Source organism: Enterobacter sp. BRE11 (assembly GCF_031844285.1).
Classification (GTDB): domain Bacteria; phylum Pseudomonadota; class Gammaproteobacteria; order Enterobacterales; family Enterobacteriaceae; genus Pantoea.
The window spans coordinates 56852-114522 of the sequence record NZ_JAUZUX010000008.1; the positions used below are offsets into that span (position 1 = coordinate 56852).

Consider the following 57671-nt stretch of genomic DNA (forward strand, 5'->3'; position numbering starts at 1 on the left):
CAGCGCGCGCCCCTTGTAGCGCGACATCACGCCCTGCGCCGCATCCTCAATGACCCAGAGCTGATGTTTCGCCGCCAGCGCCATAATGGCGTCCATTTCGCAGGCCACGCCCGCATAGTGTACCGGCACGATGGCGCGCGTTTTCTCGGTGATCGCCGCTTCGATTTTACTTTCGTCAATGTTAAGCGTATCCGGACGAATATCCACGAAGACGATCGTTGCGCCGCGCAGCACGAAGGCGTTGGCGGTGGAGACGAAGGTATAGCTTGGCATAATCACTTCATCACCCGGCTGCAGATCAATCAGCAGCGCTGCCATCTCCAGCGAAGCGGTGCACGACGGCGTCAGCAGCACTTTCTTGCTGCCGAAGCGCTGCTCCATCCACTGCTGACAGCGTCGGGTAAAGCCGCCGTCGCCGCACAGCTTGCCGCTGGCCATCGCCGACTGCATATATTCAAGTTCGCTGCCGACAACCGGCGGCGCGTTAAATGGGATCATGACCTTTCCTGTAGAACCAGTAAGCGGTGCTTTCCAGCCGGGCACCGCTGCGTAAATAGAGTCGCATCGCCGACAGGTTGCTGAGCTGCGTCGCGACACGCAGACGGCCGAGCTGGCGGACGCGTCCCCAGTCGGCGCCTGCCAGCAGCAGCCGCTGCCCGACACCATTGCCCTGCGCATGCGGCAGTACGCCCAGCAGTCCAACGCGCACCTCGCCTTCCGTCTCGCGCAGCGAGATAAAGCCGAGCAGCGCGCCCGCCTCATCGCTGGCGATCAGACACTGATGATCAAAGGTGCCGCGCACCGCGTTTTCAATCCACTGGGCGTAAAAACGCGCGCTGGCGTCCGCCTCGAACCAGGGTGCCCGGAAGCGGCTCTGCACGAAGATCTGCGCAGCGGCGGCGCGCAGCGCGCTGATTTGCGACTCGCGGGCGATGCGGATGCCGCTCTGCCGTTCGGTGCGTTTAATGTTGATGGCCAGATCGGCTTCGCCTTCCGCCAGCTGAAACCCCTGCTGACAGAGAGCGTCTATCGCCTCAAGCCGGTCGGCGGGCACTTTAACCTGCCATAGATCGGCCGGATGGCGCAGCGCCTCGGCCAGCGGCAGGTCACCGTCCAGATCGAGCCGCGCCGTCGCACAGCCGAAAAAGGCGCTTTCCCACGCCAGCGGATTAATACTGACGCGGACGGGCATAGAGTAGATCCAGCAGATACTGGCCGTAGCCGGTTTTCGCCAGCGCCTCGCCAGCGGCGCGCAGCTGCTCGTCGCTCAGCCAGCCGTTGCGCCAAGCGATCTCCTCCAGACAGGCGACTTTGAAACCCTGTCGTTTTTCCACCGTCTGCACAAAGGTGCTGGCCTCGATCAGGCTGTCGTGCGTGCCGGTGTCGAGCCAGGCGAACCCGCGGCCTAGCAGCTCGACGGAGAGCTGGCCGCGCGCCAGATACATCTGATTGATGGCGGTAATTTCCAGCTCGCCGCGCGCGGAAGGTTTCACCTGCTTTGCAAATTCGACCACCTGATTATCGTAGAAATAGAGGCCCGTTACCGCCCAGCGCGATTTTGGCGCGCTGGGTTTCTCTTCGATAGAGAGCGCGTTAAAGGCATCGTCGAACTCCACGACGCCAAAACGTTCAGGATCCATCACCTGATAGCCAAATACCGTCGCGCCCTGATCGCGGGCGGCGACTTTTTTTAGCTTCGGGCTAAAGCCCTGACCGAAATAGAGATTATCACCCAATACCAGACAGCAGCGATCGCCGTCGATAAAGCGTTCGCCGATAATAAACGCCTGAGCCAGACCGTCCGGGCTTGGCTGCACCGCATAGCTGAGATGGATGCCGAATTCGCTGCCGTCGCCCAGCAGGCGCACAAAATGATCGCGATCCTCGGGCGTGGTGATGAGCAGAATATCGCGAATGCCCGCCAGCATCAGCACCGATAGCGGATAGTAGATCATCGGCTTGTCGTACACGGGCAGCAGCTGTTTAGAAATCGCCCGCGTAATGGGATGAAGACGCGTGCCTGAGCCGCCTGCCAGAATAATACCTTTCATCGCTTCCGCTCCTCTGACGCCGTCATGAACGCGACGCAGCCAGGCCTAGCCGCTCGCCGCGATAGCGGCCATCCAGAATAGCCTGCCACCATGCCTGATTTTCCAGATACCAGCGCACGGTTTTGCGCATGCCGCTGTCGAACGTTTCCTGTGGCGTCCAGCCCAGCTCGCGCGCAATTTTGCTGGCGTCGATAGCATAGCGCTGATCGTGGCCGGGACGATCCGCCACAAACGTAATCAAATCGCGGTAGTGCGCCAGGCCAGCGGCCTTACGCTCCGGCGCCATTTGCTCCAGCAAATCGCAGATGGTGTTGACCACCTCAATATTGCGCTGCTCATTATGCCCGCCGATATTGTAGGTTTCGCCGACCTTACCGCTGCTCACCACGCGATAGAGCGCGCGCGCATGATCCTCGACATAGAGCCAGTCGCGGATCTGCTCGCCATTGCCGTAAACCGGCAGCGGCTTGCCCGCCAGCGCATTGATGATGGTGAGCGGGATAAGCTTTTCCGGGAAATGGCAGGGGCCATAATTGTTCGAGCAATTGGTGACGATAACAGGCAGGCCGTAGGTACGCAGCCAGGCGCGCACCAGATGATCGCTGCTGGCCTTGGTCGCTGAATAAGGGCTGCTCGGCGCATAGGGCGTGGTTTCGGTAAAAAATGCCTGAGGATCCTGCAGATCGCCAAACACTTCGTCGGTGGAGATATGGTGGAAGATAAACGCTTCGCGCCGCGCTGCTTCAAGTTTGCTCCAGTAGCTGCGCGCCGCCTCCAGCAGTTGATAGGTGCCGACAATATTGGTTTCGACGAAGGCTATCGGGCCGTCGATAGAGCGGTCAACGTGGCTTTCGGCCGCCAGGTGCATAACGCAGTCGGGCTGATAGCGCGCAAAAACGGCGTCCAGCGCCGGGCGATCGCAAATATCCACCTGTTCGAAGGCGAAGCGCGCATCCTGCATCACGCTCGCCAGCGAGGCGAGATTGCCTGCATAGCTGAGCTTGTCGACCACAACGATGCGGTGATCCGTCTCTTCGATAAGAAAACGTACCAGCGCCGAGCCGATAAAACCTGCGCCGCCGGTGATTAAGAACTGTTTCACCGCCAGACTCCCCGCGTATCCACAATCCAGCTTTGCGTAACCTGCGACGCGTCAACGGCGCGGAAGTGATCGTGATCCACCAGCATCACCAGCACGTCGGCCTCTGCCAGCGCCTGCTCGCGTGAAACCAGCGTAGCCTTGTCGGCGAGCGCGGCGGGCAGCGCAGCGATATGCGGCTCTACCACCCAGCTCTGGCCGCGATGCCATTCGGCGATCATCTGCGCCACCTGCATCGCCGGGCTTTCGCGCAGATCGTCAATGTTGGGCTTAAACGCCAGCCCGAAGCAGGCGATGACAAGCTCATCGGCGCGCCTGCCGCTCTGGATCAGACAGTCCGCCAGCGCCGCCTTGACCTGGTTCAGCACCCAGTGCGGCTTGCTGTCGTTTACTTCGCGCGCGGTGCGGATTAGCCGCGCCAGCGACGGATTTTGCGCCACGATAAACCAGGGATCGACCGCAATGCAGTGCCCGCCGACGCCAGGCCCCGGCTGTAAAATATTGACGCGCGGATGGCGGTTCGCCAGCGCAATCAGTTCCCAGACGTTAATCCCCTGATCGGCGCAAATCAGCGACAGCTCATTGGCGAAAGCGATATTAACGTCGCGGAAGCTGTTTTCCGTCAGCTTGCAGAGCTCTGCCGTGCGCGCGTTGGTCTCCACGCATTCGCCCTGCAGAAAAATCCGGTAGAGCGCGCTGGCCTGCGCCGAGCAGGCGGGCGTCATGCCGCCAATCACGCGGTCGTTGTGAATCAGCTCCTGCATGATTTTGCCCGGCAATACCCGCTCCGGACAGTAGGCGATAAAGATATCGGGCGTGCCGCCGTGCTGCGGGAAACGCAGATCCGGGCGCGTCACCGCCAGCCACTCCGCCATCTGCTCCGTGGTGCCGACCGGCGAGGTGGATTCCAGGATCACCAGGTCGCCCTTTTTCAATACCGGCGCGATCGATTCCGCCGCCGCCTTTACAAAGCGCAAATCGGGCTGATGATCCGCCATAAAGGGCGTTGGCACGGCGATCAGGAAGGCGTCGGCCGCTTCGGGCTGCGTGGTGGCGCGCAGAAAGCCCTGGGACACGGCGTCGTGGACCACTTTGTCCAGCGCAGGCTCGACGATATGGATCGCCCCGCGATTGATGGTCTCTACCGCGTGGGCGTTGATATCGACCCCCACGACCTTTTTCTTTTGCGATGCGAAAACGGCTGCGGTCGGCAGCCCAATGTAGCCCAGTCCAATCACGGAAATGGTGTCAAAACTCATAGGTCAACTCGGGTATCTTTTAAGGCTTGCAGAATGCGCTGACAGGCGTTGCCGTCGCCATAAGGGTTGTGCGCGCGGCTCATGGTTTGCCAGGCCGATTCGTCGGTCAACAGCAGGCCGACTTCGGCCACGATTTTCTCTACGTCGGTGCCGACCAGCTTCACGGTGCCAGCGTCGACCGCTTCAGGCCGTTCCGTCGCGTCGCGCATCACCAGCACCGGTTTGCCCAGCGAGGGCGCTTCTTCCTGAATGCCGCCGGAGTCGGTGAGGATCAGCCAGGCCCGGTTCATCAGCCAGACGAAAGGCAGATACTCCTGCGGCTCGATCAGCACGATATTGTCGATGCCGCTGAGGATGCGGTTAACCGGCTCGCTGACGTTGGGGTTAAGGTGCACCGGATAGACGATCTGCGCGTCGGGATGCTGACGGGCGATACGCGCCAGCGCGCTGCAGATACGCTCAAAACCTTCGCCGAAGCTTTCGCGACGATGGCCGGTGACCAGCACCAGCTTCTTCTCGCTGTCGAGAAAGGGATAGCAGCCGGCGAGCTGCGCGTCGAGGCCGGGATCGGCGATAACCCGATCGCGCACCCACAGCAGCGCGTCGATCACCGTATTGCCGGTGACGAAGATGCGCGCGTCGGGCAAATTTTCCGCCAGCAGATTCTGGCGCGAGCGCTCAGTCGGGGTAAAGTGCAACCGGGCAAGATGACCGGTCAGCTTGCGGTTGCCCTCTTCGGGCCACGGCGACGTCAAATCGCCGGTGCGCAGTCCCGCCTCGACGTGGGCGACCGGGATCTGCTGATAAAATGCCGCCAGGCTGGCGGCGAGCGTGGTGGTCGTGTCGCCATGCACCAGCACCACGTCGGGTTTGAAGTCGAGCAGCACGGTTTTCATGCCCTGCAAAATGCGGCAGGTAATCTCTGTTAATCCCTGCTCAGGACGCATTACGTTCAGGTCATAATCTGGCTGCAGCGCAAAGAGGCGCAGCACCTGGTCGAGCATTTCGCGGTGCTGCGCGGTAACGCACAGGCGAGCGTCAAACGCAGGGTCGTGCGCCAGCGCCTGCACCAGCGGCGCCATTTTTATCGCCTCCGGGCGAGTCCCGAATACTGTTAGCACTTTCACGCAGTTTCTCTCGCAGCTCTGACGGTGGAACGACGCGCCAGCGCCACGCCTGCGCCCGTCAATGCGCCCAACGCGCCCCACATAATCATCATAAAGAGGCGACGCGGGCTGTCGCGCGAAACCGGCTCTTCCGGGGTACGCAGATAGCGATAGGTCTGGAAGGTGCGGTTCAACGTCGGGCCGGCGCTCAGCGTGGTGAGCATCGCCCTGTTTTGATCATAGCTGATATCGTAACTCGGTCCGGTCGCCTGCAGGGTTTCCAGCTGCGCCTGCAGCTGCGGCTCGCCCAGCAGGAAGAGGTCGCTGTCGGCGATGGGTTCGCGCGCGTCGCGCGAGCGGTTTTCATGAATGCCCTGCTGGCTGGCGACCTTTAACGCCTGCTGCAGGCGATGCTGCTGTCGCTGGAAAACGGCGTTCGCTACATCTTCCTGACGCTTTACCTGCGCCTGCAGCTGCTCGCTGCGCGCCTGCCAGGCCCCCTTCAGCTCGCCGTTAAGGTGGCGCGCCGCGCGCTCGCTGGCGAAGGCGATATACTGACGCAGCAGGTTGTTGGCGTCCCCTGCGGTTTCCGCGATAAGCTTAACGCTGTCGCGCGTATTGCGCGCCGCGTCGGCGGGCAGAAACTGGATATTGGCGACCATATCGTCAAGCAGCGCGGCGTCGTTATGGGCGTTGCCTGAGCGGCGGCTCTTGTAATATTCCGTCTGCTGCCAGAAGTCGCGGCGCGTATCCCAGGCGCCCAGCTGCATAATAAATTCCTGATAGACCTCATCCATGATGGTCGGCGAAGGCGCCGCCAGACTGAACGTATTGTTGCGCACGTCGAGGTTATTCAGAAACTGCTCCTGCGCGTAGTAATCGCCGAGCATATTCACCGTAGGACGATCGGTGATCGCCGTGGTGCTCCACGCCTGCTTCATCAGCAGTGAAGCCAGCCAGGCGACCAGCGCGAAAAGCAGCGCCAGCCCGATAATCCAGCGCTTGCCGCGCCATAACGCGCAGCCCAGGCCGCGAATATCCAGTTCGTTATCTGCAACCTCAGAGGTCATCACAAGGCAATCCTTATCAGGGTAATTTTTTCTTAGCGTCGCGGTGAGCGTTCAGACGACGCTTTATACGACGGATCAGGCGCGCCACGCGCCAGGCGTGTTTCAGGCAGTAGCCGTAAAACATAAACGCCATCATAAACAGCACCAGCATCACCCATTCGGGGATAAAGGCGAGGTACTCGCCAAGCACGCCGATGCCGGCGAGAATCGCGGCCGCCACGGTGATCAAGACAAATGCCTGGCGCGAGGTGAAGCCGGCGCGCATGATCAAATGGTGAATATGCTGCCGGTCGGCGGAAAAAGGACTCATGCCTTTGCGCAGGCGACGATACATAATCGCCACCATATCCATCAGCGGAATGGCGATAAGCCAGAGCGCGGTCACAGGCGTAATGGGATGACTCAATCCCTGCGTGGTTTCCAGCAGGATCCAGATAATAGTGAAGCCAATCATGGTGCTGCCGGCATCACCCATAAAAACTTTATAGCGGCGGCCGAGAAAACCAAGATTCAACAAGATATAAGGCAGGGTGGCGGCAATCATGGCGAAGCACCAGACGGCCAGACTGTACTGGCCATCGAAGCAGAGAATAATGCCCATTGCGGCAAAGGTGACCGATGAAAGGCCACCCAGCAGGCCGTCGATGCCGTCCACCATATTAAAGGCGTTAATTGCCGCCCAGACGGCGAACAGCGTCAGCACGTAGCCAAACGGCCCCACAACCAGCTCTACCGGACCAATAATAAAGCCGAGGCTGAGCAGATAGAGCTTGGCCCCTACCATCATCGCCACCGCTACTGCGGCCTGCACTACGGCGCGGATTTTTACGCTGATATCGAAACGATCGTCGAGTGCGCCGACCAGCACCAACAGGCCAGCGCAAATAAGATAAAGCGTGGCGTGCGGCAGATAGAAGTGAGTAATGAGAAACATAAAGCAGATGCCGGCGTAAACGGAAATGCCGCCGACCAGTGGAATGGCACCGTGATGACGTTTACGGGAATTAGGCGTGTCAACCAGACCTATTTTTTTAGCCGCTTTGCGCGCAAAAAAGATAAAGACTAAAGAAAATAGAAAAGTAAGGCCCAGCTCAGTACTCATAGTGAGTAAATTCACGTTTAACGCTCTCAGCTAAAATCAGGGACAGGATAAACAAACTGCATGTTTTTGCCTTTCATCCCGAGTCCGAATTCTGCTTCCGACCACGCGCGCATGGTTATTTTTTGCGCACTGCCGCCGCAGTCATTATAAATGCTCCTGCCAGCGGTAATCCTAATGCGCACAAATAAAAAACGCCACGTTAAGACGTGGCGTCAGGGCGATTTCCTGCGCATTTAGGCTAAAAAAGTCGGTATAGCCCTCTCGATTAGCCCGCGCGGGATTACGAGCGCTTCATCATATCGAAGAATTCGTCGTTGGTTTTGGTCATCGCCAGCTTGTTGATAAGGAATTCCATCGCGTCGATTTCGCCCATCGGGTGAATAATCTTGCGCAGGATCCACATCTTCTGCAGCTCTTCCTGAGAAGTGAGCAGCTCTTCTTTACGCGTGCCGGAGCGGTTGTAGTCAATCGCCGGGAAGACGCGTTTTTCAGCGATTTTACGTGCGAGGTGCAGCTCCATGTTACCGGTGCCTTTAAACTCTTCGTAAATCACTTCATCCATCTTCGAGCCGGTATCAACCAGCGCGGTCGCGATGATGGTCAGGCTGCCGCCCTCCTCCACGTTACGCGCGGCGCCAAAGAAGCGCTTCGGACGATGCAGGGCGTTGGCGTCAACACCACCGGTCAGCACTTTACCTGATGCCGGCACCACGGTGTTATAGGCGCGCGCCAGACGGGTGATGGAGTCGAGCAGAATGATCACGTCTTTCTTGTGTTCAACCAGACGCTTCGCCTTCTCGATCACCATTTCAGCCACCTGAACGTGGCGTGAAGCCGGTTCGTCGAAGGTAGAGGCGATAACTTCGCCTTTGACCAAACGCTGCATCTCGGTCACTTCTTCCGGGCGTTCGTCGATCAGCAGCACCATCAACACGCAGTCTGGATGGTTGTAGGCGATGCTCTGCGCAATATTCTGCAGCAGCATGGTTTTACCCGCTTTCGGCGGCGCAACGATCAGACCACGCTGGCCACGGCCGATCGGCGAAGCCAGATCCAGCACGCGTGCGGTAAGGTCTTCCGTTGAACCATTGCCGCGCTCCATGCGCAGACGGCTGTTGGCGTGCAGGGGCGTCAGGTTTTCGAACAGAATCTTATTACGCGCGTTTTCAGGCTTATCGTAGTTAACCTCGTTAACCTTCAGCAGCGCAAAGTAGCGCTCGCCCTCTTTCGGCGGACGGATTTTGCCGGAGATGGTGTCACCAGTGCGAAGGTTAAAACGGCGAATTTGGCTGGGAGAAACGTAGATGTCGTCGGGGCCGGCGAGGTAAGAGCTGTCTGCGGAGCGGAGGAAACCAAATCCGTCCTGCAATATCTCCAGCACACCATCACCGAAGATGTCCTCGCCGCTTTTCGCGTGCTGTTTGAGGATGGCGAAAATAATATCCTGTTTGCGCATGCGCGCCAGGTTTTCCAGCCCCATATTTTCGCCGAGGGTTATCAGCTCAGAAACCGGCGTGTTCTTTAATTCGGTAAGATTCATAGTGATGGGTTCTTAAACTCGGGGTAATTCTCGAAATGTTGGTCGTGAATGGTATGGCTTAATATTCCATGCCTGTTAATGGCGCTTTCAACTCTTCTCGACGATCATCGTCAGGGATGGCGACTGGAAGCGAGAGAGACGGTTGAAATGCAATGCCAAAGTTGGTGCTAACCGTCAGAATTGCTAAACCGCTGTATACGGAACGTGCTTCAGGGTTTAACAAAGGAAATCTTTAAGATGCAAACTACAAGGTAAGTGCGTAATGCAGTGAAAGTAACTTAGCACGCTAAAATGCGAACGTCCAGCAGTGGAAGAAAATTCGCCACCGCCGAACGTTCTCGTCCTTATGCCAGGTTGGCGTTCAGGAACTCTTTCAGCTGGCTTTTAGACAGCGCGCCGACTTTGGTCGCGGCGACTTCACCGTTTTTGAACAGCAGCAACGTCGGGATGCCGCGGATGCCGTACTTCGGCGCGGTGCCCGGGTTATCATCAATGTTCAGCTTGGCGATGGTGAGCTTACCGTCGTACTCTTCGGCAACTTCATCGAGAATCGGGGCGATCATTTTGCAAGGACCACACCATTCAGCCCAGAAATCTACCAGTGTGACACCTTCTGCTTTCAGCACGTCTGCATCGAAACTGTCATCGGTGAGGTGAACGATTTTATCGCTGCTCATGTATTACTCCACAAGATTATGCCTGGCGAATTGGCGTAAAGTTTACCAACGAAGGTTGACTTTATTTCATCGGATACGCTTTCGTAAAGCGATAGTAAGCTGATATTCTACCACACTATGAGCAAAACACACTTAACAGAACAGAAGTTTTCCGACTTCGCCCTGCACCCTCTGGTCGTGGAAGCCCTTGAAAAGAAAGGCTTTCATAACTGCACGCCTATTCAGGCGTTAGCTCTGCCCTTTACGCTCTCAGGACGTGATGTCGCAGGCCAGGCGCAAACCGGTACCGGCAAAACGATGGCGTTTCTGACGTCAACGTTTCATCATCTTCTCACTCACCCTGCCCAGGAAGGCCGTCAGATCAATCAGCCGCGCGCGTTGATTATGGCGCCGACGCGCGAACTGGCGGTGCAGATCCATGCCGACGCCGAACCGCTGGCGCAGGCCACCGGGCTGAAGCTGGGTTTGGCTTACGGCGGCGACGGTTACGACAAGCAGCTGAAAGTGCTGGCCGACGGCGTTGACATCCTGGTTGGCACCACCGGCCGTCTGATCGATTACGCGAAGCAGAACCACATTAACCTTGGCGCGATTCAGGTACTGGTGCTGGACGAAGCCGACCGCATGTTCGATCTCGGCTTTATTAAAGATATTCGCTGGCTGTTCCGCCGCATGCCGCCTGCGCCGCAGCGCCTGAGCATGCTGTTCTCCGCCACGCTCTCCTGGCGCGTGCGCGAACTGGCTTTCGAACACATGAACAACGCTGAGTACGTTGAGGTCGAGCCAGAGCAGAAAACAGGTCACCGTATTAAAGAAGAGCTTTTCTATCCGTCGAACGAAGAAAAAATGCGCCTGCTGCAGACGCTGCTGGAAGAAGAGTGGCCGGATCGCGCTATCGTCTTCGCCAACACCAAGCATCGCTGCGAAGATATCTGGGGCCATCTGGCGGCGGATGGCCATCGCGTCGGCCTGCTGACCGGCGACGTGCCGCAGAAGAAACGCCTGCGCATTCTGGACGACTTCACCAAAGGCGACGTTGATATTCTGGTGGCAACCGACGTTGCGGCACGCGGCCTGCATATTCCTGCGGTCACGCACGTCTTTAACTACGACCTGCCTGACGATCGCGAAGATTATGTTCACCGCATCGGCCGTACCGGCCGCGCCGGTGCCAGCGGACACTCTATCAGCCTGGCCTGTGAAGAGTACGCGCTGAATCTGCCAGCGATTGAAGAGTACATCGGCCACAGCATTCCGGTGAGCAAGTACAACAGCGACGCGCTGATGGATAACCTGCCGCCGCCGAAGCGCCTGGCACGCGCTCGCACGGGCAATGGTCCGCGCCGCAGCGGCAATAACGCGAATCGTCGTGGAGCGCCGCGTAATAACAACCGTAAACGTTCAGGTTAATCCACACTATGCTAAGCGCATCGTCACTTTATGCTGCGATTGATCTGGGATCCAACAGCTTTCATATGCTGGTGGTGCGCGAAGTTTCTGGAAGCATTCAGACCGTTGCGCGCATTAAGCGCAAGGTGCGTCTGGCTGCTGGCCTGGACAAAAATAACCATCTTTCCGTCGAGGCGATGACGCGCGGCTGGGAGTGTCTGAAGCTCTTCTCCGAACAGCTGCAGGATATTCCTTCCGAGCAGATCCGCGTGGTTGCGACCGCCACGCTGCGCCTGGCGGCCAACGCCAGCGAATTCCTGTTTACCGCACAGCAACTCCTGGGCTGTACGATTAACGTGATCAGCGGCGAAGAGGAAGCGCGCCTGATTTATCAGGGCGTCGCACACACCACCGGCGGCTCGGACAAGCGGCTGGTGGTCGATATCGGCGGCGGCAGCACCGAGCTGGCCACCGGCGACGGCTCGCATGCCTCCCTGCTGTATAGCCTGCCTATGGGCTGCGTAACCTGGCTTGAACGCTTCTTTAGCGACCGTCATCTGGCGAAAGAAAATTTCGACGCTGCCGAGCAGGCCGCTATCGACATGATCCGTCCTATCGCCTCGCCGCTGCGCGCTCACGGCTGGAAAGCCTGTGTCGGCGCCTCCGGCACCGTACAGGCGCTGCAGGAGATTATGGTGGCGCAGGGCATGGATGAGCGCATCACCCTGAGTAAGCTGCAGCAGCTCAAACAGCGCGCCATTCAGTGCGGCAAGCTGGAAGAGCTGGAGATTGAAGGCTTAACGCTGGAGCGCGCGCTGGTTTTCCCCAGCGGTCTTTCCATTCTGATTGCGGTATTCCAGGAGCTCGGCATTGAGAGCATGACGCTGGCGGGCGGCGCACTGCGCGAGGGGCTGGTTTACGGCATGCTGCATCTGCCGGTCGATCGCGATATCCGCAGCCGCACGCTGCAGAACGTCCAGCGTCGTTTCTCTATCGATGTGGAACAGGCGGCGCGAGTGCGTCAGCTGGCCGACGTCTTTTTCCGCCAGGTGAGCGCGGTATGGAAACTGGATCAGCGCTGCCGCGAGCTGCTGCTCAGCGCCAGCGCGATACATGAAATTGGCCTTAGTGTCGATTTCCGCCAGGCACCGCAGCATGCCGCCTATCTGGTGCGCCATCTCGATCTCCCCGGCTTTACGCCCGCACAGAAAAAACTGCTGGCCTGCCTGCTGCAGAACCAGAGCGGCAGCATCGACTTAGCGCTGTTGACCCAGCAAAACGCCCTTCCGCCGCGTCTTGCCGAACGTCTGTGCCGCCTGCTGCGGCTGGCGATCATCTTTTCCAGCCGTCGTCGCGACGATACGCTGCCTGCGGTGCGCTTACAGGCCGACGACGATACGCTGCATCTCACGCTGCCGGCAGGCTGGCTGGAAGCGCATCCGCTGCGCGCCGAGCTGCTGGAGCAGGAGAGCCATTACCAGTCCTATGTGCACTGGCTGCTGACTATCGCCTGACAGCAAACGGACGTTAACGCCTTCTCTCCATCTCTGCTTTCGAGTCGCTACGCAATCTTTGCGCGTATCTCTCGTAGGGCAGCGATTGCGTTTACCGCAGGCAACCAGCCCGTTAGCTATTCGCCTGGCACGCGGTAAAATCAACCTCATCAGTATTGATAAGCCGATCGGCATCAGCGCAAAGAAAAAGGGCCTTTAGCCCTTTTTCGCCTTCTCCAGCATCGCCCGCAGTCCAGCGACCCGCGTTTGCCCGGTTTTCATCCGCTCTTCGGCGCTGACGACCTTGCGCTCGGTTTCCCAAACGACATCATCCTGCGGCAGCTCAAGCAGAAAACGGCTCGGCTCCGGGCGCACCAGCTCGCCGTACTGGCGACGCTCGCGGCAGAGCGTAAAGGTGAGCTCTTTCTGCGCGCGAGTAATGCCCACGTAGGCCAGGCGGCGCTCCTCTTCGATGTTGTTCTCATCGATGCTGCTCTGATGCGGCAGCAGCCCCTCTTCCATGCCGACCAGGAAAACGTAGGGGAATTCCAGCCCTTTCGAGGCGTGCAGCGTCATTAGCTGCACCTGATCGAGCTCTTCATCGCTCTCGCCGCGCTCCATCATGTCGCGCAGCGTAAAGCGCGTGACCACCTGCGTCAGCGTCATCGGCTCATCGATATCGCTGCCCTCAAGCATCTCCGTCATCCACTGAAACAGCGTATTGACGTTCTTCATGCGCATTTCGGCCGCTTTCGGACTGCCCGAGGTTTCGAACAGCCAGCTTTCATAGTCGATGCCGCGGATCAGATCGCGCACCGCATTGACCGGCTCGCGTTCGGTCATCTGTACAATCTCCTGCAGCCAGTGGGTAAAGCGCTGCAGATGTTCCAGGCCGCGCCCGCTTAGCGTCTGCCCGAGGCCGACGTCGAAGCTGGCGTTGAACAGGCTTTTGTTGCGCAGGTTCGCCCACTCGCCCAGCTTTTGCAGCGTCGCCGGGCCAATCTCGCGACGTGGCGTGTTGACGATACGCAAAAAGGCGCTGTCGTCGTCCGGGTTGGTTAGTACGCGCAGATAGGCAAGGAGATCCTTAATCTCCGGCCGCGAAAAGAATGAGGTGCCGCCAGAGATGCGATAGGGAATGCGGTTCTGCATCAGCATCTTTTCAAACACGCGCGACTGATGATTGCCGCGATAGAGAATCGCGTAATCTTTATACTGCGTTTTATTGATGAAATGGTGTGCAATCAGCTCGCCCGTTACGCGCTCCGCTTCATGATCCTCATGGTTCGCGGTCAGCACTTTGAGTTCGCTGCCGAGACCGAGCTCGGAGAAAAGCCGCTTCTCGAACACGTGCGGGTTATTGGCGATCAGGATATTCGCTGCTTTCAGGATGCGCTGCGACGAGCGGTAATTCTGCTCCAGCTTGATCACTTCCAGCGCTGGAAAATCCTCTTTCAGCAGCACCAGATTCTGCGGCCGCGCGCCGCGCCAGGAGTAGATCGACTGGTCGTCGTCGCCGACCACGGTAAAGCGCGCCCGCGCGCCCACCAGCAGCTTCACCAGCTCATACTGGCTGGTGTTAGTATCCTGGTACTCATCCACCAGCAGATAGCGAATGCGCTGCTGCCAGCGTTCCCGCACCTCCTGATTGCGCTGCAGCAGCAGCGTCGGCAGCAGGATCAAATCGTCGAAGTCGAGCACGTTGCACGATTTCAGATGCTGATCGTAGAGGCTGTAGCAGTGGGCGAAGATATTATCGCGCTCGCTGCGCGCCAGCGCGGCGGCGCGCGGCGGATCGATCAAATCGTTCTTCCAGTTGGAAATGGTGGAGATCAGCTGCTGCAGCAGCGTCTTGTCCTCTTCCAGCCACGGCTGCGTCAAATCTTTCAGCAGCGCCAGCTGGTCGGTATCATCGAACAGCGAGAAATTGGACTTCATGCCCAGCGCGGCGTATTCGCGCTTGATGATCTCCAGCCCCAGCGTATGGAAAGTGGAAATCATCAGACCGCGCGCCTCTTTTTTCCCCAGCGTCTGGGCGACGCGCTCTTTCATCTCGCGCGAGGCTTTATTGGTAAAGGTAACCGCCGCGATATGGCGCGCCTGATAGCCGCACTCGCGGATCAGATGGGCAATCTTATTGGTGATGACGCGGGTTTTGCCCGATCCCGCTCCCGCCAGCACCAGACAGGGGCCGGTAACAAACTCGACGGCGCGTTGTTGGCTGGGGTTTAAACGCATAGTAAAAAATCGCTCAGTAAAAAGAGAGGAGGATGAAATAATGGGCGGTCAGTATACACAATCAGAGGACTATCATGGCGAAAACCGCGGCGGCTTTACACATCCTGGTGAAAGAGGAAGCGCTGGCTAACGCGCTGCTGGCGAAGCTGGAAAAGGGCGCCAGTTTTCAGCAGCTGGCAAAGAAACACTCTACCTGCCCTTCCGGACGCAACGGCGGCGATTTAGGCGAGTTTCGACAGGGCCAGATGGTGCCGGCCTTCGATAAAGCGGTCTTCACCTGCCCGCTGATAAAACCGTACGGGCCGGTGAAAACCGCATTTGGCTATCACATCATCAAAGTGCTCTATCGCAGCTGATCACTTTTTGCTTTTCATCTGCTGCAGCACATTGCTGCACTGGTTATCCTCGTTGTCGCTTGGGCTGATCAACGCCAGCAGCGCGGCGGCAGGGCCGACCACGGTGCCAAGTGCCACGGCAGCTGCGCCGCGCGCCAGCAGCGGCCCGGCTTTAACGCCAGCGTCAGGATTTTTGAAGGTGCCGCGAACGTAAAGCGGTGAACGCAGCGTCACGATACGGATGCCTTTGCTTTCTGGATTGATCGAGAGATCCAGGCGCTCGCTGGCGAAGTTGGCGTTGCCGGTGACGTTGATGACCGCATTTTCAGTGTCAAACACGAACAGGTTAGGCGTTGCGACGCCGTTTTGCAGCTTCACATCCGTCGCGGCGCAGTTGATACGCACCTCATCGTCGCCAAACAGCTTGCCGACCACATAGTTACCCACGTTCAGCCCAGCGATCTCCATCAGGCTGCGGCTGATTAAGCCATTGTTCATCAACAGCTTCAGCTGGCCATTACTGGTCGCGAGCAGATCCGCCACCGAGTTGCCGCTGCCGGTAAAGCTGGCATCGCCGTTTAACTGGCCCAGGCTGCGCTGCATCGCTTCGACGTCAGGGAAGAGCTGGCGCAGATGCAGACGACGCGCGTGGATATCGGCGCGGCCGCGCATCGGCGACTTATCTCCTTCGAGGCGAATCGTGCTGTTCAGCGTACCGCCTGCCATACCGAAGCGCAGGGGATCGAGCAGCAGATCGCCACCTTTCAGCTGCAGATGCGTGTAGAGATCGCTCAGCGGCAGCGAATTGCCATGTTCGATGCGCTTGCCGGTAAACTTCACGTCGGCGTCCATAACATCCCAGCTCCTGGTGTCGAAGGTGTCATGCGGCAGAACGCGATCGGCAGGCTGTGTCGTTTTCTCGCCGCGCTTCGCCTTCGCCTGCGCGGTTTTCGCACTGCCCTTGCCGGAATCGACGCCGATAAGCGGACCCAGATCCGCCATACGCAGCTGTTTCGAGCTCAGCTCGCCCACCAGCGCCGGTCTGGGTTTGCCCTGGGTGTAGGTGAGCGTGCCGTGAATATCGCTGTCGCCGATATGGCCATTGAAGTTTTCGTAATGGTACTCCGGCCCTTTTTTGCCGGTGAAGCGGGCGGTCAAATGGCCGTCGGTTTCATAAGGCGGCGTATCGGGCAAGAGCACGCCGGTCAGGCCATAAAGGTTGGCAAGGGTATCGCCGGAGAAACGTAGCCGCACGTTCACACCACCAAGATTCATCGGATCCTGAATGCCGCCTGTAACCTGCACGCGCGTTGAGCCGTTGCGTATATCGGCCTGAATCGGGAACGGCGTGTTTTTGCTGCGCAGCGAGAGCATGCCGCCGGTTTTGCCTTCCCCTTCCAGCTGCTCATTGTTATAGGTGCCGCGCGCCTCCCAGCCGAAAACAAAGTCGCCTGCGCCTTTCTGCGCGTCGCTGCCGCCGGCAATCTGCCCATAAGGCACCGGCTTGCCGAGCGGATTGATTTTTACCGTCACGTCAGCTTTGTTGACCGCATCGCGGTAGCGTAGCTGGCCCTGGTCGAACAGAATATTGTCGAGGCGGAATGACCAGGCGGATGGCGCCGCACTGGCATCAGGATTTTTGCTGTCGGCGAGATTGAATGTCCAGTTGTTCTTTTTGTCAGCGGTCTGAATCAGCCGCGCATCGGGCTGCTGCAGCTTGATCCACGGCAGATAAACTTCTTTATGCAGCAGCGCCAGCGGCGACAGGGTGGCGTCGACACGCGCCAGATGCACCATCGTCACTTCCGCCATCTCCGGCGGATTGCCTAATATGATGTCCTGCGCATGCACATGTGGCCAGGGTATCCAGCTTCGCCAGCCCGGCTCATCACGGTTGCGTTCCCAGGCGACGCCCAGATCGCCGCGAATGGCGAACTGGCGATTGAGTTCCGTCGAGACTTTCTGGTTGATGGTGGGCTTGAGACGATTCCAGTCAAAGGTTGCGATAATGATGACCACTGCCACGATCAGCAACAAAAAAATCCCGACTATCCAGCTAACAACTTTTCCCGTGCGCGACATCTCGCTTCCTCCTTGCCTGTCCACAGTCTCCGTTAAAGATAGTCGAGAGGTTGTGGAACGGCATCAGGCAAGCTGAAGCGGTAGATGATTAAGTTGCGAAAAAGGGACCGGCCTTGAAAAAAAGTAGCCCTGCGCCGCCATTGCGGGCGAGCAGCAGACCTGACGCCACTCCTCTTCGGTCTCAACGCCTTCAACGATCACGCCGTTGCAGTAACGGTTAATCAGCGCCAGCAACATTGAAAAGAGCGCCCGGCCCTCTTCAGTGCGGCGCAGCAGGATAAAGAGCTCGCGCGACAGCTTGATATAGTCATACTTCAGCTCCGTCAGGGCAGAGAAGTTGGCCATGCCGGAACCGAAATCGTCCAGCCACAGCGGGCCCAGCTCCGGCATCTGCGCAATCATCTCTTCCTGCGGCAGCGCGTGATGTTCGGTGAGTTCGAAGCGCACCCACGGCAGTCTGGTAATCAGGCGTCGGATCGGCGGATGCTGCTGAATCGCCATCAGCGTCGGCCCGTCGATATTCACCGACGCCACGATCTGGTTGTCGCAAAAAAAAGGCTGCCACTCTTTCAGCAGCGTCAGCTGCTCATGAACAACGTGCAGACGCTGATTAATCGCCAGTGCTTCAAAGTAGGCCTCCGGCGAGAGCCTCTTTTCCGGCGCCGTCGGGTGCGTGACCGCGGTCAGGATTTCAATTGCCAGCAACCGGCCCGATACCTGGTATATCGGCTGGAAAGTGTAGAATCGTTGGCATTGCTGCCAGAAGAGACGCGCTTCCTGTCGTGGGTTGATGTCAGTTGAAGAAGGTAGCCGATGACTAATATTCTTCATCACCATGGTTTTTTCCTGGTTGGTGGCAAGTGCCATGTGCCAGCGCGGCGGCGAGTCTCAGCTGTGCCCGCCTTTCTCTGCTGCCTGCTGGCCACATAAGACTAAAGAGTGTACCAACCCCAGTCGGACGCAATCGTGAAAAAAAGCCTGACTTTGGCCGTTAAATCGCCGCGAAGACAGGCTTTTCTTACCTTAAGTGGAATTAAAACGCCGTTTTAAAAACCATTGACGTCTGCCATACCAGACGCGAGACTAAGGCACTATTTCACTACAGGCCAAAGACCATGACGCATAAAAAAATAGCCATTATCGGTGAGTGCATGATTGAGCTGTCCGAGAAGGGTGAGAGCATTAAACGCGGCTTCGGCGGCGATACGCTGAACACGGCGGTCTATCTGGCGCGCCAGGTCGATCAAGCGCAGCTCAGCGTCGACTATGTGACGGCGCTCGGCATTGACTCCTTCAGCGATCAGATGATCGCCGCCTGGCAGCAGGAGAAGGTCGAAACCCGTCTGATCCAGCGCCTGGAGAATAAAATGCCCGGCCTGTATGTCATCGAAACCGACGACAAAGGCGAGCGCACCTTCTGGTACTGGCGCAGCGACGCCGCCGCCCGCTACTGGCTTGACGCTCCACAATCTGCCGCTATCGTCGACGAGCTGACGCATTACGACTACCTCTACCTGAGCGGCATTTCGCTGGCGATCCTGTCGGACAACAGTCGCGAAAAGCTGATGGCGCTGCTGGATCGCTGCCGCGCCAACGGCGGCCAGGTGATTTTCGACAATAATTATCGTCCGCGCCTGTGGGCGGACAAAGCGAGCGCGCAGCAGGCCTATAGCGCCATGCTGCAGCGTACCGATATCGCTTTTTTAACGCTGGATGACGAAGATCTGCTGTGGGGCGAGCATCCCCTAAGCGCAGTGATTGAGCGCACGCGCGCCGCAGGCGCCAGCGAAATCGTGATTAAACGCGGCGCAGACTCCTGTCTGGTGGCGACCGGCGACGACGCGCTGATTGACGTGCCAGCAGTGCGTCTTGATGCGTCGCGCATCATCGACACCACTGCGGCAGGCGACTCTTTCAGCGCGGGCTATCTGTCGCAGCGCCTGACGGGCGGCTCGCCGCAGGCCGCCGCCGAGCGCGGCCACCTGACCGCCAGCACGGTGATCCAGCATCGCGGCGCGATTATTCCGCTGGCGGCGATGCCGGCATAACGTCCGCCCCGCTTTGCGGGGCGAGCGATCCCTGCCCGGCGAATGCCCGGACGAAACCGCCTTAAATTTGTCTTAGCGACAGAGAGCTGACGGCCTGTTGCCGTTAAGATAAAAATTAATTCTGGCACTGATTTCCACCCGCGCGACAGGCCGCTTTTTACGCCTGAAACCCCGCCTGCTCTTGACTCCAGGCATAGTCTGAATCCGCCGCTCAAGGTCGTTTTCGGATGGACGACCGCTGCAAAAAAGACCATCTTTTCCTCAACAACAGCAGGACGCTGTTTCGTCGGCCGCGATAAAAAAATCACAACACTCCTCGCACCAGGACCGTTTTATGCACACAGAAATTATCAACATCTGGCCCAATGGCGACGCGCCAGGCGCCAGCGATTCGCGCGCGCAGCCGCAAATCGTCGATCTGGCGAAAGAGTATGAGCCCTACGATCGCGCGGCGACCGGCGTGCGCTGCCCGGAGATCGCTATCTGGCATCCCGAAGAGTCCAACGGCATCACGCTGCTGGTGGCGCCGGGCGGTGGCTACCAGCGCGTTTTGATCGACCGCGAAGGCAGCGCGCTGGCAACCTTCTTCACCGCGATGGGTTACACCCTGGCGGTGATGACCTATCGCCTGCCCTACGACGGCCATCACGAAGGCGCCGACGCGCCGCTGGCCGACGCACAGCGTGCGGTACGCGTGCTGCGCGATCGCGCCCAGCGCGGCCTGAACGGCAAATATATTGTGATGACGGGCTTCTCGGCGGGTGGGCACGTTGCCGCCAGCCTGGGGACGCGCTTCGCCGAAAAAATCTATCCGGTGCAGGACGCCGCAGACAGCTTCTCGCCGCGTCCCGATGCGATGGTGCTGGTCTATCCGGTGATCAGCATGCGCGACGGCGTGGCGCATGAGGGCTCACGCACGCGCCTGCTCGGCGCCTGGCCCGACGCGAAAACCATCGAAGCCTATTCGCTGGAGACGCGCGTGCACGCGCAGACGCCACCGACGCTGCTTATTCACGCGGCGGATGATGAAACGGTCTCGGTAAACCACAGCATGGCGTTTTTCAGCGCGCTCCGCGAACACAAAGTGCCCGCAGAGCTGCATTTTTATCAGAAAGGCGGCCACGGATTTGGCATCCGCGGCGTGGCGGATCTGCCCCTTGCCAGCTGGCCGATGCTGGTGACCGAGTGGCTCAGGGCGAAAACCTGACGGGTCAGGAAGATGGCGGCGCGCTGTCGCTGGCGCTGCTCTCCTGCGGAGCGGCGTCGGCGGCCGCTGGCGGCGCCATCACTTTGTCCCAGATCGCCTGCAGGCTTTTCGCGTTGGTCTCCGCTTCGCCTTCCGGCTGCATCAACACCAGCGTAACCTCCTGCGACAGTTGCTGACGCAGCTCCTGATTCAGCCGATCGCGCGTCAGTTCACTCAGAAACGCCTGACGCAGCTTCTGATATTGCTCAGGCGCGATATCCACCACCGCATTCTGCTGCGAACGCAGGCGCTGGCTCATCAGCACGTCGGTATCGGTGCGCGCATAGGTGGCAAACAGTTTGTTCAGCTCCAGCAGCTTCTGCGCCATCAGCGCGTCGAACTCCTCCTGCGGCAGTCCTTTGTCGCGCACCACTGCCAGCTCGCGCGACACCAGGTTCAGGCCCGATTCCAGCGCGTCGTTGCGCGCGTCAAGATTCACCGAGCACTGGGCGCGCTGGTAAAGCACGCGGCAGTCGAAACCAATCTGCAGGTTTTGCGCTTTGCTGTCGCCCAGCGTGCGCTGCAGATGCCAGAACAGCGCCTCGCGCGCCAGATCGCTCTGCCAGTAACGCTGCAGGTTCTGCGAATCGCGAATTGGCTGCCAGGGCGTATCCCAAATCAGCGCCAGGCGATCCTGACTCATCGCGCCGTTGACCAGATTAATCGGCTGATGCGGCAGCGGCGACAGCGTCGGCAGCGGCGCGGGGTTGCTGCGCTTGCCGGTCAGCGAAGAGAAGGCTTTATTGATCTGCTCCGCCAGACTACGGCTCTCCACGTTGCCCACCACATAAAGCGTCATGGCGTCCGGCGTATACCACTGCTGATAAAAGGCGTTCAGCGCGTTAAGGTCGATCGGGGCGCGCGGCTGTTCGGCCGGATCGTGCGCCAGCAGCGTCGACCCCTTCAGGCGATAGCGCCACAGCACATCCTGGGTATTAGCAGGCCAGGTTGCAGCAGGATCGGAAGCGCTCAGCGCGGTGCTGACCACCTGCTCGTTAATCGACATTTTGCCCGCCGTCGCCGCCAGCCAGTTGAGCGCCTCTTTCAGCAGCTCCGGGCGGTTGTTGGGCAGGCTAAGGTTGTACTGAGTGAAGTCGTAGGAGACGATGGCCGGGGGCAGCGGATGCTGCGGGTCCATCGCCTGCTGCCACAGTGCGCGCTGCTGGTTAGTGTCGAGCGCGGCGTTGTGCACCATCGCCAGGCGCGGCAGCAGGTGGCTAAAGCCGGTCTGCTGGGTGGTCTCTACCAGCGAGCCGGTATTGACTACCATACGCAGCTCAATGCGATCGCTGGGACGCTGCGGCGTTGTCAGCAGCTGCCAGCTTAATCCGTTATCCAGTTTCCCTTCTTGCCAGGCTGGATCGGGCTGCAGCGTTTCGGCACAGGCGCCAAAACTGGCGGCCACCCACGCTATCCCCCCAACCAAAAGCCGAATTCTGGCGCCCTGCATGTGAACCTCTAATCTAAAAGTCGTTATCACTGGCACGTTTCGCCGTTGTAATACGCGGTGAGTTTTTCTCGTTTTAGCCGCGTCGTTTTTCGACAACAGAGTCTTTGACCACGTGAAGGCCAGGAAGTCGCGCAACGAAGTGAAAAATCATGAAAAAAACAGGTGGGCATTATTATGCAAATGCCCGCTGTCAGGGCAAGCGACAGCGGGCATTTAGAGGGATTTTACTGTAAAGCCGTACTTAAGCAGAGGTTTCCGGTACGTTTTTCGCGTTCGCCTTGCGGGCAAGCGTTGCTTTCAGCTGGCTTTCATCCAGCTGGCCCACCCACTTCGCCACGACCACCGTCGCCACGCCGTTGCCGACCAGGTTAGTCAGCGCGCGCGCTTCGGACATAAAGCGGTCGATGCCGAGGATTAGCGCCAGGCCCGCTACCGGCAGATGGCCCACCGCCGACAGCGTCGCCGCCAGCACGATAAAGCCGCTGCCGGTCACGCCCGCCGCGCCCTTCGACGAGAGCAGCAGCACCACCAGCAGGGTAATCTGATGGAAGATGTCCATGTGTGCGTTGGTCGCCTGGGCAATAAACACCGCCGCCATGGTCAGATAAATTGAGGTGCCGTCGAGATTAAATGAGTAGCCGGTCGGGATCACCAATCCCACCACCGATTTCTTACAGCCCAGCTTCTCCATCTTATCCAGCATGCGCGGCAGCGCCGACTCAGAGGAGGAGGTGCCGAGCACGATCAGCAGCTCTTCTTTGATATAGGCAACGAAGCGGAAAATATTGAAACCGGCGACGCGTGCGATAAGCCCCAGTACCACCACCACGAACAGCACGCAGGTGATATAGAAGCAGATGATAAGCTGACCGAGCTGCACCAGTGAACCGACGCCATATTTACCAATGGTGAAAGCCATGGCGCCGAATGCGCCGATAGGGGCGAGGCGCATAATCATATTGATGATGCCGAAGATGACCTTCGAAAAGCTCTCAATCACGTTAAAGATCACCGTGCCGGCGCTACCAAGGCGATGCAGCGCGAAGCCGAACAAAATCGCAAACAGCAGTACCTGCAGGATATTGCCGCTGGCGAAGGCGCCAATAACGCTGCCTGGAATGACGTCCAGCAGGAAGGCGATGACGCCCTGCTGTTCCGCCTGCTGGGCATAGACCGCGACCGCTTTCGCATCCAGCGTCGCCGGATCGACGTTCATGCCGACGCCTGGCTGCAGGACGTTGACCACCACCAGACCGATAATCAGGGCGATGGTGCTGACGATTTCAAAATAGAGCAGCGCGACCGCACCGGTACGCCCCACCGCTTTCATGCTCTCCATGCCGGCAATCCCGGTTACGACCGTACAGAAAATCACGGGCGCGATGATCATCTTGATCAGCTTGACGAAGCCATCGCCAAGCGGCTTCATTTGCGCGCCTAACTCCGGATAGAAATGGCCTAACAGAACGCCGATGCCGATGGCTAACAGCACCTGAAAATAGAGGCTTTTAAACAGTGAGGTTTTCATAGCAGGTGTCCACTACAACAGGGTTGTGAGGTTGTCGTTTTATTGTCCCCCGCAGGCAGCGCGCGCCCCGGCGCTGGCGGTTGGCAAAAAATAACACCCTGTTAACGGGATTAATACAGGCTTACAAAGGCGGGGGGATTTCTGGAAACGCAACTATGAACTGAAACGCTTCAGCTGGACCTTTTGTAACTAAAAAATGCGAAAAATCAACGAATCAGGCGACGACTGGCGTCCGCGAGAAAAGAGTCAGGAAGAGATCGACCGATCGCCTACTCCTCAGCGGCAGAGGTATCTTCCCTGTCGACAGACGCCGGTAGCCAGGTCTCGGTAAAGCGTTCCAGCGGCAGCGCCTCGGCGTAAAGATAGCCCTGACCGATATGAATGCCGCGCGCCAGCAGCCAGTCGCGCTGCTCGGTGGTCTCCACCCCTTCGGCAATCACGTCGAGATCGATAATTTCGGCGATGGCCGCGACGATGCGCACCATGGTGTCATCATCTGGCAGCGCGGCGACAAAGCTGCGATCCATCTTTAACTTGCTGACCGGCAGCGATTTGAACTGATGCAGATAGTTGAGGTTGGAGTAGCCCATACCGAAATCGTCCAGCGCCACCGCGACGCCCACCGTTTGTAGCGAACGCAGCAGCGCCATCGCCATTTCAGCATCGCCCATCTGCGCGGTTTCGGTAATCTCCAGCACAAAGCTGCCTGGCGCGATCTGATGGCGCTGCAGCAGGCTTTGCAGATGATGCACCATGCTGACGTCGCGCAGCTGCACGACAGAGATGTTAACGCTGAGCGGGATAACTACACCGCGCTTCTGCCAGCCGGCGAGAATGCGGCACGCCTCTTCGAACACCCAGCGTCCGATGGCGCTGATAACGCCGATCTCCTCGGCGCTGGCGATAAACTCTTCCGTCAGGCCGTAGCTGCCGTCCGGCATACGCATGCGCAGCAGCGCCTCGGCGCCGGCCAGCTCCCCGGTCTGCATGTTGATTTGCGGCTGTAAAAATAGCCTGAACTGCTCGTCCTGCAGCCCCTGCAGAATGTCATGCTCCTGCGTCAGGCGCTTCTGCGCGCGCTCGGTCAGCGCCGCGTCAAAAAAGAGGACCTGGTTCTTGCCCAGATGGCGCGCCGACATCATTGCCGAAGTGGCGCGGTCGAGCTGCTCGTTGGCGGTGAGCGGCTCTTCGTCAGAAAGCGCCAGGCCGATGCTGGCGTTGGGACGAAGCTGCAGCTGGTGCAGCGTCACCGGCTGGTTCAGACGGATCATCAGATTGCGCGCCAGGCGCATGGCGCGAAACGGCGTACCGGCGCGCTTCATCAGCAGCGCAAAGTCGCTCGGCCCGGTCTGCGCCAGCAGCGTATGGTCATCGACGGTGCTGCGGATCTTCTCGACCAGCGTCAGCATCAGGGTATCGCGCTGCTCGTCGCTCAGCACACCGTTAGCTTCCTGCAGCGTTTCGATGCGGATCACCATCAGCCCGAACCCTTTGCTGTGGCTGCGGATATGCTGGTCGAGCAGCGCCAGAAAGAGCGCGCGATTGGGCAGATCGGTAACGGCATAATGGGTGGTCAGCCGGCTCATCTCATCATGTACCGACTCCAGCACCTGCTGGTTGCGGTTATAGCTGCGGATCAGCATGCCAATCTCATCGTCGCGATGGCTGGCGGGCAGCGCCAGCTTGTGGGTCAGGATCGCCTGCGGCGGCAGCTCCTGCAGCTCGCGCGAGATGCGGCGCAGCGGATGCACCACCAGCCGGTTGATACACCAGCTGATCGCCACCGACAGGATCAGCGCCAGCAGCAGATAGGTGGTGACCATGGTGGAAACGGTGCTGAGGATAAACTGGTAAACGCGCGTTGAATTCGCCTGCAGCACCAGATAGGCGAGCGGCTTGGGCGAGCCGCTGCTCTCCACCGAATAGAGCGGCAGGGTAATCTGCACCGGCAGTTCGAACAGGCGGGCGATAAACAGCGGGATGGGCTTTTCGTTTTCGAAACTGGCGTGCAGCGCCTGAAAGGCGTTGGGCAGCACCACGTCAGCACGCGACAGGACGCCCGCAGGCTTCAGGGTTTGCAGAATCCGCTCGGCCTGCGCGATGTCCGCTTTTAAGACCGCTTCGGAGAGCGGCTGGCGCACCGTATGGGCGATATTCTCCATCTGCTGGGCATAGTCAATCCTGCGCTGCTGCACAAAATGAAACAGTTGAATGACGATAAAGATAGAAACGGTAATCAGCGCCACCGCGGATACCGTCGCCATTTGCTTTATCGTAAGTGAACGGCTGACGCGCAAAATCTTCTCCAGGCTAAAAAGCACAGCTATCAGACAGGAAAATGCGCAGCAAGTATATCCTGAAACTCGCTTTTTTTACTGTCGGTCAGAGTCCGAGTTTTGCGCGGGACGACGATTATTTGAAATCGGCGTAAGGAATTAACGGCTCCGGCGGCATATCGAGATCGCCATCCCAGCCGGCGGCGGAGTAACGCACATAGAGCAGCCCATGGCTTGGCGTATAGTCCTTCGCCTGCTGAATATCGACGCCTGCGCCGATAAACCAGTGCGGCGTTACGCGGCGCTCGACCACAGCCTGTAACGTATAGCCGACGCCGCCTCCGCTGCTGCTCGCCGAGGTTGGATTGCTCGCCAGCGTGAAGCCGGGATTAACCGGATAGCGCTGCTGCGCGTCGGTTTTCGAGTGCGACCAGGAGACCGAGCCGCCCAGATTGAACGACCAGTTCTCGGTGCGCTGCCGCCAGGTCACAGGCACGGAAAGCGAGAGATACGACTGCGGGCTGTAGTAGCCGCCCTGGCCGAAAGTGTAGTCGCTGAGATCCTTCTGATAATGCCAGAGCATGGTGTTGAGACCCACCGTGGCGCGGCGATTATCGCTATTGATTACCTTGTAGTAATAGCCCGCCATCAGCCGCTCGCGGCTGTTGTCCGCCACGTTCTCGCCGGTGATCTGATGCGCGCTGATATCGGCCCAGACGCCGTGCGCGCCGCCGCGATCGTAGCTCAGCCCGACGCTGCCGCCGGTCGCCACCACGCCGCCCCAGGTTTTGCCGCCGTTGGCCGCCGGATCGCGCGCGCCCGCCCAGGCGAGCAGCGAGCTGGAAATGGGCCGCCGCGAGGCGGTGAGCGTCACCCCGAGCGCGTTGACGTCGGTTTTCCAGCTGACGCCGCCGACCCAGTTGGTGACCTCAAAGCCGAGCGGCGTGGTGCCGAGGTCCGCCGACCAGACGTCATTGCCCCAGCCGACGCCCAGCGCGGTGCCTTCGTCGCGCTGACTGGCGTAGCGGCTACAGCCGCCTGAGTTAGCGTCGTCGCAGCTGCCGAAGGTTTGGTCAAAGGCGCCGTTAGTGGTAGAGAAGGTGCCCGCCGAGAGCTGAACGCGATCGAGCCGGAAGAAGCCACGCCCGTCGGCAAGCGGTGTTTCCGCCTGCAGCATAGTGGTATGGGCGGTAAAATCGGAGACGCCGGCGGTGCCCTTGTTGCGCGAATAATCCTGCTCCAGCATCAGCGTGGTTTCCTGCTGGCGATAGAGATCGGCAGTGTCGCTGCGGATGCTGCGCTTCAGCCAGTCATCCTGCGGGTTATTGCGCGTTAAGCGGCTGACATTTTTGCTGTCGCCGATGCCGCTGGCGACCATCGCCTGCTGATAATCGGCCAGCGCGGCGTCAGGCTGCCGCTGCATGCGTTCCAGCCGCGCCGCATCGCGAAACACCAGCGCTTTGTCCTGCGAAGGCGGCTGCGCCGCAGCGCGCGGCTTCAGGCCCGTGAACTGCGCGGCGGCCTGGGTGACGTCGCCGACCGTCTGCCACGCCAGCGCCACGCGGCGATCGCCGTTCAGGCTCGCCTGCGCGGGCGGCAGCGCCTTCAGCGCCGTGCGCGCCTCGCGGTTGCGCTTCAGCGCTACCAGCGCTTCGATACGCCCGAGCGACGCGTCGCCGTTGTTGGCATCCCGCTCAAGCACCTGCTGATAGGCCTCAAGCGCCTGCTGCGCGTCGCCGCGCGCCAGCGCCCAGTCGGCCAGCGTCAAATCGCGGCGGCTGGAGGCGGGTTGCTGACGCAGCAGCGTGATGGCGTCGCTCTCCTGCCCTGCCGCGCGTAGCGCCTCGGCGCGCGCGAACAGCCTGTTCTGCGTCAGGCGATCCGCCAGCTCGCGCATATTGCTGCTCCACTGCGCCTGCGGCAGGCGGCGCAGGGTGGCCAGCGCCGCCTCGTCGTTATCATTGCCGGAGAGATAGAGCGCCGACGCGTAGAGCGCGGTCGCGTCCTGCGGATGCTGCTGCTGCAGCGCCGCCATAACCGCGTCCGCCTGCTGCGCTGCGCCGCCGTTGCGCAGCGCACCGGCCAGACGGTAGCTGAGCCAGACGTCGTCCGGCGACAGCGCCTGTGCCTGGCGATATTTCTCCGCTGCCTCTTGCCAGCGGCTCTGCTGCGCCAGCGCGTCAGCTTCGGCGCGCAGGCTGTCGCTGCGTAAAGATCGCAGCGTGTCGGCCAGCGCGCGCTGCTGCGCGGCGGGCAGACCGTTAATAAAGGCCATAGCGCGCGCCGGTGACTGGGTCTGATAAAGCCCTGCCAGGCGCCGAACCGCGGTGGTGTTGCTGGCGTCGAGCCGCAGCGCGCGCTGCCAGAGCTGCTCGGCGCTCTGCGCATTGCTGCGCGCCAGCGCCACATCGCCAAGGCCAATCAGGGCGTAGCTGTCGCGGCTGTCGAGCGCCTGCGCCTCGCGATAGTATTGCTCCGCGCCGTCGAGGTCGTGCTGCGCCAGCGCCTTGTCGCCCTCGTCGATCGCCTGCCAGTAGCGGTTGGTCTGCAGCAGCGACTGCCACTTGCCCACCTGCGTGCTCTGCTGACCCGCCTGAATCGCACGCTCCAGCCAGAGAACGGCGGCGGCACGGTTATTCGCGCGCGCCTGCGCCTGGCCCATCGCGCCCATCAGGTCGGCATCGTTGGGGTTCGCCTTGAGCGCGGCGTTCAGGGCGGCGATAGCCTCAGCGCCGCCGCCCGCGTCCACCAGCGCCAGGCCGCGCATACGCTCGCGGTAGGCGGGATCGGCGAGCAGCGCCTGCTGCTTCGCCAGCGCCTCCTGGCCCTGCTTCTGCGCGTCGCCGTCGGTGAACACCTCCAGATAGGCTTTCAGCTGCGCCACGCTGCTGTCGCTCACCGGCTGATTGTTGATCTGCTGTAGCCAGAGATCTGCTGCGGCGTCGCGTCCGGCGCTGCTTTTCGCCAGCTGCTTCAGCTGCTCGACCGCCTGGGCCGACTGCTGGCGATCGAACGCCATGCGGGCAAGCTGCAGCTCAACGCCGACATTACCGGGATAGCGCTGTTCCAGCGCCTGGAGTTGCTGATACGCCACACCCTCCTGGCCCGGGATACGCGCCAGCAGTCGCCAGTACTCCAGCGCAATATTCGCGTCGGGAAAGACGCCGTTGAACAGCGCGTCGTAGGCGCTTTTCGCTTCCGCGAGGCGACCGGACGTGGCGAGCAGGCGCGCCTCCTGCAGCTTCTGCCATCCCTCAGCGGAGATAAGCGCCAGGCCGACGGCGGACTCGCGCGTCGCCGCCGAGTCAGGCGCGACCTTTTTCAACTGCGCCAGCAGCGTCTGCGCGGCGGCAACATCGCCCTGATGCAGCGCCAGACGCAGACGCGCCGCCAGCACCTGCGGATTATCGGGATCGATCTTCTCCAGCCGGTAGAGCGCCTGCTGCACCAGATCGTATTTGTTGGTCGATTCGCCAGTGCGCACCTGCGACAGCAGCCACGCCACCGGCGAGACTTCCGGTCCGGCGCCGGGCGCGGCCAGACACGGCAGCGCGCCCAGCACGCCGCTCAGCAACAGGCTCGCCCGCAGCGCGCTCGCTTTATTCATCTTCATCGTCAAGCAGACGGCGACGCGTAATGATGCGCATCAGGCGCCAGGTCATCAGCGCAAACAGCACCACGACAATCACCGCGCAGAGCGCCAGCCAGAACGGATGGGTCGCCAGCATCGACCACAGGCGTTCCCACCAGGGAAGATGGCCGACGAAATAGTTGCCGCCGACGCGCAGGCTGTTGACGCCCGACTCGCGAATAATAGCGGCGGAGCCGAAGATCGCGGCGCGCTTGCCGCTGTCGGTCAGCGCATCGTTCAGCAGCTGCCAGCTGCGTGGGTTGCCGTCGGCCAGAAGCGCCACCACGCTGCGCTGATCGTTGAACGGCGACTGGAAGCCGATCACCGTCGCCAGCGGGCCGCGTGAGCCGATGGCGGTGGTGCTTTCTGCCGTGCGATCGGCGTCGCTGGCGCTGCCGGCATCCATGGCCGCCTGACGCGCAGGGGTTTTTATCCAGCTGCCCGCGGCGTCGACCAGCGCCGCGATCCGGCGGTCATCCTGCAGATCTTTCGGGATGTCGCCGATCATCAGCAGATCGGCGTCCTGCGACTTCGCCTTGCTCCAGTCGTCGCTGAAATGCACCCGCAGCGCCGGATAGCCGGTCTGCGCGCCAATATTGCCCAGCGCGTTGAGCAGCGTGCCGACCTGCTGCGCGTCAGGCTTCGGCTGCACCAGCACCAGCGTTTGCGCCAGATCGGCGTAGCGCGTGAAGGGGAACCCCGCGCCCGCGAACGCGCGCAGCGAAGGCATTTCGATATAGTGACGGTAGCCGGAGAAATCGACGCTGGAGCTGCCGTCCACCACTGCGTGATGGCTGACCGGCGTCACGGTTTCGCAGCGCCCGTCGGCCGTGCCGCCGATCGTGGTGCTGGCGTAGTCGAAGTCGAAACGCAGCTGGTTGACCACGCCGAGGCGCAGCGCTGGAATGGTCAGCTGGCGGTTATTGTCCTGCAGCCCCTGAATGAGCGGAATATGCAGCAGCTGCTGACCGGCGGTGTTTTTCGGCGGCAGCGGATAATCCTGAATAAACTGGTTGTTCAGATGGACCGCCAGCCGCGAGCCGTCCTCCTGAAACGGGGCGGTGTAGCGATAGCTCAGATCCATATCGATGCCGCGCGCGCGCACCATGAAGAGATCGGGCGGCAGGTTGAGCGTCAGGCTGATGGGGTTGAGCTGCATGCCGTCGGACTGCAGCTGATTCTCATACTGCGTCAGCTCGGCGAAAGTGGTGCGCCGGTCGGTTCGCACCCAGTTTGGCGCGTCGTAGGCCTTACGCGGCGCCTGCAGCTTGACGCTGTCGATGGTCGAGGTATCGCCGCGCAGCAGCAGCTCGCCCTGGGCGATGCCCTGCACCGCCGTCAGCAGATCCTCATCGTTGCGTCCCAGAATCAGCAGCATTTTTTCATAGGGATTGTCGGGCTGGCTGACGATTTCCACCGTGGGTTTGTTCACCGGCGGCAGATCTTTCAGAAAGTCCGGACGAGCGTCGTTGGTGGCGAACACCACCGCATGCTGCTGCGGCGGCAGCTGGTTGTAGAGCACCGGGAAGTTCTGGCCGCGCCACGCCGCTTTGCTGCCGAACCAGGAGGCGAGCATCGCGGCTGCGCGCTGCTGTGCCACGTCCGGCTGCGCGGTGAAGACCACCGGCAGCGTCAGCGGACGGGTGTCGCGCGCGTCGAAGAAGGGCTCAGGAAAGTGCGACAGATCGTTTTTCAGCGGCAGCTTTTGCAGCGTTAAATCGAGGCCGCTCTCTTTGCCGATATCGAGCCAGATAGTGCTGTTGGCGGGGTTCTCGCACACGTTAGTGTAGTGGCCCACCAGCTCAAAGCGTACGCGGTTGAAGTCGCTGACAAAGCGGGGATCGATCGCCAGCTGGGTCTGGGTCTCTTTGCCGAGCTGCTCCGGCGTAACGGTAATCAGGCCGATCAGCTCGTCGTTGAGATAGACCTTAAGCTGCGATAGCGTCGGCAGCAGCGCGGGCGAAGGACGATAGCTGAGATTCAGCAGCGCGCGGGTCACCACCTCGTCGCTGCGCACGCCGAACTCAATCTGGCCGCTCGGCTGCGAGCCGCGCAGCGTCATGCTACCCGGCGGCGGCGCCAGACTGGTATAGTCGAGCCGGCTGTCGCGCACCGGCGCGCCGGGATCCTGCGGTGCGGTCTGAACCGGCGCCGCATCGACAGGATTCGCCGACGCGGCGTCCTGCGCGGCAGCGCAGCTTAGCGTTGCGGTGCCCAGCAGCAGGGCGGTAAACCAACCGTTCACTCTCGTCATCGTCATATCATCAACTCAATACGTTTTTTGAAGCGGGCGTCCGCCCGATGCCCTGCGGCAACAGCGAGGCCAGCCAGCTCACCCCAGCGGTAAGCAGGTTAAACAGCCGACGTAACTGCGGCGGACCATATTCCGCCAGGCGCAGATAGCCTTTAAAACCGAGGATCATGATATCGGCGAGGCTCTGCACCGGTTTATCTTCCGGGAAACCGTCCTGCCACAGCGCCCGGGTATCGGCGCGGGCGAAGGTGCACTGGATAAATTCGATATGTTGCTGGGTCGTCAGCTGATGCAGACGAATACCGGCGCGCAGGCCGAAGACGCGCTGCACGCGGCACGGAAAGCTGAACTCCTGCTGGCCGCGGCGCAGCAGCAGCCAGACTTTTTCATCTTCCTTCAGCGCATTCGATTCACGCATTTCGACGCCGACGCCGCCGTCGGAGTAGTCGCGCAGCGTACAGGGCAGCATATGGCCATCTTCGCGCGCGATAGCGGCAGGCATGGCGATCTCCACGCGGTGCGCCTCGCGGATTTGCCGCGCCTCGACGGAAACCGCCACCGCGCCGCCGAGGATCACCATGTTGTAGATGACCCACACCAGGCTCACCCAGACCGTCAGCACCTCGTTGGCCGGGCCATAGTTCATGCGCCAGAAGGCCATCGCCACGCCCGCCAGGTTGAGCAGCACCAGGAACATATAGGGTTTGGTGATCACCCAGTCGAGATGGTGCTCTTCTACCAGGCCGCCTTTCGCCGTCACGTTGAATTTGCCTTTGTGCGGGTTGAACAGGGCCACGGTGGTCGGCCGGGCGATATACCAGGCCAGCACGGTTTCATACACCTCGCTCCAGAAAGAGTGACGCCAGCGCCCCTGAATGCGTGAGTTGGTCAGGCTGGTGTGCAGCATATGCGGCAACACGTAGATAGCGATAGCCAGCGCGGGCGCGTAGATGATGTAGGCGTGGCAGAGCAAAAACGCCAGCGGCGCCAGCAGGAAGATCAGGCGCGGAATGCCGGAGAGAAAGTGCAGCATGGCGTTGGCGTAGCAAAGGCGCTGCACCCACTTCAGCCCCTTGCCGAACAAGGGATTATCAAGACGGAAAATCTGCACCATGCCGCGCGCCCAGCGGATGCGCTGGCCGATATGCGCCGACAGGCTCTCGGTCGCCAGCCCCGCCGCCTGAGGAATGCGGATATAGGCGGAGGCGTAGCCGCGCCGGTGCAGGCGCAGCGAGGTGTGCGCATCTTCGGTCACGGTTTCCACCGCAATGCCGCCGATCTCATCCAGCGCGCTGCGGCGCAGCACGGCGCAGGAGCCGCAAAAGAAGGTGGCGTCCCAGGTATCGTTGCCGTCCTGCACAAGGCCGTAAAATAGCGAGCCTTCGTTCGGCGTGCGACGGAAGCGGCCCAGATTGCGCTCAAAGGGATCGGGCGAGAAGAAGTGATGCGGCGTCTGCAGCATTGCCAGCTTCGGATCTTTGATAAACCAGCCGATGGTCATCTGCAGGAAGGCGCGCGTCGGCACGTGGTCGCAGTCGAAAATCGAGACAAACTCGCTGCGGCAGCGCGTTTTTAGCGCATGGTTGATATTGCCCGCCTTGGCGTGCTCGTGCGTCGGACGCACCACGTAGTTCACGCCGACGCTGGCGGCGAACGCGCGAAACTCTTCGCGGTCGCCGTCGTCGAGCAGATAGATATTGAGCCGATCTTTCGGCCAGTCTATGCCCATTGCCGCGTAAATCGTCGGCTTCACCACGCTGAGCGGCTCGTTGTAGGTCGGCACCAGCAGATCGACGCTCGGCCACCGATCGAGCGTGGCTGGCATCGAGACCGGCTGACGGTTAAGCGGCCACAGCGTCTGAAAATAGCCCAGCACCAGCACCACCCAGGCGTAGGTTTCCGCGGCGATCAGCAGCAGCCCGAATATCAGGCTAAGCGGATCGTCCCAGTTGAGCGTCGAGGTATAGCGCCACCACAGATAGCGACAGGAGACGGTCAGCGACAGCACGATCAGCATCATGGTCGGGAAGCGGCCCGGCACGCGCCGCACCAGCATCGCCAGGCTCCAGAGCAGCACCACAAAGATAAACTGCGTCATCAGCCCGAACGGCTGACTGATACAGAGCAGCGCCAGCAGCGAAGCGAACAGCGCCGCGCCGATAAAACAGAGGCGGCGCGCCAGGGGTGAGAGGCGCTGTAGCCGCTGCTCCAGACGTGCGTCAACGTTGCCGTTCTGCACGCGCGCGGAGAGGGTATCGAGCCACTGATAGCCGCGCTGCCGCCAGCGAAACAGCGGCTGGAAGCCTTTGAAGCGCTGCCGCTCGCTGCGGCCGCTGCTGTCCTGCGGCAGGATAACCACCAGCCAGAGCGTCTGCACCAGATAGCGCAGAATATCTAACGGGCGCGGGCGCTCCGGCGAGATATGGGGATAGAGGCGGCGGCGATCCTGAATAATGCGCTGCCAGCCTGGCGTCTCAAAACGCAGCAGCGCCCAGCCCAGCGCGCACCAGAACAGATTCAGGCCGCTGGCGAAGCGGGACGCGCCGCGCTCGCGCGCCGCAACGTGGCGCGAACGCAGCGCCTGCCAGACCGGCGCGGTCAGCAGCCAGCGCAGCGGATTCATGGCTGCTCTCCGTCCAGATTGAGCAGCAGCCAGTTCGCCAGCGTCGTGATCTCTTCGCTGACCAGCGCATGGGGGCGGTACTCCCCTACCGGCTGCTTCATCATCAGCGCTTCCGCCAGCGCTTCGTCGCGATGGATAAGCAGCGGGATCAGGTTATTCAGCGACGCGACCCACAGCTGATGCAGATCCTGCTGCAGGCGGCTGTTGGCGTTGAACTGGTTGATCAGAAAGCGCGTATGCGGCGTAAAAGGGTGCTGATACAGGCGGAGATGACAGTTGGCGTCAGGCGTCAGCACGCGCACCACGCCGTCGAGCCGCGGATAGAGAGCCTCATGCCAGGGCAATGAATCCGCGGGCAGATCAAAAATTATCCAGCGATAGCGACGCTGCAGATCCGCCAGCGCGTCGAGCAGCGGCGCAGCGATCGCGGCCTCCTGACGCAGCAAAGTAAAATCTTTCTGATGAGTCAACGCGCCATGAGGCAGCAGATCAGGGCCATCGGGGTAGCGCAGCGCAGCGCCCTGCCAGGCGCCGCCGCCGAGCAGCGCCTGCATCCAGCCTTTTTCCGGCAGCGCGGGCAGGTTAAAGTGCGCGCCGAGCTGGCTCGACGGAGAGCCGTCAATCAGCAGCACGCCCTCGCCCAGCGCCGTCAGCGCCCAGCCGAGCGCAGCGACGATCGAAGTCGCGCCCGTCCCGCCGCGTACGCCCTGCAGCGCGATCAGCGGCATTAGCGCGACCGTCCCGGCTGTTTCGCCGAGGTTTCGGCTAGCAGCGGCCAGCGGGTGACAATGTTCGCCAGCCGCTCTTCCTGGGCAATATCGATATAGCGAAAAGCCTGCAGGGAAAAAGCGTCGCGCAAGGCGCTAATATCATCCTGACGTTGGCCGTCGGACGCGACCAGAGTATAAGCATTTTCATTTTTCATTACTTTTCGCCACGGATAAAAAAACGTCGGGTAAAAGGTGGTTATATTCACGCAGGCGTTAAATCGACGCAGCCTGAATCGGCGCGACGATAGATCAATGCGAACCCGTCTGTCATAACGTATTTTTAAATTTCTCAGGTTGCATCCTGCCCTGTCTATAATAAGCTAGCCTGGACTGAACAAATCGCGAATTCAATATGAAAAATTCCTTTGCGCTGGGGCTGTTGCAGGTTCAGCCTGAATTAACGGTATTGCAAACGCCCGGCTGTTATTGGGTAACCTGCGCGCGTCAGGAAGATGCGCGCGCTTTTATTCGTCAGGCGGTCCTGGCGCAGCAATCCGTCACTCTTATCAGCGCAGACGAAAAGCCGCGCGATCTGCTGACGCCTGAGCCACTGGGCGGACCTGACCGTATCCCCTTGTTTTCTCTTCCTAAAAACAAAAGCAGCCTGCTGCGTCTGGAGAGCGACTTTTCCCGCAAGCTTGGCAGTAAAAATGGGCTGGTCATTTTTAACAGCAGCGCGGCGCAGTGGGATAAACTCGACGACGTTGAGTTAACCTCGTGGATAAAGCGCATGCGCCGGGTGCTGATTAAAAAGGAGATGACGCTTTTAATGGTCACCTCTGGCGCAACAATAATTAACCTGCGTAATAATCTTCAGCGTTATTTTCGCCAGCTTGATGGCCTGGCGCATTTAGCCTTTCAACAGGATAGCTGGCAATATCGAATTAACTGGTGGTATGCCGGCGATCGGTTGCTCGCAGACCGCGCTATTCATCTTGACTGCAAAGACGATCGCTTTTACGCCGTAAATGAAAATGAAAAGCAGGAGCCGCTTAGCTTAAACGACGAGCAGCACTATCTTGCCGATAAAATAGTGCTGGAGGGCGCGCCGCCTCTTTCGCGTCAGTGGCAGCTGTTTGATGATAATGAACAGGTATTTTTGCGCGCCCAGCAGGCGAGCGCCGCGACGGTGATTTTCAGCCTGAGCCGCAGCGACCTGATCGGCGAGCTGGCGAAAATGGTGCACAGCCTGCGCCGCGCGCGCGGCAACGGCTTGAAAATTGTGGTGCGCGAGATGGGCACCAGCCTGCGCTACAGCGACGAACGCCTGCTGCTGGCGTGCGGCGTCAGCGCCATCGTCTCCGCCAGCGCCGCCCTGTCACGCTTTTTGACCACGCTGGAGGGCCTGCAGGGTCAGGTTTTCAACCGCCACGTGCCGGCTAATCTGGACGCACTGACCGCCGCGCTACAGCCGCTGCAGGAGAAAGGCTACCTGCCCCTCGACGCCTTCTGTCAGGCGGTGGGGCAGCTGATCGGCAACACCCTGCTGCCGGATAATGACAAAGGCCTGCTGGTCGCGCTGCGCCCGGTGCCGCAGCTCACACCGCAGCAGATCCTGACGCTGTGCAAGCCGCGCCGCTTCGGCGATCTGGTGACGGTGCTGGACGATCGCGTCATCCTGTTTCTCTCTTCCTGCCGCTATAACGATCTTGATAAGGCGCTGAAATTTATCTTTTCGCTGCCGCACGACGAGCTTTTCGCCAACCGAAAGGTCTGGTTTGAGGACAATCAAATTCTTGCCGAAATCAACAACATAAAAAACCTGATGCCGAATGCGCTGCAGGATATGACGCTACCGACCCCGCTGACGCAGCGCGCTGACGAACCGGCGGAAACGCGCGAACGCAGCACGCCCCAGCCGATTACTTTACTGCCGGAGATGAAAAGCTGATGAACCTGATGGACTGGGTGCAGATTGCGCTGCTGGTGCTGGTCATCTTACTGTTTTTAAAGCCGTTATACCGGCAATGGCTACCGCGCCGCTGGAACGGCATGTTGACTCGCTTGCTGCCTGCGCGTGCGCTAAAGTCTGAAGGCTACTGGCAGCGTAAATCCTCGAAAAAGGATGCAAATCATTAATGAATAACGATCAACCGACTTCCGCTTCTTCTTCCCGCTGGTGGTCTTACTGGCGCGGGCTGGGCGGCTGGAATTTCTACTTTCTGCTCAAGTTCGGCCTGTTGTGGTACGGCTATCTCAATTTCCACGCCCTGAGCAATCTGGTGTTTCTGGCCTGGCTGCTGTTCCCGCTGCCCTCGCCGCGTCTGCACCGCCTGCGCAGCTGGATATCGATCCCCATCGGTATCGGCCTTTTCTGGCACGATACCTGGCTGCCGGGCCTGGAAAGCATTCTTAGCCAGGGCGACCAGGTGGCGGGTTTCTCCAGCGCCTATCTGCTCGACCTGGTTAACCGCTTTATCAACTGGCAGATGGTCGGCGCCGCCTTTGTGCTGTTGGTGCTCTATCTGTTTATTTCGCAGTGGATCCGCGTAACGGTGCTGGTGTCGCTGATGCTGATCTGGCTTAACGTGCTGACCATCGCCGGTCCCGCGCTGTCGCTGCTGCCGACCAAAGCCGCTACGCCGCAAGTGGTGCTTAACCAGACGCCAGCCGCCGGACAGCGCCCGGCCGCCGATGCGCCGGACGGCCTCGATCAGTCGGCGCCGCCCACCAGCGCTAACCTGACCGCCTGGCTCAACCGTTTTTACGACAGCGAACGCAAGCGCGTGACCCATTTCCCCGACAGCCTGCCTGCGGATTCGCAGCCTTTCGATATTCTGGTGGTAAATATCTGCTCGCTCGCCTGGTCGGACATCGACGTCTCCCAGCTGCGCAGCCATCCGCTGTGGCGCCACTTTGATATTGTGCTGAATAACTACAACTCCGCTACCGGCTACAGCGGCCCGGCGGGGATCCGTCTGCTCCGCGCCAGCTGCGGCCAGACGTCGCACAGCGATCTCTATAAGCCAACCGACGCAAGCTGCTATCTGTTTCAGAATCTGGCGAAGCTGGGCTTTAAAGAGCAGCTGATGATGGACCATACCGGCGTGTTTGGTAACTATCTCAAGGAGCTGCGCGACGACGGCAATATCCAGGCGCCGCTGATGTCGCAGGCGGGCATTGCGCCGGAGCTGACCTCGTTTGACGGCTCGCCGGTATTTAACGATGCGCAGCTGATGCAGCGCTGGCTGGATGACCGCAGCAAGAGCAGCGACGCACGCAGCGCCACGTTCTATAACCTGATCCCGCTGCACGACGGCACGCGCGATCTCGGCAGCACCAAAACCGCGCCGTGGAAGCCGCGCGCGCAGCTGCTGTTCGACCAGCTCGATACCTTCCTGACCAATCTGGAGAAGTCGGGTCGACACGTGATGGTGCTGGTGGTGCCGGAACATGGCGCGGCGCTGCAGGGCGACAAGATGCAGATGTCCGGCCTGCGCGATATTCCCAGCCCGAGCATTACGCATGTGCCAGTCGGCATTAAGTTTGTCGGCATGAAAGCGCCGCATCAGGGCCAGCCGCTGACCATTGACACGCCGACCAGCCTGCTGGCGATTTCCGAGCTGGTTTCTCGCGTGGTGGATGGGCAGGTGTTTAACGCGCCGAACGTCAATATGTCGGTGCTGGCGGACAAGCTGCCGCAGACGCCGGTGGTGTCGGAGAATGATAATGCGGTGGTGATGATGTATCAGGGCAAGCCGTGGATCCGGCTGAACGGCGGCGACTGGGTTGCTTATCCGCAGTAGGTTTTGCCTGCTGCGCAGGCAGGCGCTGAGCGGGGTTCCGCCCGCCAGACGGGTTGGCCTGCTGCGCAGGCGGCACTGAGCGGGTTCCGCCCGTCAGGCGGGTTAGCCTGCTGCGCAGGCGGCACTGAGCGGGTTCCGCCCGACGGCTCAGGTTTGCTGTGCGAACTTGCTCTGAGCGGGTTCCGCCCGCCAGACGGCAGGGAGTTTCAGCCGCTCCGCTGCTGGCGTGCGTGTTAAGGGGCTCGCCAGCCCCTTAACAATCCCCGCTTCCGGCAGCCTCCACGCCGCGCTTCGCGCGGTGCCTTCGTTGCTTACGTCGGCCGCACGGACCGCGCGGATTCGACATCCTGTCTCATTCCGCGCTCTCGCCGACGTCCTGTCGGCTCGTCCTGGCCACCGTGCGCGCCTCAGCGTGTCGGATGCCTCTGACACTGCCCCGCCTGTGGTTTCCTTATTTTTTATTAACGACTGCGCTGTCTGAGCACATGATTCATGCTTTCAGCGAAAAAGTTGCGCCTTCAAGAATCAGAACGTGCAGCAGGAGGCGTGGGGGCCATCGTAGCCGCTGAGCGGAGGAAGGATTTCAGGACGAGCGGCAGGGATGCCGCGAAGAGGCTGGCATGAGCCATGGATGGCGAATCCAGCCGGTCCGTCAGAAATCCTGCCGGAGCGAAGGGACCCGCGCAGCGGGCGGCTGAGCTGGCCCGAGGCGCGGGTGCAGGGCCGGCGCCCACCGGCCCTGCTCGGTCGCCCGCAGCGGGCGAAATGAAACTGTCCGCCTGTCAGGCGAACGAAACCTGCGCTGCAGCCAGGCGAACAAAACCCCCGCCGCCGTCAGGCGGACAAAAAGCGCCCGTTCGCCGCGGCGAACCTCACCCGTCAACGCTTCTCCTGAAGCGCCAGCCACACCAGCAGCTGCAAACTGGCGGAAAAATAATTCTGCTCTGGCGCAAGCCGATCGCTGATATAGCCGGTCTCGTTCAGCGTCAGATCGCGGATCGCCAGCAGGCCGCCGTCGAGATGATAGGGGGCGTTGCTGTTGCCCAGCACGTCGAACCAGGCGGGCGTCGTCAGGCGACCGTAGCGCTGCCAGACGTTCTGAAACGGCACCAGACGCAGGCTCTGCGGATCGTACCACCAGATATTGAGCGGCACGCGCACCGCGTCGTAGCTAAAACGGTTTGAGTAGCCCACCGCAGGCGCCACCGAGCCATCCGCGTTCAGCGCCACCCAGTCGAGCGGCAGGCCCGTTTTGCCGAAATGCATCTCGCCCAGCAGATCCATGCCGTCGTCAATCAGGGCGTTCCACACCTTGAGATGGCTGTGTTCGGCAAATTCGTGCCAGGCCTCGAAAAGAAAATAGGAGGGGTTCAGCACGACGTAGCTGGTCTTGTTAAAGCCCTGTACGCCCGGCAGCATCACCGTACGTCCCGCATAGGTCACCACATTGTGCTTCACAATGGCGCGCTGAATGCGATCTGACGCCTGCTGATAGGCCTGCGACGACCACTTATCAGCCGCGCGCTGCAGCGCCCAGGCGATCAGCACATCGCCGTCGGAGGCGTTGTTCTTGTCTGCCACCGGTTCGGCGGCGTCCGGCGTGTAGCGCCAGTAGAAGAGGTCGTTTTGGCTATTCAGCAGGTGCTGCCGCGTCCAGCCCCAGAGCGTATCGAAGGTGGCGCGATCGTTGTTCGCCACCGCCAGCAGCATGCCGTAGCCCTGCCCTTCGGTATGGCTAACGTTATTGTTAGCGTTATCGACAATACGCCCCTCCGGCGTTGAGAAGCGGCTTTTGAAAGTGCTCCAGCCGTCGGCCGACGCCTGCGCGCTTACCATCATCACCATGAAAAAAATCACCCATCTGAGCCAGGCTGGCTTTGTCATCTCGTCGCTCCGTTAGTACCGATAGTGCAGCGTATTACCGTCATTAAGCTCCAGCGCCACTGCAACCGCCGCGCCGCCACCCTGCGCGCGCAGCCAGCCGCCGTAAAGTCCCGCCAGCACGGCGGCCAGCGCCGACTGCCAGCTTTTCGCATCCAGCGCGCCGTCGCCCGCTGGCAGCGCATGGTGCTTCAGTAAAATCGCCGCGTCCTGCGGCTGCAGCTGAACAAAGCCCCAGTTGAAGCGGGCCAGCTGCAAATTCATTTCGCGCTCCAGATCCTGCACGGTGCGCGCGTCAGGCAAAGGATAGCGCGCCGCCAGCGAATCGCCCATGTCGTAGAGAAACGCTTCCGCCTCTTCTTTGCCCGCGTTGGCGAGCATGCCTTCTATCATTACGCTGACCAGATCGAACCAGCCCGGCTGATGGGTGTGGCCTGTCGCGCCCGTATGCTCACTCATTAGTTGTCTCCAAACAGATAGCGGAAGTAGAGCTGCGCCGTGCTTTCGCTGTAGTCGCCAAAGGTGTCGTAGCCCAGCTGGCCGCCGACCGTCACCGCTTTATTCACTTTGTAATCCGCGCCGGCGTGCAGGTTGTAGCCAATGCCGTTTTTGCTGTCGCCGTTATAGTAAGCGCTTTTTACCGCGCCGCTCGCCGCATAGGATTCCAGCTGCGCCTGCATCGCCGAATCGTTCGGGAAGTATGCGCTGCGATCCTGGCTGTAAGACTGGTAGCCGACCGAGCCGCCAATCTTCACGCTCAGGTCATCAAACTTGCGCGTAAAATCAACAGGGAACGACACCGCCGCATAGTTCTGCGGGCTGAAGTAGCCGCCCTGACCGTAGCTGAAATAGCTGAGGTTTTTCGAGAAATCCATCCACGACAGGCTCATGCCGACCTTTAGTTCGCGGTCGTCGCTGTGGAAAGGCCGTACGTAAGCGCCCGCCGTGGCGTTGAGGCTGTCGTTGCTCGCCACGTTCTCGCCGATATAGCTGTAGGCGCCGCCGCCGACGTAGAAGCCCGCATCGCCGTTGTCATAGCTCAGCAGCGCGTTGCCGCCGTTTTTAGTGACGCCGCCCCAGCGTTTGCCGCTCGCTTTATCCTGTACGCCGACGTAAGAGAGCAGGCTGTCGGTCATCGCGCGTCGCTCTCCGGTCAGGATCAGCGTCAGGAAGTCGGTGAGTTTCGGCGACCACTGCACCCCGCCCACCAGCGTGCTGAGATCCTGGCCGAGCGGCGTGCTGCCAAGGTCGATTTTATAGCTGTCGCCTTTCAGCGCCAGATTCAGCTCCACGCCGGATGCGCGCTGCGAATCGGTTGAGCCGCTCGGCACGTCGGTGACCTTCGCGCCGCCGGCGGCAACCACCTTCGCCTGCTCAAGCGCGTTGCTGCCGAAGCGACGCCATGCATCGCCCGCCGCGCTGCCCGCCGTCAGCGAAAGCGGCGTCATCATAAAATCGAAGCGCGCATCGCCGAAAGGCACGGTTGAGAAGGTCAGCGGCGCTTTCGCCTCGGTCAGCTTGCTGAGGCCCGACTCGCCGTCGCGCGCGCGCATCTGCACCTGACCCTGCGCCCAGCTGCCGGTTTTCTCCTGCAATCCTTCCATCATGCTGTCGATCTGGTGCAGGGTGCGCGCCTGCTGAAGCGGCAGATCCCCGCCGCTCGCCAGGATAACGCCTTCAGCGCGGCTGGTGACGCCAGCTGGCGCACTCTGCCACGGCAGCACGCTGCCGTAGCTGGAGGGCGAGCGCCCCACCGGCGAGGTGCTGCGGTTGATAAACGGATTGTCTGCCAGCGCCAGCCCGCCGACGGTTGGCGTCTCGCCGTCTTGCGTGCCCTGCAAACCGATCAGCTGGCCGCGCGCGCTGCGCAGGTAGCCCATCGCCTGGGCGCGATCGCCATTTGCATCGGCGACGCGCGCCAGCAGCAGCAGGCGCTCCAGGGTTGGCTGCGCCTGTAGCCCGCGCAACAGATCGTTCGCGCGTTGCAGGTTGTTCTGCGCCAGCGCCACGTTAATTGCGCCGACGCGCGCGTCCTGGGTCGGGGTATCCTGGGTCAACAGGTAGTCATAGACCACGCCCGCCTCTTTGTTCATCTTGCCGTCCTGATAGAGACGCGCCATGGCGAACATCAGGTCGCGATTCTGCGGGTCGTGCTGCAGGGCGCCAATCAGCCTGTCATAGGCGGCGGCGTACTGCTTCTGCTCGCGCAGGCGATCGACTTCGTTAATCACGTAGCCGTTGCGAATGCCTGCCAGCTGCGTCGGCGTGCTGCGCGCCTGCAGCTCTGGCGCATCAAGGAAGCGCTGCGCCTCGCTGGCCAGCCCCGCCTGGTTCAGCACGGCGACCTGCGCCGCGTAGTCGCCCGCATTGCCCTGCACGCCGCGCTGCATGTTGCCGCGCACGATAGCGACGGCAGTCGCGAGGTCGCCCGCTCTGGCGAGCTTTTGCGCCAGATTGCCCGCATCAGCCGGGTTAGCAGGCGGCGTCTGCGCCAGCGCTTTTAGCGTGTTCACCGCGGCGGCGTTCGCGCCCTGCGCCAGATAGCTGTCGGCGGTCGCCATCTGCAGATTGAAGTTGACGCGCTGCGCCAGCTCGCGCATGTCTGCCGTCTGGGCGCTGGCGGGAATACGTGCCAGCAGCGCGCTGGCCTGCTGCCAGCCGCCGCTTTCGCTGGCGTTGATGGCGGCGGCGTAGCGCTCGCTGACGCCCGCGCCGTCGCGCATCGCAAACTGCATCACGCTGGCGGCCTGCGGCGTGTCGCCCTGCGCGCGATAGAGGCGGGCCAGGTCCAGGCGCAGCCAGCCGTCGCTGGGATAGCGCTGAATCCCCTGCTGCAGCGTGGCGATCGCCGCGCTGGCGTCCCCTGCTTTCAGCTGGCGTTTTGCCTGCTGGCGAATCGGATCGCTGCCGCCATTGCCGGCGCGCGGCGCCACGCTCTGGCGCACGCTGTCGGGCAGCGACGCCAGCAGCGTACTCGCCTCGGCGCTGCGGTTTTGCTGACGCAGCACATAGAACAGACCCTCTTTCGCGCTGCGGTTATCCGCGTCGTTTTGCAGGATGGCGCGATAGGCGCGCTCCGCCTCGCTGAACTGACTGCCGCGGCGCAGCACGTCGGCGCGGAACAGCTGCGCGGCGATCCCTTTTTCCCCTTCCGCCTGCGTTAGCGGCTCGCTGAGCGAGAGCGCCTGCGCGCTGTCGCCGTTTTTCAGCGCCTGCTGCGCCGCCGCCAGCTGCGCATAGAAGCGCGCGTCGTTGGCCTGCTGCTGCCGTTCGGCACCGCGCTCGCCGCCAAGCTGGGCCGAGCGCTGCAGGTAGTCCGCCGCTTCGCCGTAGCGGCCGCCGCGCTGCGCGACGTAGCCCATGCCCGCCAGGGCGTCGGCGTCCTGCGGACTGGCGTTCAGCACTTTCTCAAAGCTGTTTTGCGCGCCGCTGACGTCGCCGCTGTTAAGCGCGTTGAAGCCTGCCCCCTTCTCGGCGCCGCCGACATTTTTACGGTAGTAGTCCATTACCGCTACATCCTGCGGATGGCGCTGCTGCCAGGTCTGATAGCGCGCGGCGTCCGACGGCTGCGGGCCGAGCCACAGCAGCGCCTGGCGCAGCGAACGATCGGCCTCCGCGCTGCCGTCCGCCAGCGTGCCGAGCAGATCCATGCCCTCGCGGCGCGTCGCGTCCTGATAGGTCAGGGCTTTGCCCAGCGCCAGCCTGGCGCTGACATCCTGCGGATGCGCCGCCGCGAACTGCCGCAGCGCGTCGACCGCCTGCGGCAGCAGGGTGCGGTCCCCGGCCATTGTCAGGTAGTACTCCGCCGCCACGCTGGCGGGCGGCTCACTGCCGTTAAAGGTGTTGCGCCACGTCTGCAGCGACGCGGCGATATTGCCGCTGCGCGCCTGCTGACGCGCCAGCGACAGCTGCGCCTGTGGAATGGTTTGCAGCTGGCGCGCGTTGTCCAGCTCGCTCAGGCGCGCGTCCTGCGGCGAGACGCTGCTCAACTGCTGGCGGTAGCGCGCTGCGCCTGCAACGTCGCCGCCCTGCTGCGAGTAGAGCGCCAGCAGATAGAGCGCCTGCGTGTTGTTCGGTTCCACCATCAACACTTTTTGCAGCGCGGACTTCGCTAAATCGTCATGCGCCTTCTGGTGCCAGTAGGCCGCCTGATCGAACAGCGCCTGCAGCGCCGGGTTGTCGCTTTCTGCCGCCAGCAGCGGCATCGTGAAGGTCAGCGCGCCGCCCAGCAGCAGCGCGCGACGGATACCGGTACTTATCGTTGTTTTCATTCTGTTCATCCTGACGTCTTACCGGAATCGCGCCCGCTGGGCGGGGTGAGTCGACGCCGCGCATGGCGCTGTAGCATGGTGAAAATCGCCGCGCCCGCCAGCCCGGCAAGCATCAGCGCCGCCAGCGCCATCAGCACCGAATGCTGGCTGGCATACCACACCACCATCATGTACCAGGGCATCTCGCCGCTCGGATACTGCGGGCCGACGCGGAAGCTGCGAATGCCGTTTTCGTCGGTGATGATGGCGGTATCGCCACGGATCGCCGCGTTAATGCGCGCCGAGTTTAAATCGCCGTGCAGCCGCAAAAGTTGTTCATCGCTGGTCGCGACCGTCATCACGACGGTTCGGGCAGGATTCCAGGGCGAGCGGTAGCTGACAAAGCCGCGCCACGCCTCGTTCGAAGAGAAGTAGCGATCGGCGTCGAGCGGCTGGCGATACCAGTCGCCGGTTAGCCAGCTGCGCACGTCGTCCAGGGTCGAGGGCGTTTTTACGCCGAAGGTGGCGCCGCTGGCCTCGAACGGCGAATGCGCCAGCATCTGCTGGTTAAAGCGGCTGTCGCCGGTGGTGCTGATCGCCAGCACGTCGCTCTTCGCCAGTCGCGCCAGGTGAGCGCCGCCGCTGGGCAGGCCGAACATCACCTGATTCTGCGTCAGCGCCGCGCCGGTAGCGTTGCCCGCGCGCGCCGCCAGATCGAGCAGCGTGGCGATTTCAGCATTGCTCGGTTTCTCCGGCATCAGCAGCGTGGTCTGGCTGAAGTCCGCCAGCCGCGTAAAGGGAAACGATGCGCCGACGAAGTAGGAGAGATTTGGCAGCAGCGCGAAGTGGCGCGTGTGGCTCAGGTCGATCCATGACGCCTCTTCAATGCGGCTTTTGATGTTGTTGTTCAGCAGCACGCCGCAGGGCGCGTCCGCTTTCGGCCGAATATTGAAGTAGAGCGAGAGCTGGTTGTCGCCATAAATTAGCCAGGGATCGAGATGGAGCTGATACTCTTCCTGGCGCGCGTCACCGCCCAGACGGTGCCACGCCTGTTCGAGCAGGCCGACTTTGTTGACCGTCAGGTTGCGCAGGAAGGTGCCGTTCAGCATTACGTTGAGGAAAGAGCTGTTCTCGTCAATCCAGCTCTCCGACGGAAAGCGATAGTTCAGGTTCACCGGCAGGGTATCGCCGTCCCACAGGAAAAGATCCGGCGCGGCGCGAAAGTTCACGCGCAGCGCATCGTGCCAGAGGCCGGTCGACGTCAGGCTCTGGTTCGGATCCAGCAGCTCGGTGAGACGCACCGGGCGGCTGGTGTTGATCCAGCGCGGCGCGTCATAGGGTTTGCGGCTGACGAGAGGCTGCGGCTGAACGGCGAGGCTGCTGGCGTCGGTGTCCAGCGGCTGCGTGGTGAGGCGCAGCGCCGCCTGACGCAGCTGAGCATCATCCTCGCCCGTCACCAGCAGCAGCTTATAAACCGGGTTATTCGGGTTATCCACCAGCGTCAGCTGCGGGCCGCTCGCCTGCGGCAGGGTCAGGGCGCCGATACGATCGCCCGGATGCCCGAACAGGATGCCATTTTGTTCGGGCAGCTCGCCGCGCGATACCGGGAAGCGAATGGTGCGATAGTCGCTCTGAATGCCAAGCCACGATGCGACCAGCGCGGCGGCGCTAATCGCATCCGGCGCGACGTTGCTGGCGAAGCCCATGGCGACTGACGCAGGCGTCATACGCAGCGGATCGATAAACGGACGCGGGAAGTTGCGCAGGCGCGTACCGATATTCAGCTGCTGTCCCTCCAGGCTCAGCGTGGTCTGCGGCAAAATCGTGACCTGATAGTTCTGCGCGCTCTCTTTCTCGCACAGCAGCTTATCCGCATCGTTAATTTTAAAGCTGAGGTTATTGCTGGCGACCACCATCGCGGCGGGGATCTCCAGCTGATAGTCGCTGACGTCGCTGTCGCTGGCGCCAAGGGGCAGCGTGCCGAGCGGCTGGCCGTTGAGCATCAGCTGCAGCGTGGTGTTGCGCGCCGCCAGCGCCTGAGAGACGCGCAGCGACAAATTGAGGTGCGCATTGGTGATCACCTCATCGCCCGGCAGGGTAAAAACGATGCCGGACTGCAGCTGGCCGCCGCTCAGGAAAATGCCCTGCTGCTGGCCCATCTGCGCGACGGAAATGGTGCTGCTGATCGGCTGGTTCAGCGCGGCGGCGGGCGCAGGCGCGCTCACCGGCTGGCCCGGTACAAAGGGCGCGGCGGCGGCGGCGGATGAGAGCTGCCGATCGGCCTGCTCCAGCCCCGCCGGCAGCGGCAGATCTGACAGCGCGCGCTCCTGCTGGATGGCGGGCGCGGTCGTTTCCGACGCAGCAGGCGCACTCGCTTCCGGCGCGACCGGTACAGTCGACTGCTGTGCGGCGGGCGCGCTCGCTTCCGGGGCGACCGGTACAGCCGGCTCTGGCGCAGCAGGCGCGGCGCTGTTGACCGGCGCGGCAGAATTATCGGGCGCTTCCGCCCAGCCTGGGTTCAGCCACAGTGCCGCCGCCAGCGATGACGCCAGCAGAGAGTGCGTTACGATTCTCATGCTGCACCATCCTCTTTTACCACAGCAGGCGCGCGGCCTCTGGCGCGCCGATCCTTCCAGGTCAGCCAGAACAGCTCGAACACGGTGCGAATAATGGTGCCCAGCGACAGCAGCGCATTGTCTTGTTTGTACTCTGGCTAAAGCCAGGCGTCGGCGCGCGCCAGCACCACGCGCACCAGCTCGCGCCGACGCGCCAGCGGCATCGCGGCGAAGCGCAGACGAATCGAGGTGTCATCGCCGGAAATTTTGCTCACCGGAATGGTAATCGTCCCCGACTGCAGCAGCAGATCGATCTCTTCAATCTCATCGCTTTCATGACGGTTATCGGGCGCATCCAGCTGCGCGCCGCCCATCGAGAGATTGCTGGTGCGGGTGCGCGACGAAATGCCGCTGGCGTAGTGGATAATCGCCGGGATCTCTACCTCGATGCGGATAGTTTTACGCACCTGCCGCGTTTCACGCGCCACCGCGATTGCCGCCATCAGGATGATCAGGCTAAAGAGCGCCCAGCCAACGTTCAGGGCGATCACGTAAGGGTCGACGCCGAAGTAGTCGTGCATCACCGCGCGCGCCACGCCTGCGGCGATGCCAATGCCCAGCAGCACCGCCACGATGACGTGCGGACGGACAATATGAAAATCGAAGAAGCCCTGATCGAGCAGGCCGCCTTTGTCGGTCACGTTAAATTTGCCGTGCCTGGGCGACAGCAGGGTCAGCAGCGTCGGGATCACCAGGTGGAAACACATCACGGTTTCGTAGATTTCGCCCCAGAAGGTGTAGCGGAAGCGACCGTTCATGCGCGAGTTGACGTAGAGCGACATCACCAGGTGCGGCAGCACATAGGCGAAGATCAGCGACGCCGACGAGTGAATGATGTTGAGATTGAACAGCAGATAGGCGAGCGGCGCGGTCAGGAACACCACCCGCGGCAGGCCGAACTGGAAGTGCAGCATGGCGTTGAGGTAGCAGAGGCGCTGCTGCCACTTCAGACCGCGCCCCAGCAGCGGATTATCGACGCGGAAAATCTGCGTCATGCCGCGCGCCCAGCGAGTGCGCTGCACCACATGCAGCCCCAGACGCTCGGTCGCCAGACCAGCCGCCAGCGGAATCGCCAGAAACGCCGAGCCCCAGCCGCGCCGCTGCATTTTCAGCGCGGTATGCGCATCTTCCGTCACCGTTTCCACCGCAAAGCCGCCGATCTCCTCCAGCGCTGCGCGCCGGATCACCGCGCAGGAGCCGCAGAAAAAGGTAGCGTTCCAGTTGTCGTTGCCCTGCTGCACCGGGCCGTAGAACAGCGCGCCTTCGTTGGGAATGGTCCGCGCCGCGCGCAGGTTACGCTCGAAGGGATCGGGCGAGTAGAAGTAGTGCGGCGTCTGCAGCAGCGCCAGCTTCGGGTCGGTCAGAAACGGGCCGACGGTGGCCTGCAGGAAGGTGCGCGTGGCGACATGGTCGCAGTCAAATACGCAGATCAGCTCGCCTTTGGTGATCGTCATGGCGTGGTTCAGGTTGCCCGCTTTGGCGTGGCTGTTATCGTCGCGCGTAATATAGCCAACGCCGACGTCGGCGGCGAAAACCGCAAACTCCGGCCGCTTGCCATCATCCAGCAGATAGACTTTTAACTTGTCGCGCGGGTAGTCAATACACTGCGCCGCCAGCACCGTATCGCGCACCACGTCGAGGCTTTCGTTATAGGTCGGCACGTAGACGTCGACGGTCGGCCACAGGCTGACATCATCCGGCAGGGGTTCAATGGTGCGCTTTAGCGGCCAGGTGGTTTGCAGAAAGCCGAGAATTAAAATCAGCCAGACATAAATTTCGGCAAGATATAAGCCAATGCCAAGGATCGCTTCCGTTTCGGAATTAAAATGAAGCGTCTCTGTGGTGCGCCACCAGATATATCGGGTGGACATCAGGGCAGAGAAAATAACCATCACCACCGTTATTTTACGGCTCTTGCTGAGTCCCAGTAAAAACATCATCAAAATACTGATTAAGCCAAATATATATTGCTTCTGGCTGTCCATCGGCGTAATGACGATTACCGCCGCCGCTGGTGCAAGCACCAGCAGCAACAGGTAAAACCCGATTTTATTCATGATTCACCCTGGAAAAGCGCTGTTTTTTATAGCCCGGCGACGCCAGGCAATTAATAGTGGCTACTGCGGATCGGCGCCTGAACTTCACCATTGCCGACGGAAATATTGAGAATATTCGCCACGCGTTTTCCAATCAGTTCAATATCGAACGCGGCGGCGGACGCAGGGCTGAAATCGTAAACCGACTGCTGGGAGGCGTTGGCTTCCGCCACGCTCTCATCGCGATGCACCACTCCCAGCAAGCTGTCGCCCAGCCGCTGCTGCATAAAGGCGGTGACGTCGCGGCTAATATTGCGGCGGTTGTCGCTCTGGTTCAGCACGAAGTAGTGCCCCAGCTGATTATTCAGCGGCTGGCCAATCATGCGGTTATTTTCAATTTGCGGTAACAGCGAAACCGAGGCGGTGTCGGCCAGCATCACCACCAGATGCATTTGCGCCAGCGCGCTCATCGCTTTTAGCGCCGGGCCAGGGCCAGGCGGAAAATCGGCGACGATCACCAGGCCGGGGTAGTTCAGCACCGTATCCAGCCCACGCCGCAGGAAATGGGGATCTTTCGCCAGGTTCTCTTCAAAACGTTCGCGCTGCAACTCGGTTACGTCGCCATAAGGGAGGACGAAAATGTTGCCGCCGGTGGTGAGGATCGACTGGCTCCAGTCCGCCTGCTCTTCCGAGCGCGCGACAAAGCCGCGGCCGTCGCTGAGCGGCACGCCAAAATGCAGGCGCAGGGCGTTCTGCACGTCAAAATCGATCGCTAATACCTTGCTGCCCGCCCGCGCTAATCCCCAGGCCAGATTGGCTGCCAGCGTGGTTTTTCCGACTCCCCCTTTCGGCGAGCACACACAAACTAACGGCATAGCGCAATCTTCTCCAGTAACGGTTTGAGCAGGGTTTCTTTCGGCAGGCTGACCGGCTCGCTGTGGCGCGCGCGAAACAGACCGCCAAAGCGGCGCTCGGACGCGGCCGCGGGCAGGCTAAACGCCTGGACGGGCGGCGCGGAAACGAACGCAGCGGGTACGCTAAGCGGCGGAGCAGTCGAGGCGGGAGCGGATGCAACCGCAGGCGACGCCACAGCGTCAGGCGGCGCCGGGAAGAGCGAAGAGCGGGGCGTAGCTGCCGCTGGCGGGCGATCCGTCAGGCTATCGAGAATGCTGCTGCGTGCGCCGATGGGCTGCAACGCCGCCGGCTGACGCATCAGCGGCGAAGCGGGCGGCGCGCGAAACTCATCGCCGCGCAGCGGCTGCGGCTGCGGCAAATCGATACGCTGGCTGCCGCTGAACGGCGTTGAGGCGTCTTCATTCGCCAGCTGGCGAATAAGCGCCCACTGGCTATTTTCGGCGGGTTGCTGCAGCTGGCCTGACATATCTTTAAAGGCGATATCGAGCGTTTGCGTTTTTTCTTTGAAACGCTGCAGATCGTCATAGTTTTTCATCGGGCCATGGCCTGCATTAAGGAAAAATTTGCCAGGAATATATCACATTCATTTAGGTCAGGTGAGAAAAATCTGATTATAAAAGACGCACATTCAATAAAAGAGTTTTATCTTTATGATTAATATAAAGCCCGGTAAAAGCTATCCCCGCCCGCCTTGCCAATAAATTAATTAATTAACCTTAACTTAAATAGAGAGAACGCTACCGGCGTTCAATAATAAAAATTACGCCTTACCCTTTGATGGTGCTACCAATAACCTGTCGAGACCTTGCTGCGTTTTTTCTTAATGCAAACCTGGCAGGCGTTTTACGCTTCAGATAAAGCATCGCAACAGCTGCTCACGTCAGCGGCGATAATCTTTTGCGCAAATTTTTTTCCAGCGGCTGGTGATGTATCAGATGGCGTGAAGAGTCGGCATTAAAAAGGCTCCTTGCGGAGCCTCTCTGTTTAAACCATCCCTTCTGCCGCGCCGACCGGCTGATTTTCATCCTGGTCGACGGCGAAGCAGGCGATCTGCTGGTCGCCGTAGCGCTTCAGCTTCGGCTGTAGCTGCACGCAGGTGCCGAAACGGCGGCGGCAGCGCGCGTTAAAGGCGCAGCCCGGCGGCGGATTGAGCGGGCTGGGCAGCTCGCCGGTCAGCTTGATGCGTTCGCGCCGGTCGTCTGGATTGAGACGTGGCGTGGCTGACAGCAGCGCCTGCGTATAGGGGTGGCGCGGATTGCTGAAGATCGCCTCTTTGCTGCCCTTCTCCACGCAGCGGCCCAGATACATCACCATCACCTCATCCGCAATATGCTCCACCACCGAGAGATCGTGCGAGATAAAGACGTATGAGAGCCCCATCTCCTGCTGCAAATCCATCATCAGGTTAAGCACCTGCGCGCGCACGGAGACGTCGAGCGCCGAGACCGGTTCGTCGGCGATCAGCACGTCGGGTTCGAGCATCAGCCCGCGCGCGATGGCGATACGCTGACGCTGGCCGCCAGAGAACATATGGGGATAGCGATCGTAATGCTCGGTTTTCAGGCCGACCTTCGCCATCATCTCCAGCGTCTTCTCTTTACGCTCCGCCTTGCTCAGCGCGGTGTTAATCAGCAGCGGCTCCTCAAGGATCTGGCTGACTTTCTTACGCGGATTAAGCGAACCGTAGGGGTTCTGGAACACAATCTGGATTTTCTGACGACGCAGCTTCTGCGCCTGCGGATCGTGCTTCAGCAGATCCTGACCGTGCCAGAAGAGCTGACCTTCGGTCGGCGTTTCAATCATGGTCAACAGGCGGCCGAGCGTCGATTTGCCGCAGCCGGACTCGCCGACCACCGCCAGGGTTTTGCCGCGCTCCAGATTAAAAGAGACGCCGTCCAGCGCTTTTACCAGGCGCTCCTGGCCAAAAAGGCCTTTCTTCACCGGGTAGTGTTTTTTCAGGTCAATCGCCTGCAGCAGGTAATCCTGCCTGGTATTATCAAGACTCATAGGTCGGTCTCCCGGCATCATCCAGCGGATAGTGACATTTGGACTGACGCCCCGGAATGTCGCGTAAGGCAGGTTCTTCTTTACGGCAGCGATCGGTGGCGTAGGGGCAGCGCGGATTCAGCAGGCAGCCCATCGGACGGTCATATTTGCCCGGCACCACGCCCGGCAGCGACGCCAGACGCGCCTTATCGGCGGCGAATTCCGGCAGCGCGCGCAGCAGCGCCTGCGTATAGGGGTGGCGCGGCGCTTTAAAGATATCGCCTGCCTTGCCGCTCTCGACCACCTGACCCGCATACATCACGATGATGTGGTGCGCGGCTTCCGCCACCAGCGCCAGATCGTGCGTAATCAGGATCAGCGCCATATTCTCCTGCTGCTGCAGCGCCAGCAGCAGCTCGATAATCTGCGCCTGAATGGTCACGTCCAGCGCCGTGGTCGGCTCGTCGGCGATCAGCAGCTTTGGACGACAGGCGATCGCCATGGCGATCATCACGCGCTGGCTCATGCCGCCCGACAGCTGGTGCGGATAGACATCCAGTCGCGACGCCGGATCGGGGATGCCGACCTGCGTCAGCAGGTCGATAGCGCGCTGACGGCGGGTGCGGCGGTTGCCGCCCTGATGCACCTTAATCGCTTCCATGATCTGGTAGCCGACGGTGTAGCAGGGGTTCAGGCTGGTCATGGGATCCTGGAAAATCATCGCCACTTCCGCGCCCACCAGCTGGCGGCGCTCTTTCTCGGAGATGCGTTTCAGGTCGCGCTGATTGAACTCCAGCTTCTCCGCCATCACTTTGCCGGGAAAGTCGATCAGGCCCATAATCGCCAGCGAACTGACCGATTTGCCCGAGCCGGACTCGCCGACGATCCCCACGACCTGCCCCTGTTCAACCTGATAGCTGATGCGGTCGACCGCGCGGAACGGTGTCTTATCGTCGCCAAAATGCACCGATAATTTATCTACATTTAATAACGCCATCTCGGTGCCTCTTACTGCTTGAGTTTCGGGTCGAGGGCGTCGCGTAAGCCGTCGCCCATCAGGTTAAAGGCCAGTACGGTGAGCAGAATGGTCAGACCGGGAAAGGTCACCACCCACCAGGCGCTTTGCGCATACTGCAGTACGTCGGAGAGCATGGTGCCCCACTCCGGCGTCGGCGGCTGCGCCCCCATACCGAGAAAGCCCAACGCCGCCATATCGAGAATGGCGTTGGAGAAGCCCAGCGACGCCTGCACGATCAGCGGCGCCAGACAGTTAGGCAGAATGTTGACGAACATCTGACGCAGCATGCCCGCACCCGCCACGCCGGAAGCGGTGACGTAGTCGCGGTTAACCTCAACCAGTACCGCGGCGCGGGTAAGACGGATATAGTGCGGCAGCGCGACAAAAGTCAGCGCGATAGAGGCGTTGACGATCGACGGACCGAAGATTGCCACCAGCACCAGCGCCAGCAGCAGGCTCGGCAGCGCCAGCATAATATCCACGATGCGCATGATAATGGCGTCCACTACCCCGCCGAGGTAGCCCGCCAGCAGGCCGAACACCACGCCGAGAATCAGCGACAGCACCACCACCATACAGCCCACCAGCAGCGACAGGCGCGCGCCATACATCAGACGCGACAGCACGTCGCGGCCCACATCGTCGGTGCCAAGGATATAGCTCCAGCTGCCGCCTTCCTGCCAGACTGGCGGATGCAGCAGCGCATCGCGGAACTGCTCTGCGGGCGCGTGCGGCGCCAGTGCCCCGGCGAAGATGGCGATCAGCAGCATCAGCACCACATAGACCAGGCCGATAACCGCGCCTTTATTGCGTTTAAAATAGTGCCAGAACTCCTGAATGGGGGTCATCGGCTTGGGTGCAGCGGGTACGCTTGCGGGATCAACAACAGACATGACGCCCCCTTATTTCTTATGTCGTATGCGCGGATTGACCACGCCGTACAGCAGATCAACCAGCAGGTTGACCAGGATAATCAGCACCGCCGTCAGCAGCACGCCGCCCTGCACGACCGGATAGTCACGGCGTTGCAGCGCTTCGATCAGCCAGCGGCCGAGGCCGGGCCAGGAGAAGATGGTTTCCGTCAGGATGGCGCCCGCCAGCAGCGTGCCGACCTGCAGGCCGATCACCGTGACCACCGGCAGCATGGCGTTGCGCAGCGCATGAACCACGATAACGCGCATGCGCGTCAGGCCTTTCGCGCGCGCGGTGCGGATATAATCTTCGCCCAGCACTTCCAGCATCGCCGAACGCGTCATACGCACAATCACCGCCAGCGGGATGGTGCCGAGCACGATAGCGGGCAGGATCATATGCATCACCGCATCCTTGAAGTCACCCGCCTCGCCCCAGAAGAAGGTGTCGATCAGCATAAAGCCGGTGAGCGGATTGCTGTCGTCCAGGAAGACCGTGTCGCTGACGCGCCCGGAAACCGGCGTCAGGTTAAGCTGTACCGACACCAGCATGATCAGCATGATACCCCACCAGAAAATGGGCATGGAGTAGCCGGTCAGGGAGATGCCGACCGCGGTATGATCGAAGACAGAGCCGCGCTTCACCGCGGCAATAACGCCTACCGGGATGCCCACGGCGACGGCGAAGATCATCGCGCAGATGCCCAGCTCCAGCGTGGCTTTGAAGCGCGGTACGAACTCATCCCATACCGGGATGCGGCTCTTGAGCGAAATGCCCAGATCGCCATGCAGCACGCCGTAAATGTAGTGAACGTACTGTTTCCACAGCGGCTGGTCGAGGCCAAAGGCCGCCATCAGCTGGGCATGACGTTCCGGGGTGATCCCGCGCTCGCCCGCCATGATCAGCACCGGATCGCCGGGGATCATATGCACGAATGCGAAGGTCAACAGGGTAATGCCGATAAATGTCGGGATGACAAGTCCCAGACGTCGGAGTATGAACTGCAGCATAAGCCGGATTCTCAGTCTTTTCCCGCCGCGATAAGCCGCGGGATCTATTGCTCACAACTCGCTCCCGAAAAAATCGCGGGCGCGACGCAAAGGGCGTTAACCGTCATCTTTCGCTACGCAGGCGCGAGAGCCCTGGCCCGACGTTTACCGCGGCAAATGTCGGAGACTGGTCGGCTCGCCGCTTTCCTGCAGCGCGAAGATGTTGGGTTTTATTCGAAGAAGTTAGCCGAAAATGCGCGTCAACCGAGCGGGCAAGCGCCCGCTCAGGGGCCGAACAGGTCGGCCCTTATCACAGACGTTATTCCTGGATATCGACGTTTTCGAAATGGTGTTTGCCTAACGGATCGACCACGTAGCCAGAGACTTTTTTACTCACCGGCTCAAACACCGTAGAGTGCGCGATAATCAGCGCCGGCGCCTGGTCATGCATCACTACCTGCGCCTGCTTATAAAGCTCAATACGTTTATTGTGGTCTGACTCGGCGCGCGCCGGCTGGATCAGATCTTCAAACGGCTTGTAGCACCAGCGCGAGTAGTTGGAGCCATCTTTTGCCGCCGCGCAGCTAAACAGCGTGGCGAAGAAGTTGTCCGGATCCCCGTTGTCGCCGGTCCAGCCCATCATCACCGACTGGTGTTCGCCCGCTTTCGCGCGCTTCAGGTATTCACCCCACTCGTAGGTCACGATTTTGGCTTTCACGCCGATTTTCGCCCAGTCAGCCTGAACCATTTCCGCCATACGGCGCGCGTTCGGGTTGTAAGGACGCTGTACCGGCATTGCCCACAGGTCGATAGAGAAGCCATCCGGCAGACCCGCTTCTTTCAACAGCGCTTTGGCTTTTTCCGGATCGTAGGCGTAGTCCTGAATCGCGTCGTTGTAGCCCCACATGGTCGGCGGGATCAGGTTCTTCGCGGCCTGGCCTGCACCCTGATATACGGCATCGATAATCGCCTGCTTATTCACCGCCATGGTCAGCGCCTGGCGCACCTTGACGTTATCCATCGGCTTCTTCTCGGTGTTGAACGAGAGGTAGCCAACGTTCAGGCCCGGCTGCTCCATCAGGTTGATTTTAGTGTCTTTCTTCATGCTGGCGATATCGGCCGGATTCGGGTACGGCATCACCTGGCACTCGCCCTTCTGCAGCTTGGCGTAGCGCACAGAGGCATCCGGCGTGATAGAGAAGACCAGACGATCGATTTTCGGTTTGGTGCCCCAGAAATCCGGGTTGGCCTTATAGAGAATGCGCGAATCTTTCTGGTACTGCTGCAGCACGAACGGACCGGTACCGACCGGGTTCAGATCGAGCTTCTCCGGCGTACCGGCTTTCTGCATCTTGTCCGCATACTCTTTCGACAGAATCGACGCGAAGTCCATGCCGAGGTCGGCGAGGAACGGCGCTTCCGGACGCGTCAGGGTAAAGCGCACGGTGTAGTCATCGACTTTCTCGATTTTGCCGATCAGCTTCGGCATATCCATGCCTTCGAAATATTCGTAGCTGCCGCCAGAAACGTTGTGGAAGCTGTTGTTTTTATCCAGCTGGCGCTCGAACGAGAACACGACGTCGTCGGCGTTGAATTCACGCGTCGGCTTAAACTCTTTGGTGGTCTGCCACTTCACGCCTTTACGCAGGTGGAAAGTGTAGGTTTTGCCGTCATCACTGACGTCCCACTTTTCCGCCAGGCCAGGCTGCAGCTCGGTGGTGCCGATTTTGAACTCAACCAGACGGTTATAGATTGGCACGGAGCTGGCGTCATAGGTGGTGCCAGAGGTGAACAGCTGCGGGTTAAAACCTTCCGGTGAGCCTTCTGAACAGTAAACGAGGGTTTTTGCCTGAACACCTGCGGCGACGGTCATAGCAATCAGGCTCAGACCGACCTTCAGCATCCTGGATTTGGCCAGGGAGTTGATCATGCTTTTGCTCCATTGTGATGTGATGTTGTGTGTATTGCCCGACCTCTGTTTTTTTTATGCGGTTCAGGCGGACCACGGACGTGGTCGAAAGTGCGGAGCGTTCTTGTTGTGTTTTCCCGACGTCGT

At 60.7% G+C, this 57671-nt stretch carries 40 protein-coding genes and 1 pseudogene (1 of these 41 cut by a window edge); 8 read left to right on the forward strand and 33 right to left on the reverse strand.

Annotated elements, in window-relative coordinates:
• The 10 genes from rffA to trxA form a co-directional block, all read right to left on the reverse strand.
• Window positions 1-498: the 5' end (the start) of a dTDP-4-amino-4,6-dideoxygalactose transaminase gene (gene rffA, locus Q9R34_RS10010; RefSeq protein ID WP_434126596.1), read on the reverse strand. It extends 633 nt beyond the left edge of the window; 498 of the gene's 1131 nt are visible here — the first part of the coding sequence; its start codon is at window positions 496-498; its stop codon lies beyond the left edge, outside the window.
• On the reverse strand, window positions 485-1192 hold the full coding sequence (rffC, locus tag Q9R34_RS10015; protein WP_434126598.1) for a dTDP-4-amino-4,6-dideoxy-D-galactose acyltransferase: 708 nt from the start codon (window positions 1190-1192) through the stop codon (window positions 485-487). The genes rffA and rffC overlap by 14 nt, the downstream gene beginning before the upstream one ends.
• A complete protein-coding gene (gene rfbA / locus Q9R34_RS10020) occupies window positions 1170-2051 on the reverse strand; it encodes a glucose-1-phosphate thymidylyltransferase RfbA (protein WP_434126599.1) in 882 nt (293 codons plus the stop codon). The genes rffC and rfbA overlap by 23 nt, the downstream gene beginning before the upstream one ends.
• Window positions 2052-2073: 22 nt before the next feature.
• The gene (gene rfbB / locus Q9R34_RS10025) at window positions 2074-3153 is read right to left on the reverse strand and encodes a dTDP-glucose 4,6-dehydratase (protein WP_434126601.1); all 1080 of its coding nucleotides are present in this window, start codon (window positions 3151-3153) and stop codon (window positions 2074-2076) included.
• The gene (gene wecC / locus Q9R34_RS10030; protein ID WP_485893380.1) at window positions 3150-4409 is read right to left on the reverse strand and encodes a UDP-N-acetyl-D-mannosamine dehydrogenase; all 1260 of its coding nucleotides are present in this window, start codon (window positions 4407-4409) and stop codon (window positions 3150-3152) included. The genes rfbB and wecC overlap by 4 nt, the downstream gene beginning before the upstream one ends.
• Window positions 4406-5536, reverse strand: coding sequence for a non-hydrolyzing UDP-N-acetylglucosamine 2-epimerase (gene wecB, locus Q9R34_RS10035; protein WP_485893382.1), 1131 nt, complete (start codon window positions 5534-5536; stop codon window positions 4406-4408). The genes wecC and wecB overlap by 4 nt, the downstream gene beginning before the upstream one ends.
• On the reverse strand, window positions 5533-6585 hold the full coding sequence (gene wzzE / locus Q9R34_RS10040) for an ECA polysaccharide chain length modulation protein (protein ID WP_485893555.1): 1053 nt from the start codon (window positions 6583-6585) through the stop codon (window positions 5533-5535). The genes wecB and wzzE overlap by 4 nt, the downstream gene beginning before the upstream one ends.
• A 16-nt stretch (window positions 6586-6601) precedes the next feature.
• The gene (gene wecA, locus Q9R34_RS10045) at window positions 6602-7687 is read right to left on the reverse strand and encodes a UDP-N-acetylglucosamine--undecaprenyl-phosphate N-acetylglucosaminephosphotransferase (protein WP_434126607.1); all 1086 of its coding nucleotides are present in this window, start codon (window positions 7685-7687) and stop codon (window positions 6602-6604) included.
• 280 nt (window positions 7688-7967) lie between these two features.
• Entirely contained in the window at window positions 7968-9227 is a 1260-nt protein-coding gene (gene rho / locus Q9R34_RS10050) for a transcription termination factor Rho (RefSeq protein WP_033754542.1), read from the reverse strand.
• Between the two features lie 344 nt (window positions 9228-9571).
• Window positions 9572-9904 carry a thioredoxin TrxA gene (gene trxA, locus Q9R34_RS10055; RefSeq protein ID WP_033754540.1) on the reverse strand — a complete coding sequence of 111 codons (333 nt, stop codon included), beginning with the start codon at window positions 9902-9904 and terminating at the stop codon, window positions 9572-9574.
• A 117-nt stretch (window positions 9905-10021) separates the two neighbouring features.
• Between trxA and rhlB the strand changes: the two genes are divergently transcribed.
• Together rhlB and gppA are read left to right on the forward strand one after the other, a co-directional pair.
• Complete coding sequence (gene rhlB / locus Q9R34_RS10060) at window positions 10022-11314, forward strand: ATP-dependent RNA helicase RhlB (protein ID WP_434126609.1); 1293 nt, start codon at window positions 10022-10024, stop codon at window positions 11312-11314.
• Window positions 11315-11322: 8 nt separating this feature from the next.
• Window positions 11323-12807 (forward strand): guanosine-5'-triphosphate,3'-diphosphate diphosphatase, encoded by a 1485-nt coding sequence (gppA, locus tag Q9R34_RS10065; RefSeq protein WP_434126611.1) that lies wholly within the window; start codon window positions 11323-11325, stop codon window positions 12805-12807.
• Window positions 12808-13002: 195 nt separating this feature from the next.
• On the opposite strand, the gene rep is transcribed toward gppA, so the two are convergent.
• The gene (gene rep / locus Q9R34_RS10070) at window positions 13003-15024 is read right to left on the reverse strand and encodes a DNA helicase Rep (RefSeq protein ID WP_033754526.1); all 2022 of its coding nucleotides are present in this window, start codon (window positions 15022-15024) and stop codon (window positions 13003-13005) included.
• Window positions 15025-15098: 74 nt separating this feature from the next.
• Here rep and ppiC point away from each other — a divergent pair, with 74 nt between their 5' ends.
• Window positions 15099-15380 (forward strand): peptidylprolyl isomerase PpiC, encoded by a 282-nt coding sequence (gene ppiC / locus Q9R34_RS10075; RefSeq protein WP_434126615.1) that lies wholly within the window; start codon window positions 15099-15101, stop codon window positions 15378-15380.
• Here the strand turns inward: ppiC and Q9R34_RS10080 are convergent, their stop codons facing one another.
• Together Q9R34_RS10080 and pdeH are read right to left on the reverse strand one after the other, a co-directional pair.
• Window positions 15381-17441: an AsmA family protein gene (locus Q9R34_RS10080; RefSeq protein ID WP_485893386.1), complete on the reverse strand. Its 2061-nt coding sequence runs from the start codon at window positions 17439-17441 to the stop codon at window positions 15381-15383.
• A 63-nt stretch (window positions 17442-17504) separates the two neighbouring features.
• Entirely contained in the window at window positions 17505-18278 is a 774-nt protein-coding gene (gene pdeH / locus Q9R34_RS10085; RefSeq protein ID WP_434126619.1) for a cyclic-guanylate-specific phosphodiesterase, read from the reverse strand.
• A 278-nt stretch (window positions 18279-18556) separates the two neighbouring features.
• Here pdeH and kdgK point away from each other — a divergent pair, with 278 nt between their 5' ends.
• Window positions 18557-19489, forward strand: coding sequence for a 2-dehydro-3-deoxygluconokinase (gene kdgK / locus Q9R34_RS10090; protein ID WP_485893388.1), 933 nt, complete (start codon window positions 18557-18559; stop codon window positions 19487-19489).
• Window positions 19490-19823: 334 nt separating this feature from the next.
• Window positions 19824-20696, forward strand: coding sequence for an alpha/beta hydrolase (locus Q9R34_RS10095; RefSeq protein WP_434126622.1), 873 nt, complete (start codon window positions 19824-19826; stop codon window positions 20694-20696).
• A 4-nt stretch (window positions 20697-20700) separates the two neighbouring features.
• Here the strand turns inward: Q9R34_RS10095 and Q9R34_RS10100 are convergent, their stop codons facing one another.
• The 8 genes from Q9R34_RS10100 to bcsR form a co-directional block, all read right to left on the reverse strand.
• On the reverse strand, window positions 20701-22185 hold the full coding sequence (locus tag Q9R34_RS10100) for a M16 family metallopeptidase (RefSeq protein ID WP_485893391.1): 1485 nt from the start codon (window positions 22183-22185) through the stop codon (window positions 20701-20703).
• A gap of 241 nt (window positions 22186-22426) precedes the next feature.
• Window positions 22427-23713, reverse strand: coding sequence for a dicarboxylate/amino acid:cation symporter (locus tag Q9R34_RS10105; RefSeq protein WP_434126625.1), 1287 nt, complete (start codon window positions 23711-23713; stop codon window positions 22427-22429).
• Window positions 23714-23982: 269 nt separating this feature from the next.
• Complete coding sequence (gene hmsP, locus Q9R34_RS10110; protein ID WP_485893393.1) at window positions 23983-26010, reverse strand: biofilm formation regulator HmsP; 2028 nt, start codon at window positions 26008-26010, stop codon at window positions 23983-23985.
• Between the two features lie 115 nt (window positions 26011-26125).
• On the reverse strand, window positions 26126-29596 hold the full coding sequence (gene bcsC / locus Q9R34_RS10115; RefSeq protein ID WP_485893395.1) for a cellulose synthase complex outer membrane protein BcsC: 3471 nt from the start codon (window positions 29594-29596) through the stop codon (window positions 26126-26128).
• Entirely contained in the window at window positions 29589-31880 is a 2292-nt protein-coding gene (bcsB, locus tag Q9R34_RS10120) for a cellulose biosynthesis cyclic di-GMP-binding regulatory protein BcsB (protein WP_485893396.1), read from the reverse strand. The genes bcsC and bcsB (Q9R34_RS10120) overlap by 8 nt, the downstream gene beginning before the upstream one ends.
• 4 nt (window positions 31881-31884) lie before the next feature.
• The gene (gene bcsA / locus Q9R34_RS10125) at window positions 31885-34497 is read right to left on the reverse strand and encodes a UDP-forming cellulose synthase catalytic subunit (RefSeq protein WP_485893398.1); all 2613 of its coding nucleotides are present in this window, start codon (window positions 34495-34497) and stop codon (window positions 31885-31887) included.
• Window positions 34494-35225, reverse strand: a complete 732-nt coding sequence (gene bcsQ / locus Q9R34_RS10130) for a cellulose biosynthesis protein BcsQ (protein ID WP_485893400.1) — start codon at window positions 35223-35225, stop codon at window positions 34494-34496. The genes bcsA (Q9R34_RS10125) and bcsQ (Q9R34_RS10130) overlap by 4 nt, the downstream gene beginning before the upstream one ends.
• Window positions 35225-35422, reverse strand: a complete 198-nt coding sequence (bcsR, locus tag Q9R34_RS10135; protein ID WP_485893402.1) for a cellulose biosynthesis protein BcsR — start codon at window positions 35420-35422, stop codon at window positions 35225-35227. The genes bcsQ (Q9R34_RS10130) and bcsR overlap by 1 nt, the downstream gene beginning before the upstream one ends.
• Before the next feature lie 197 nt (window positions 35423-35619).
• On the opposite strand from bcsR, the gene bcsE reads away from it, so the two are divergent.
• The 3 genes from bcsE to bcsG are packed head-to-tail and all read left to right on the forward strand — an operon-like array spanning window position 35620 to window position 39013.
• Window positions 35620-37158, forward strand: coding sequence for a cellulose biosynthesis protein BcsE (gene bcsE, locus Q9R34_RS10140; protein WP_485893404.1), 1539 nt, complete (start codon window positions 35620-35622; stop codon window positions 37156-37158).
• Complete coding sequence (gene bcsF / locus Q9R34_RS10145) at window positions 37158-37346, forward strand: cellulose biosynthesis protein BcsF (protein WP_434126639.1); 189 nt, start codon at window positions 37158-37160, stop codon at window positions 37344-37346. The genes bcsE and bcsF overlap by 1 nt, the downstream gene beginning before the upstream one ends.
• The gene (bcsG, locus tag Q9R34_RS10150) at window positions 37346-39013 is read left to right on the forward strand and encodes a cellulose biosynthesis protein BcsG (RefSeq protein WP_485893406.1); all 1668 of its coding nucleotides are present in this window, start codon (window positions 37346-37348) and stop codon (window positions 39011-39013) included. Before bcsF ends, bcsG begins: the two co-directional genes overlap by 1 nt.
• Window positions 39014-39892: 879 nt before the next feature.
• On the opposite strand, the gene Q9R34_RS10155 is transcribed toward bcsG, so the two are convergent.
• From Q9R34_RS10155 to dppA, 12 genes and pseudogenes are all read right to left on the reverse strand, one after another.
• Entirely contained in the window at window positions 39893-40897 is a 1005-nt protein-coding gene (locus Q9R34_RS10155) for a family 8 glycosyl hydrolase (RefSeq protein WP_485893408.1), read from the reverse strand.
• A 12-nt stretch (window positions 40898-40909) separates the two neighbouring features.
• A complete protein-coding gene (bcsD, locus tag Q9R34_RS10160; RefSeq protein WP_485893410.1) occupies window positions 40910-41353 on the reverse strand; it encodes a cellulose biosynthesis protein BcsD in 444 nt (147 codons plus the stop codon).
• On the reverse strand, window positions 41353-45165 hold the full coding sequence (locus tag Q9R34_RS10165) for a cellulose biosynthesis protein BcsC (RefSeq protein ID WP_485893412.1): 3813 nt from the start codon (window positions 45163-45165) through the stop codon (window positions 41353-41355). The genes bcsD and Q9R34_RS10165 overlap by 1 nt, the downstream gene beginning before the upstream one ends.
• A gap of 5 nt (window positions 45166-45170) precedes the next feature.
• A complete protein-coding gene (gene bcsB / locus Q9R34_RS10170) occupies window positions 45171-47720 on the reverse strand; it encodes a cellulose biosynthesis cyclic di-GMP-binding regulatory protein BcsB (protein ID WP_485893413.1) in 2550 nt (849 codons plus the stop codon).
• A pseudogene (gene bcsA / locus Q9R34_RS10175) lies at window positions 47717-49816 on the reverse strand (UDP-forming cellulose synthase catalytic subunit). Before bcsA (Q9R34_RS10175) ends, bcsB (Q9R34_RS10170) begins: the two are co-directional and overlap by 4 nt.
• 50 nt (window positions 49817-49866) lie before the next feature.
• Window positions 49867-50670 (reverse strand): cellulose biosynthesis protein BcsQ, encoded by an 804-nt coding sequence (gene bcsQ, locus Q9R34_RS10180; protein ID WP_485893415.1) that lies wholly within the window; start codon window positions 50668-50670, stop codon window positions 49867-49869.
• Window positions 50661-51245, reverse strand: a complete 585-nt coding sequence (gene bcsO, locus Q9R34_RS10185) for a cellulose biosynthesis protein BcsO (protein ID WP_485893417.1) — start codon at window positions 51243-51245, stop codon at window positions 50661-50663. The genes bcsQ (Q9R34_RS10180) and bcsO overlap by 10 nt, the downstream gene beginning before the upstream one ends.
• A 449-nt stretch (window positions 51246-51694) precedes the next feature.
• Complete coding sequence (gene dppF, locus Q9R34_RS10190) at window positions 51695-52717, reverse strand: dipeptide ABC transporter ATP-binding subunit DppF (RefSeq protein ID WP_434127124.1); 1023 nt, start codon at window positions 52715-52717, stop codon at window positions 51695-51697.
• Window positions 52707-53693 (reverse strand): dipeptide ABC transporter ATP-binding protein, encoded by a 987-nt coding sequence (gene dppD, locus Q9R34_RS10195; protein WP_434127125.1) that lies wholly within the window; start codon window positions 53691-53693, stop codon window positions 52707-52709. Before dppD ends, dppF begins: the two co-directional genes overlap by 11 nt.
• Window positions 53694-53704: 11 nt before the next feature.
• A complete protein-coding gene (dppC, locus tag Q9R34_RS10200; RefSeq protein ID WP_033754469.1) occupies window positions 53705-54607 on the reverse strand; it encodes a dipeptide ABC transporter permease DppC in 903 nt (300 codons plus the stop codon).
• 9 nt (window positions 54608-54616) lie between these two features.
• Window positions 54617-55636, reverse strand: coding sequence for a dipeptide ABC transporter permease DppB (gene dppB, locus Q9R34_RS10205; protein WP_434127126.1), 1020 nt, complete (start codon window positions 55634-55636; stop codon window positions 54617-54619).
• 298 nt (window positions 55637-55934) lie between these two features.
• On the reverse strand, window positions 55935-57545 hold the full coding sequence (gene dppA, locus Q9R34_RS10210) for a dipeptide ABC transporter periplasmic-binding protein DppA (protein ID WP_485893421.1): 1611 nt from the start codon (window positions 57543-57545) through the stop codon (window positions 55935-55937).
• Window positions 57546-57671: the final 126 nt, after the last annotated feature.

What these genes read in the sequence shown, in the direction of transcription:
- rffC (WP_434126598.1), bottom strand. Translation starts at nt 1,192, where the DNA reads ATGCCCGTCCGCGTCAGTATTAATCCGCTGGCGTGGGAAAGCGCCTTT.
- rfbA (WP_434126599.1), bottom strand. Translation starts at nt 2,051, where the DNA reads ATGAAAGGTATTATTCTGGCAGGCGGCTCAGGCACGCGTCTTCATCCC.
- wecC (WP_485893380.1), bottom strand. Translation starts at nt 4,409, where the DNA reads ATGAGTTTTGACACCATTTCCGTGATTGGACTGGGCTACATTGGGCTG.
- wzzE (WP_485893555.1), bottom strand. Translation starts at nt 6,585, where the DNA reads ATGACCTCTGAGGTTGCAGATAACGAACTGGATATTCGCGGCCTGGGC.
- wecA (WP_434126607.1), bottom strand. Translation starts at nt 7,687, where the DNA reads ATGAGTACTGAGCTGGGCCTTACTTTTCTATTTTCTTTAGTCTTTATC.
- rho (WP_033754542.1), bottom strand. Translation starts at nt 9,227, where the DNA reads ATGAATCTTACCGAATTAAAGAACACGCCGGTTTCTGAGCTGATAACC.
- trxA (WP_033754540.1), bottom strand. Translation starts at nt 9,904, where the DNA reads ATGAGCAGCGATAAAATCGTTCACCTCACCGATGACAGTTTCGATGCA.
- rhlB (WP_434126609.1), top strand. Translation starts at nt 10,022, where the DNA reads ATGAGCAAAACACACTTAACAGAACAGAAGTTTTCCGACTTCGCCCTG.
- gppA (WP_434126611.1), top strand. Translation starts at nt 11,323, where the DNA reads ATGCTAAGCGCATCGTCACTTTATGCTGCGATTGATCTGGGATCCAAC.
- rep (WP_033754526.1), bottom strand. Translation starts at nt 15,024, where the DNA reads ATGCGTTTAAACCCCAGCCAACAACGCGCCGTCGAGTTTGTTACCGGC.
- ppiC (WP_434126615.1), top strand. Translation starts at nt 15,099, where the DNA reads ATGGCGAAAACCGCGGCGGCTTTACACATCCTGGTGAAAGAGGAAGCG.
- Q9R34_RS10080 (WP_485893386.1), bottom strand. Translation starts at nt 17,441, where the DNA reads ATGTCGCGCACGGGAAAAGTTGTTAGCTGGATAGTCGGGATTTTTTTG.
- pdeH (WP_434126619.1), bottom strand. Translation starts at nt 18,278, where the DNA reads ATGGTGATGAAGAATATTAGTCATCGGCTACCTTCTTCAACTGACATC.
- kdgK (WP_485893388.1), top strand. Translation starts at nt 18,557, where the DNA reads ATGACGCATAAAAAAATAGCCATTATCGGTGAGTGCATGATTGAGCTG.
- Q9R34_RS10095 (WP_434126622.1), top strand. Translation starts at nt 19,824, where the DNA reads ATGCACACAGAAATTATCAACATCTGGCCCAATGGCGACGCGCCAGGC.
- Q9R34_RS10100 (WP_485893391.1), bottom strand. Translation starts at nt 22,185, where the DNA reads ATGCAGGGCGCCAGAATTCGGCTTTTGGTTGGGGGGATAGCGTGGGTG.
- Q9R34_RS10105 (WP_434126625.1), bottom strand. Translation starts at nt 23,713, where the DNA reads ATGAAAACCTCACTGTTTAAAAGCCTCTATTTTCAGGTGCTGTTAGCC.
- bcsC (WP_485893395.1), bottom strand. Translation starts at nt 29,596, where the DNA reads ATGAATAAAGCGAGCGCGCTGCGGGCGAGCCTGTTGCTGAGCGGCGTG.
- bcsB (WP_485893396.1), bottom strand. Translation starts at nt 31,880, where the DNA reads ATGACGATGACGAGAGTGAACGGTTGGTTTACCGCCCTGCTGCTGGGC.
- bcsA (WP_485893398.1), bottom strand. Translation starts at nt 34,497, where the DNA reads ATGAATCCGCTGCGCTGGCTGCTGACCGCGCCGGTCTGGCAGGCGCTG.
- bcsQ (WP_485893400.1), bottom strand. Translation starts at nt 35,225, where the DNA reads ATGCCGCTGATCGCGCTGCAGGGCGTACGCGGCGGGACGGGCGCGACT.
- bcsR (WP_485893402.1), bottom strand. Translation starts at nt 35,422, where the DNA reads ATGAAAAATGAAAATGCTTATACTCTGGTCGCGTCCGACGGCCAACGT.
- bcsE (WP_485893404.1), top strand. Translation starts at nt 35,620, where the DNA reads ATGAAAAATTCCTTTGCGCTGGGGCTGTTGCAGGTTCAGCCTGAATTA.
- bcsF (WP_434126639.1), top strand. Translation starts at nt 37,158, where the DNA reads ATGAACCTGATGGACTGGGTGCAGATTGCGCTGCTGGTGCTGGTCATC.
- bcsG (WP_485893406.1), top strand. Translation starts at nt 37,346, where the DNA reads ATGAATAACGATCAACCGACTTCCGCTTCTTCTTCCCGCTGGTGGTCT.
- Q9R34_RS10155 (WP_485893408.1), bottom strand. Translation starts at nt 40,897, where the DNA reads ATGACAAAGCCAGCCTGGCTCAGATGGGTGATTTTTTTCATGGTGATG.
- bcsD (WP_485893410.1), bottom strand. Translation starts at nt 41,353, where the DNA reads ATGAGTGAGCATACGGGCGCGACAGGCCACACCCATCAGCCGGGCTGG.
- Q9R34_RS10165 (WP_485893412.1), bottom strand. Translation starts at nt 45,165, where the DNA reads ATGAAAACAACGATAAGTACCGGTATCCGTCGCGCGCTGCTGCTGGGC.
- bcsB (WP_485893413.1), bottom strand. Translation starts at nt 47,720, where the DNA reads ATGAGAATCGTAACGCACTCTCTGCTGGCGTCATCGCTGGCGGCGGCA.
- bcsQ (WP_485893415.1), bottom strand. Translation starts at nt 50,670, where the DNA reads ATGCCGTTAGTTTGTGTGTGCTCGCCGAAAGGGGGAGTCGGAAAAACC.
- bcsO (WP_485893417.1), bottom strand. Translation starts at nt 51,245, where the DNA reads ATGAAAAACTATGACGATCTGCAGCGTTTCAAAGAAAAAACGCAAACG.
- dppF (WP_434127124.1), bottom strand. Translation starts at nt 52,717, where the DNA reads ATGAGTCTTGATAATACCAGGCAGGATTACCTGCTGCAGGCGATTGAC.
- dppD (WP_434127125.1), bottom strand. Translation starts at nt 53,693, where the DNA reads ATGGCGTTATTAAATGTAGATAAATTATCGGTGCATTTTGGCGACGAT.
- dppC (WP_033754469.1), bottom strand. Translation starts at nt 54,607, where the DNA reads ATGTCTGTTGTTGATCCCGCAAGCGTACCCGCTGCACCCAAGCCGATG.
- dppB (WP_434127126.1), bottom strand. Translation starts at nt 55,636, where the DNA reads ATGCTGCAGTTCATACTCCGACGTCTGGGACTTGTCATCCCGACATTT.
- dppA (WP_485893421.1), bottom strand. Translation starts at nt 57,545, where the DNA reads ATGATCAACTCCCTGGCCAAATCCAGGATGCTGAAGGTCGGTCTGAGC.